The sequence below is a fragment of the Gordonia sp. SGD-V-85 genome (assembly GCF_001456905.1).
Classification (GTDB): Bacteria; Actinomycetota; Actinomycetes; order Mycobacteriales; family Mycobacteriaceae; genus Gordonia; species Gordonia hongkongensis.
In genome coordinates, this window is record NZ_LNQO01000007.1 from 1 (window position 1) to 57,671 (window position 57,671).

Consider the following 57,671-nt stretch of genomic DNA (forward strand, 5'->3'; position numbering starts at 1 on the left):
CCAGCGCGAACACCGACAACACTTCTCTGACAAGACTATTGCCGACACCTACCGCCAGCATCGACCCATGGTCGAACGGACGATTGCCTGGCTCACCCGCGGTAACCGGCGGGTGCCCTACCGTGGAATCGAACGCAACAACAACTGGCTGCACCACCGCGCCGCCGCGATCAACCTACGCCGCCTGATCACCCTCGGACTGACTATCACCAACGGCACCTGGACACTGGCCACCGCCTGAACCGCGGCACCGCCGCCCCACCTAGATCGATCACCACGACCACACCCCGGAACCGACACATCCCCGCAGCAGGAACCTCAACCCAGGCTGGACCCTAATTCAGCAGGCTCTTAGGGCAGGGAGCAGGAGGGCCAGCGGTGCTGCGCTTTTTTCGGATCAGAGCAGTTCAAGGATGGTGGTGTTGGCCATGCCACCGGCCTCGCACATCGACTGCAGTCCGTACCGGATGCCGTTGTCGCGCATGTGGTGTACGAGCCGCGTCATGAGGATGGCGCCCGAACCGCCGAGCGGGTGGCCGACGGCGATCGCACCGCCGAGCGGGTTGAGACGCTCGATGTCGGCACCGGTCTCGGCCTGCCAGGCCAGCGGGACGGGGGCGAACGCCTCGTTGATCTCGAAGGCCCCGATGTCGTCGATCGACAGCCCGGATCGCTTGAGCGCCTTGGCCGTGGCCGGGATCGGCCCGGTCAGCATGATCACCGGGTCATCGGCTGCGACGACCGCGGTGTGGATGCGGGCGATCGGCGTGAGACCGTGCGACTTCGCGGTCTCGCCGGACATGATCAGCAGGGCACCCGACCCGTCGGAGATCTGCGAGGAGTTGCCGGCGTGGATCACGCCGTCCTCGCTGAAGGCCGGCTTGAGCTTGGCGAGCGATTCGAGCGTCCCACCGCGGCGGATGCCCTCGTCCCCCTCGAGTACCCCCGGAATCGGCGCCAATTGGGCGTCGAACGCACCGCGGTCGGCCGCCTGCGCAGCAAGTTCGTGCGAGCGCAGCGAGTACTCGTCGAGGCGGGTGCGGTCCAATCCCCATTTCGCGGCGACCATCTCGGCGCCGATCCCCTGGCTGAACTTGTCGACGCCGTAACGGTCGAGGACCGTGGGCGGCTGATGCTCGCCATTCGGTGCGGCGCTGCCCATCGGGACACGACTCATCGACTCGACCCCGCCGGCTATCACGACATCCTGCTGGCCGGACACCACCGCCGCGGCCGCCATGCTGACCGCCTGCTGGCTGGACCCGCAGGCGCGCGTCACAGTGGTTCCGGGGACACTCTCGGGCCAGCCGGCGGCGAGCACGGCCGTCCGCGCGACATTGCCCGCCTGCTCGGCGGCTTGGCTGACACATCCCCAGACGACGTCGTCGACGACGGCCGGATCGATGCCGGTCCGCTCGACGAGCGCCTCCAGTACATGGGCGGACAGGTCGGCGGGATGGATACCGGACAGGGCGCCGCGGCGGCGGCCGATGGGCGCGCGGACCGCGTCGACGATCACTGCATCACGCATGGGGACTCCTCGATGTCAGGGCAAGGGATGAAGTTGTGTCCGACGTGCACCACGCCGGCGGACGCCGATCGCCCGCTGTGACGAGCCGACCACCGGGGCGCTTGGCAGACAAGTCGATTCACACTCACAGTCGATGAGGCCCTACCTATGGGACGCGCAAGTCACGAGGTGGCGCCTTCGACGGCCGGCGCGTGCGGACGCAACCGAGCACGATCGCGCTCGGGATCGGCGAAGACCAGCGCGAGCACCGCGCACACCGCGGCGACGATTCCGAGCACCTGGAACGCGGTGGCGTAACCCTCGGCCGGCGTGGCGGCCGCGTCGACGATGACACCCGTCGCGTACGGCGCGACGAGACCGCCGATCGCCATGATCGCCAGGAAGACACCCAGCGTTCCGGCGGTCTGCCGGGGCGGGCAGATCTCGGCGACGGCCGCGTTGAACAACGGGAACACCGTGGCCGCGAAGCCATAACCGATCGACAGGATCGCGACCGCGACGATCGGTGTGCCGACCGAGGGCAGCAGGAACAGCAGGACACCGGAGACGAGAACCCCGACCGACGGCACGACGATGCGCAGCATCCGCGAGGTCGCCCCTTTCGAGATCATCCGATCACTCGTGATCGAACTCAGCACCATCAGGACCAGGCCGACGATCGAGGGGAACGCGAACATCGACCCGGACTGCAGGCGGCTGTACCCCAGCCCCTCTTCGAAGTACGACGGCAACCACGTGAGCACGACACTGACCAGCGCATAAACGCTCATCACGACGAGCGCGCCGGTGACGAACGTGCGTGAGCGGAAGATCGAGATCCACGGCGTCGCGGGTTCGGCGCCGGCACTCGCGGTCGGCGCGTCCTTCGACGTCTTCCCACTCGCGATGTACGGGCCGTTGCGCCAGGTCGACAGCCAGACGACACACCAGACGAGGCCACCGGCGGCAAGGGAGATCAGTGCCCAGCGCCACCCGAAGCTCACTGTGATCACGGCGAGCAGCGGAGCGATCGCGATCTTCGAGATCGACGCGGCACCGGCGAGGAGGGCACCGGGCAGGGCGCGCCGGGCCGGCGGACGCCAGGAGTAGGCCGCCGTGTGCAGGAGCGCCGAACTCGGACCTTCGGCGAGACCGAGGAACAGCCGACTGAGGACGAGGACCGCGAACGACGCCACGACCACCATGGGGAGCATCGCCGCGGCCCAGCACAGGGCCAGGAGGACCAGCGACCAGCGCAGGGTCATCCAGCGGTTGAGCAGTCCCGCGAAGAAGCCGCCGATCGTGAACGTGAGGAAGAACAGGCTGCCGACGAGACCGATCTGCGAGGAGCTCAGACCCAGCTCCTCGCGAGGGTTGCGCGATGATGCCCAGCACCGCCTTGTCGGCGTAGTTGATCACGTAGAGGCTGACCAGCAGAGCCGTGAGACCCCAGGCGCCGGCGCGTGATTCGCCGCGCGGGCCGAGACCTCGCGGCGTCTGGGCCGCTTCGAAGTCGACGGTGTGGGCGGGACCATCGGGTCCCGTGCGCGCCGCTGACCCGGGCTTGTCGCCGGCTCCTGATCCGGAGGCGGTGGAGACCGTCATGGCATTACCTCTTCCAGACGAGTGATCTGGGTTGCGATGCGCTCCGTCAGTGTTATGGCTCATATCCGTTCCGATTCAAACCAGGGTCGAACCCCTCTGACAACGTTCGCTCGGCGAACGACCTGACTGTCGCTGCCTATGTGTTGAGGACACGGAGTTGCGAGCGGGGTCATCGGCGATGGCTATCGGACCGATAGGCGCCGGTGGCGCAGCCGAGTGCCATTGGCTCGCGCTATCGCTCCCTTAGTTCACCGCGACTACTTCGCCGGGCCGCCGCCGGGCATGCTGTGAGACGGGCGCGTGCCGGTCGCGCACCAACGTCCGCCCGACGGTGCGAGCGCACCCCGACCGACTTCGGAGACCAGCCACCATGACCCGCCTCGCGCAGACCCTGGGCCTCACCGAGATCCAGACGGAGATCCTGGCCAACGTCCGCTCGTTCGTCGACAAGCAGATCATCCCCACCGCACAGGAACTCGAGCACGCCGACGAGTATCCGCAGGCCATCGTCGACGGCATGGCCGAGATGGGCCTGTTCGGCCTGATGATCCCCGAGGAGTACGGCGGACTCGGCGAGTCCCTGCTGACCTACGCGTTGTGCGTCGAAGAACTGGCACGTGGATGGATGAGCGTGTCGGGCGTGATCAACACCCATTTCATCGTGGCGTACATGATCCGCCAGCACGGGACCGACGAGCAGAAACAGCGCTTCCTCCCCCGCATGGCGACGGGCGAGATGCGCGGCGCGTTCTCGATGTCCGAACCGGAACTGGGGTCCGACGTCGCGGCGATCAAGACCAGCGCGAAGCGGGACGGAGACGTCGGATACGTCATCAACGGTCAGAAGATGTGGCTGACCAACGGCGGGTCGTCGACTCTCGTTGCCGCCCTTGTCCGTACCGAGGAGGGCAACGAGAAGCCGCACAAGAACCTCACGACATTCCTGGTGGAGAAGCCGGCCGGCTTCGGCGAGGTACTCCCCGGCCTGACCATCCCGCGCAAGCTGGACAAGATGGGCTACAAGGGCATCGACACCACCGAACTGATCTTCGACGGTTACCGCGCGCCCGCCACCGACATCCTCGGGGGCGAACCGGGCCGCGGCTTCGCGCACATGATGGACGGCGTCGAGGTCGGGCGCGTCAACGTGTCGGCCCGCGCCTGCGGAATCGCCCAGCGCGCCTTCGAACTCGCGGTGAAGTACGCGCAGCAGCGGTCCACCTTCGGCAAACCCATCGCCGAACACCAGGCCGTTGCGTTCTCGCTGGCCGAGATGGCGACGAAGGTCGAGGCGGCACACCTGATGATGGTCAATGCGGCACGACTGAAAGACTCCGGCGAGCGCAACGACGTCGCCGCCGGGATGGCCAAGTACCTGTGCAGTGAGTACTGCGCCGAGGTCACCCAGGCCAGCTTCCGCATCCACGGCGGTTACGGCTACTCGAAGGAATTCGAGATCGAGCGCCTCATGCGCGACGCGCCCTTCCTGCTGATCGGCGAGGGCACCAGCGAGATCCAGAAACAGATCATCTCCAAGGGGCTCCTACGCGAATATCAGGAGCGATGACCACTTGAGGTGAATGTCGTCAGACCCGTCCGCCCACAACAGTTTCGAGGGACCAATGCAGCGTCGCATCTTCACCGAGGACCATGAGTCCTTCCGCAAGACCATCCGTGACTTCATCGCCAAAGAGGTCGCGCCGGTGTACCACGATTGGGAGAAGCAGGGCCATCCGCCGCGTGAGTTCTACAACAGGCTGGGCGAACTCGGCGTCCTGGGCATCGAGGCACCCGAGGAGTTCGGGGGCGGTGGCGTCTCGGACTTCACCTATTCGATGGTGATCGCGGAGGAGACTTCGGCGGCCGGTGTCACCTTCGGCAGTTACTCGGTGCACTCGAACCTGATCCTCCCCTACCTCGTCGAGTACGCCACCGACGAGCAGAAGCAGCGGTGGTTGCCCGGATTCTGTTCCGGCGAACTCATGTTCGCGATCGCCATGACCGAACCCGGCACCGGGTCGGACCTCGCCAACATCTCGACCACCGCCAAGCTGTCCGAGGACGGGTCGCACTACGTGCTCGACGGCGCGAAAACGTTCATCACCGGCGGCGCCTTGGCCGACCGCATCCTGGTCGTCGCCCGGACCGCACCGTTCGACGAGTCGAATCGTCGTGCGGGCCTGTCGATCCTGGTGGTCGACACCTCGTCGGAGGGTTTCGCCGTCGGACGCAGGATCGAGAAGATCGGCCTCAAGGCATCCGACACCGCCGAGCTCTCGTTCAGCTCGGTCAAGGTGCCGGTCGAGGACCGGCTCGGCGAGGAGGGTGCCGGCTTCTCGTACCTGGCGCACAATCTCGCGCAGGAACGACTCACCATCGCCATCGGGGCGTCGGCCACCGCCGCCGCGGCCGTCCAGCACGCGATCGCCTACACCAAGGAGCGCGACGTCTTCGGCAAACCCGTTGCGGCGTTCCAGAACACCAAGTTCGTCCTCGCCGAGTGCTCCGCCGAGGTCGAGGCCATCCGGCAGTTCGTCGACCGCGCACTCGAACTCCACAACGAGGGTGAGCTCACCGTCCCCGATGCTGCTCGCGCGAAACTGTTCGCCACCGAGACCGCCGGCAAGGTCATCGACAAGTGCCTGCAGTTGCACGGCGGGTACGGCTATGTCCTGGAGTACCCCATCGCCCGGCTCTACGCCGACACACGCGTCACGCGGATCTACGGCGGCACCAGCGAGGTCATGAAGACGATCATCGCCAAGGATCTCGGCCTGTAGGTGGTCCAGAGCTCTTCCAAAGTGCGGGATTCGTAACGGTTTCCAGTACGAATCCCGCACTCTGCGGAGGGTGATCAGACGGTCGCTCGTCGCACCTGCGACGCGACGTATCCCGGGCGTTCCACGAGATCCGCCCAGGTGAAGTTCAACACCGTCCAGCCCAGGGCGATGAGGGTGTTGCGGCGGGCGCGGTCGTGCTGGAACGCCTCGGCGTCCCGGTGATGAGCCATGCCGTCGATCTCGACCGCCACCTTCCTCCCGACGAAGGCGAAGTCGATTTCGTAACCGGACACCGGGTGGTTGGCGACCCAACCCGCTATGTCGTGCTCGGCGAACAGTTTCACGGTCAGCCGTTCGGCAGCCGAACGGGCACCAGAACCGACGAGCACGAGCATCTTCGCCATCTCGGTTGCACCACGGCAGCGGCGTCGCCGCTGGTAGGTCTCGAGGAGAGCGTCAACCGTGACCTTCTTGTTCTGAAGTGCCCGGTCGAGTACGTCCATCTTTCCTTCAACGGCGCCTTCGAGGACGGACAACGGCACCGCGGTCACCGTGAGTCCCTTCTCGACCACGACGTCGGCCGCGTCGAGGGATCTCCGGATGACCACCGTCCCCTTCTCCGGCGAACCGTGCCAGCTTCGGGGAGCGGTGACGGTAGTCGTCGTCGGCCGCTTGGTCACGAGGTCGTGCCACCACGCCGCCGCGAGTCCGCTGAGAACGGCGTCCGCGGAGACCTGCAGGGTCGCCAGTCGGGTCCGGGTCCTTGCGGTCACCGGATGATCGGCCAGGCGATAGACGCCGGAACTCGCACGAACCCACTCACCGGACTTCACCCGCCGGGCCACCGAGGCACGACTGAGACCGTGCTCGCGGGCCTGCGCCGCGGTGATCACGCCGTCGCGCGTGAGGATGAAGGTCCGCAACGCAGGTGCAGTAGCCATGTGGTTGTAGACGCACCCGGGATCGCGCCGGTTCCACTTCCCGCAGAGTGCGGGATTCGTGCCGGTTTCCAATACGGATCCCGCACTCTGTCGTCGGACCCGAGGTCGTGCCTTAAGATTCCCTGAGCAAACTCGGTGGGCAGTGGAAGCGGTGTTCGGTGGTAGGCAGGTTTCGGGGCGGGGTCCAGATCTTGGCGACGGTGCTGGTCACCGCTTTCGTGGTGTCGATGATGGCGGCGGTGGTTGCGCCCGCGCAGGCGGCCCCGACGCGCTACACCGGCGGTACCTACGTCGCTCTCGGTGATTCGCGTGCGTCCGGCAGCTTCTACACCCCGACGCCCGCCTACTTCGGCGGATGCAAGCGGTCGGCGTTCAACTACCCCACCCTCGTCGCCGCCGCGACCCTGCCGCGACGCTTCATCGACGCCTCGTGTGCGGGCGCGCAGTCGGCACATCTGTACCGGGCCCCGCAGCACACCAGCGGTGGCACGAAACCCATTCAGCTGCACCTGGTTCCGCGCGACGCCCAGCTGATCACCGTGAGCATCGGCGGCAACGACATGCGGTGGGGCGCGATCTTCGGCCAGTGCCGGACCCCGGCGTTCACCGACCGGCGCTGCCGCCACAACCGTGCCCTCGAGAACGAGGTCCGGTGGCGGATCGAACTCATGGAGAACCGCGTCACCCCCGCTCTGCGCGCGATCCGGAACAAGGCGCCGCACGCCCAGATCATCGTCGTCGGTCTGGGCGGCTTCATCGGGTTCACCGGGTGCTGGCCGCTGGTCCCGCTGAGTGACCCCGACGCCCGGTGGATGCGCGAGGTCTTCAACCGCGCCAACGGCGCGCTCTGGCGGGCGTCGACCAAGGTCGGCGGCACCTTCATCGACGCCAACCGAGGATCGGCGGGACACGATGCCTGCAACCTCATCAACCCCTGGTACGAGAGCGCGCTGTCGAATCGGATCGCGCTGCCCTTCCACGTCAACCAGGCCGGCGCCGTCGCGTTCGCGGCCATGATCAACGGGGCCATCCGCCGTTAGGCCGAGACCGGTCACCCACTAGCGTTTGTCGGGTGGCTCATCTACTCGGCGCGGAAACCCTAGGCCTCGAATACCCGACCACCAAGGTCTTCGAGTCGGTGTCCCTCGGGGTCAACGAGGGCGACCGGATCGGCATCGTGGGCCGAAACGGCGACGGTAAGTCGAGTCTGCTGGCGATGCTCGCCGGACGGATGCAACCCGATTCCGGTCGCGTCACCGTCCGCGGCGGCGTCCGCATCGGCGTGCTGGACCAGGTCGACGTCTTCGACGACGACGAGACCGTCGGGCACGCCGTCGTCGGCGACCGTCCCGAACACGAATGGGCGGGTGACGCGAAGGTCCGCGACGTCATTGGCGGGTTGCTCGGCGACGTCGAATGGACAGCGCCCACCAGTTCGTTGTCGGGTGGTCAGCGCCGCCGCGTGTCGCTGGCACGCCTCCTCGCGGGCGAGCATGACGTCCTCGCGCTCGACGAGCCGACCAACCACCTCGACGTCGAGGCCATCACCTGGCTCGCCGACCACCTGAAGCGACGCTGGCCGGCCAACGCCGGCGGACTGCTGGTGGTCACCCACGACCGGTGGTTCCTCGACGAGGTGTGCACGGTCACCTGGGAGGTCCACGACCGCATCGTCGAACCCTTCGAGGGTGGCTACGCGGCGTACATCCTGCAGCGGGTGGAACGGGACCGGCAGGCCGCCGCCATCGAGGCACGACGACAGAATCTCGCCCGCAAGGAACTGGCCTGGCTCCGCCGCGGCGCGCCGGCCCGGACGTCGAAGCCGAAGTTCCGCATCGACGCGGCCAATGCCCTCATCGCCGATGTCCCACCGGTCCGCGACACGGTCGCCCTGCAGTCACTGGCCACCGCTCGTCTGGGCAAGGACGTCGTCGACCTGCTCGACGTGTCGGTCTCCTACGGTGACCGCAACGTCCTCGACGGCGTCGAGTGGCGGCTGGCGCCCGGTGAGCGCACCGGCATCCTCGGGGTCAACGGCGCGGGCAAGTCGACGCTGCTCGGCCTCATCGCCGGAACCGTGGAACCGACCGGCGGCCGGGTCAAACGCGGCAAGACGGTCAAGGTCGCCACCCTGACCCAACGCCTCGACGACCTCGACCGGTACCTCGACGACCCGGTGCGGGTGGTCATCGCGCAGTTGCAGACCACGTACACCTTCGGTTCCGGATCGAAGGCACAGGAGCTGTCGCCGTCACAGCTGCTCGAACGGCTCGGCTTCGACGGCGCGCAACTCTCGACCCCGGTCCGCGACCTCTCGGGCGGGCAGAAGCGGCGGCTGCAGTTGCTGCTCATCCTGCTCGACGCGCCGAACGTGCTGATCCTCGACGAGCCGACCAACGACCTCGACACCGACATGCTCGCCGCGCTCGAGGACCTGCTGGACTCGTGGCCCGGCACGCTGATCGTCGTCTCGCACGACCGGTACTTCCTCGAGCGGGTCACCGATCAGCAGTTCGCCGTCCTCGACGGCGGGCTCCGCCACCTCCCCGGCGGCGTCGACGAGTTCTTGAGACTCCGCTCGGCACAGGCGAAGACGTCGGGTTCCGGATCGACATCGGGCGGATCCGGTACGAGCGCCACAGCTTCGGGGAACGGCGGCGCGTCGGGCTCGTCCCTCAGCGGCGCCGAGCTGCGCGCGGCCAACAAGGAGCTCGCCTCGCTCGAGCGTCGGATCGACAAGCTGCACAGCAAGATCGATGCTGCCCGGACCGCGCTGGCCGACCATGATCAGTCCGACTACCAAGGCCTTGCCGCGGAGACCGAGAGCATCCGCAGCATGGAATCCGAACTCGAGGAACTCGAGGAACGCTGGATGGAACTCGGCGAGAGCGTCGAGTGATCGACTCCGCGAGAACCGGTCGGCCCGATTTCAACGGCCGAACGACTCCCGGATCGCGGCCAGCACGTCCGGCAGCGACTCGTCGACGACGCCGCTGTGATCGGCTCGCGCGTAGGTCTTGAGGTCCACATCCGTGCCGGCGTCGCGCATCGCGGACCGCAGCGAACGACTCAGCGGGTACGGCAGCACGGGATCGAGAAGACCATGTGCGAGCGTGACTTTCACCGGGTAGCCGGAGACGGGCACCTCGGCGTACTCCCGCAGGGCGTCCCGGAAGTCCTGCTCCGCGGTGAACGACGACGCCACGAGTGAGCCCGGCGGCACCGACCGCAACGCGTCCACGAGATCCCCGTTGCACCGGGCACGCGCGCGGTCGAGGAAACGCTTGCCGTCCGACGTCAGGGAATCGGCGACGCGGAGTTCCGGGTTCGCGTGGTCGAGACCGGCGAGGGTGAACAGGAACGGCGCACTCAGCACATTGAGCGCGCCGAGGCCGGGCACGCGGGGACCGAACAGACCGAACAGGTTCTCCAACGACGAGACCGGGGCGATCGCGACGATGCCGGCGACCGGCAGATCCGGTGCGAATTCCGCGGCGAGACGGCCCGCGTGCAGCGCAGCGTGGCCGCCCTGCGAGTGCCCGGTCGACACCCAGCGTGATCCGAGCGAGGCGTCGACCGACCGCGCCGCGCGGATCATGTCGATCACCGAGTGAGCCGCCGCGCGACCGCCGAGGTATTCGGTCTCCCCCGCCGACCCGAGCCCCGCGTAATCGGTTGCCGTGACCGCGAAACCGGCGTCGAGCGCCGCGCGCACCGGGGCCTCGACGCCGTCGCCCAGCCGGTGCAGGGTTGGCGCGCACTCGTCGGCCAGGCCAACCGTTCCGTGGGCCCAGGACACCACGGGCCAGCCACCGGCGGGCGGCGTACCCTTCGGCACCCAGTACACGCCGCTCGACATCGCCGGGCGGCCGTTCTGATCGCGCGTCGCATAGGTCAGGCGGGTGCCCGAGCCGGCCGCCGACGGGAGTTCGCCGTCGGGGACGTCGGAGGTGGTGAAGACGAAACCGTCGGCGGGTGCGGCGGCCGTCGACGGGCCGGCCGTGACGATGCAGAGCGCGAGCAGTAGAGCGACGACGGCGCTGACCGCGCGCAGCGGGGCGACGACTGCGGCGGGTCTGCGGGACATCAGGCAACCGTAGGCGATCAGTGGCGGACGTCGGCTCCGAGGACGCGCGTACCGGCGGCGGGACCGCTGGCGGTGCGGACCGACCGGGCGACGCCGGCGCCGGACAGTTCGGCGGCGACGTTCACCGCGCCGGTCTCGTCGGCGCACAGGAAGGCGCATGTCGGACCGGAGCCGGACACGATGCCGCCCAGTGCTCCGGCGTCGATTCCGGCACGCAGGGTCCGGCGGAGGGTGGGTTGCAGCGAGAGCGCCGCCGGTTGTAGGTCGTTGTGCAGCAGGGGCGCCACCGCATGCGGGTCACCGGACGCCAGGGCCTGCATGAGTTCGTCCGGGCGGCGGAGGAGGTCCCGCTCGTCGTCGGTGGCGCATTCTCCGGAACGGCTGTCGCGCAGCCGATCCAGTTCGCGGTACACCGCGGGCGTGGACAGTCCGTCGCGTGCGAGCGCGAGCACCCAGTGGAAGTCACCGCGGGAGAGGACCTGCATCAGCCGCTCGCCGCGTCCGGTACCCAGGGCGGTGTTGCCGTGCAACGCGAACGGGACGTCGCTGCCCAGGTCCGCCGCGATCGCGGCGAGGTCGTCGCGGCCGATGTCGAGCTTCCACAGGGCGGCGAGTGCGACCAGCGCCCCGGCGGCATCCGCGCTGCCACCGGCCATGCCCCCGGCCACCGGGATCGTCTTGTCGATGTCGATCGCGACCTTGCCGGGACGGTCCGCCCACTCGGCCAATGCCAGCGCGGCCCGGACCGCCAGATTGGACTCGTCCGTCGGGACCGACCCGGCGCCTTCGCCACGAACCGTGATGCTCATCTCGTTGGCCCGGGCGACCCGGATGTCGTCGTGCAGGGACAGCGCCTGGAAGACGGTCACGAGGTCGTGGTAGCCGTCCTCGCGGCGCGGACCGACCCCGAGGTGCAGATTGACCTTCGACGGAGCCCGCGCGGTGACGGAGTCCGACACCACCGACAGCGACGTTCGCGACACAATGATCCAGCCTAGCGCCCCGGCGTCGGCCCCGCGCCCACCGATGCGGTCGGTCCGGCGCTCCAGCCGCCGTCGATCAGGGGCGCCAGCCGCGGTCGACGAGTTGTCCGACGTGCTCGACGACCAGCACCGCGCCCGCGTCGCGCAACTCACCCTCCGCGAATCCACCGGACCGCACCGCCACGCACTCCGCCGGCAGGCGATGCGCCGACGCCACGTCCCACACGGTGTCGCCGACGACGACGGCCTTACCGCCGCCGGCCTCGTCCAGGGCGACCGACAGGATGTCGGGCGCCGGTTTGGACGAATCGGCGTCGTCCGAGGTGGTCACCGCGGCGAAGTCGTTCCGCGACAATCCCATCGACTCGAGGGCGGCGTCGGTGAACTCCGACTTGCCCGACGACGCGAGCGCCACCCGGTAGCCGGCGTCCAGCAGTCCCCGCACCAGATCGGCCGCGCCGGGCAGGGGCCGCACGTCGGGCAGCAGGTCGCGATAGGCGTCCTCCCACTCGTCGCGCAAGGTGTCGCCGAGCGATTCCTCCACGTCGTCGCCGAGCAGCTCGCCGACGAGCCGGTCGCCACCCATGCCGATCGCCCGGTGCACCTGCCACCACTGCGGGATCAGGTCGTGAGCAGCGAAGGCCCGCATCCACGCCAATGCGTGGAGGTAGGTGGAGTCGACGAGCGTACCGTCGACATCGAGCAGCACGGTGTCGATCGACCCATCCGCTTTCCGGTCTGGCATCTGCGCCTCGTTTCCGGGGTCGAGAACTGCGCCCCGTCGTCGAACGTCCGTCGTCCGGGCACCACCGTCTCGAGCGTCCCGGGTTTCGGACCCATGACTCATGGCTACACCGAAGCGACCCATCTCGCAGAGGAGACCTCCATGGCAACACGTTTCGGCTACACCCTGATGACCGAGCAGGCAGGCCCGAAAGAGCTGGTGCGGTACGCCGTCGGCGCCGAAGACGCCGGCTTCGACTTCGAGGTGTCGAGCGACCACTACTTTCCGTGGCTCTCGGCCCAGGGACACGCCCCGTACGCGTGGACGGTCCTGGGAGCCGTGGCCCACGCGACCGAGCGGGTCGACCTGATGACCTACGTGACGTGCCCGACGATCCGCTACCACCCGGCGATCATCGCGCAGAAGGCTGCGACGCTGCAGATCCTCGCCGACGGTCGCTTCACTCTCGGCCTCGGCTCGGGCGAGAACCTCAACGAGCACGTCGTCGGCGAGGGCTGGCCCTCGGTCGCCGACCGCCAGGACATGCTCGCCGAGGCGATCGAGATCATCCGCAAACTGCACACCGGTGAGCTCGTCGACTTCCGCGGCGAGTTCTTCCAGGTCGACGCCGCCCGGATCTGGGATCTGCCCGACCAGCCCGTCCCGATCGGCGTCGCAGTGGCGGGCAACGCGGGTATCGAGACGTTCGGGCCACTGGCCGACCACCTGATCGCCGTCGAACCCGACGCCGACTTCATCAAGGCGTGGAACGAACATTCGTCGACCCCGACCGTCGACGGGCAGCGGTCCCGCGCGATCGGGCAGATCCCCATCAGCTGGGATCCCGACCGCGACAAGGCGATCGAGCGCGCCCACGATCAGTTCCGGTGGTTCGCCGGCGGGTGGGATGTCAACGCCGACCTGCGCACCACCGCGGGCTTCGCCGCAGCGACGCAGTTCGTCACGCCGGACGACGTCGCGGGCAACATCCCCTGCGGCCCGGACCTCGACCAGATCGTCGAGGCGGTGAAACCCTTCTGGGAGGCGGGATTCACCGACATCGCGCTGGTGCAGATCGGGGGCGACACCCAGGACGCGTTCCTGCGCGACGCCGCTCCCGAGCTACTGGAGAAACTTCGCGCCGCGTCGAACTGAGTCCGATTGCTCGAGGTTCCAGGACTGCGGGGTGCGGTCCTCGCCCGCCCGCAGCACGGCGGTGTGCACATCGCCGACGTGGCGACCCGACGGGAGCTGATCGATCTCGTCCTCGGGGCGTCGGCCGGTGTAGCGGAAGCCGGCCGACGCCGCCAGCCGCGCCGAGGCCCCGTTGTCGACCAGCGCCCGCCAATTCACGCGATCGAACCCGGCTCCGCCGTCGGCGGGGTCGGCGAAGGCGTGGTCGAGGACCGCGGCGAGCGCCTCGGAGAGGTAGCGATGGCCCGATGCGACGGCGCACACCAATAGCCCAGTGACGCAACGCCTTTCTCGACGGTTCGCAGTCCGATGGTGCCGACGAGTTCACCGCCGGGGATCTCGATCGTCCACACCGACGACCCGGCGGCCGGGGCGATGTCGCGGACGAAATGTTCGGCGTGCGCACGCGTATACGGGACCGGGACCAGTGTGAAGCGCTGGATGTCCGGGTCCTGGCAGGCGCGGAAGATCGGTTCGATGTCACGGTCGGCGGGTGCGCGCAGCCGTAGCCTCGGCGTCGTCAGAGTCTGTGGTGGAGCCATGTCGGACCTCGTCGTCGATGCTGCGGATGCACAACACGGTACGAGCCTCTCCCCGCCGACGGCGAGTGGTTTTGCGTCCGGCCCCCACGACGAGCCGCGGTCTCCCGCGATCAGCGACCCGGCGTCGAGATCAAGTCGTGCGCGCGAGGCGGACGAAGTCGTCGACGTCGAGCTTCTCGCCCCGCACACCCGGATCGATACCGGCCTCACGGAGCCGGCGTTCGGCCTCGGCCGCCGAACCGGCCCAGCCGGCCAGCGCTGATCGCATCGTCTTGCGTCGCTGGGCGAATGCGGCGTCGATCGCGGCGAACACCTGTTGCCGCACAACGGGATCGGTCGAGTGGTCGGCGGTTCGTTCGATGCGGACGAGACCCGACTCCACCTTGGGTTCGGGCCAGAAGACGTTGCGTCCCACCGCACCGGCCCGGCTCACACGGCCGTGGTAGCGCGCCTTGACGCTCGGCACCCCGTAGGTGCGGCTGCCCGGGCCGGCGGCGAGGCGGTCAGCGACCTCGGCCTGCACCATGACGAGGGCGGTGGTGATCTCCGGGAAGAGTCCGAGCAGGTGCAACAGGACCGGCACCGACACGTTGTACGGCAGGTTCGCGACCAGAGCGGTGGGGACCACCGGCAGGTCGTCGCGCGTCACCTGTAGCGCGTCGGCGAGGATGACCTCGAAATTGCCCTGCCGACTCGGGGCATACTCCGCGATCGTCGCCGGAAGACGTTCTGCGAGCACCGGATCGATCTCGATGGCGACGACCCTGCCCGCCGCCCCGAGGAGGGCGAGGGTCAGTGAGCCCAAGCCCGGACCGACCTCGAGGACGGTGTCGTCGGGCCCGACCCCCGATGCCGCGACGATCCTTCGCACGGTGTTCGCGTCGTGGACGAAGTTCTGTCCGAGAGTCTTGGTCGGCCGGACGCCGACCTCCGTCGCGAGCTCCCTGATCTGTGCCGGCCCGAGGAGACGCGGAGCCTCGTCGGGCGCGCCGTCGGGTGAACCCGGTGTCGAGTCGCTGATCAGCGCAGGCCCAGCTTGGACGAGCAGGACGGCCATGCGCCCCAGCCCTGGACCGCCTGGGTCTTCTTCGCGATGGCGATCTGTTCTTCGCGGGTCGCGAGGTCGGCGCGCGGCGCGTACTCGAGTCCGCCCCAGCGTTCCCAGGTGTTCTGGTCGAACTGGACGCCGCCGTAGAAGCCGTTGCCGGTGTTGATCGCCCAGTTGCCGGTCGCCTCGCACGCGGCGAGCGCGTCCCACACCGACCCCGGCGGCACGAACGGCGCACCCGGCTTGGTGCCGATGCGAACGGTGGCCGCGACGGGCTCGCTGAGCACCTCGCTGGTCAGCTTGTCGCGCTTGACGACCCGGCCGTTCACGGTGGTCACCTTGTAGGTGACACGCGCCTCGCCGGGCGTGCCCTTCTTCTCGACGACCTTGCGGTCGCGGACGAGGGTCGGGTCCTCTTTCTTGACCTCCGGCGGGGCGACCGGTTCGGTGAGCGTGACGTCCTCGGTCTTGATCCGGGTGACGACGATCTTGAGGTTCGGGGTGATCTTGGTGTCGGCGGCCGGGGTGACCTTGTCTTCGGCGCCCAGCGGGGTGCCGAGCGACTCGAGCAGATCCTTGACGGTGTGCGCGGCGACGGTCGGGCGCTTGCGGGCCGGTCCGTCGACGAGGTTCACCGGCTTGGGCAGCGCGACCTCGATCTGACCGCCGTCGACCGGCAGTTCCTCGCCGAATGCGGTCTCCTCCGCGGCGTGGGTCAGTCCGCGTTCGGCCATCAACTGGTCCACGGTCGAGGCGTTGGTGACGATGGTCTCGCGCTTGCCCTCGATGTCGAGGGTGAGTTCCTTGAGCTTGTTGACCTTGATGGTCTGGCCGTCGCCGAAGCCCGAGTCGGGTGCCGGGCTCACCTTGTCACCGTCGGCGGGCGCCAGCCCCTCCGACTCGAGGAGACTCTCGACGGACATCGCCATGGTGGACACGTGCCGGATGTCGCCGTCCACGTCGATCGCGACGTTCTTGTGCATGCTGACGCCCATGACCCCGCCGGCCGCGACGGTGGCGCACACGGCGCCGACGGCGACGCGGACACGCAACGACTTCGAGCCGTTGATCTTGGCGAACACCGAATTGGACGATGTCGGAGCGGACGGCTCCGGGTTCGACAGTCCGGGGTTTTGCAGCTCTGGGTTGGGCAGAGAAGACAAGGGCACGACATCCTGATAGGCAACACTGGCACCACGCCAACCGAGTGGATCAGCACGTCGGCCAGCTGGATCACAGTACGATAACGAACCGGCCAGATTATGGCAAAGGGATGCCGTACACGCGCCGCGCGTTCGCCCCGAGGATGCGAGCCATGTCCTCGTCCGCCACGCCACGCACGGTCGCGAGGGCCCGGGCTGTGTACGGCAGACAATAGGACTGATTGGGCTGGCCACGGTAGGGATGCGGGGTCAGAAACGGCGCGTCGGTCTCGACGAGGATCTGGTCGTCGGGGACCAGCTCGGCCGCGACCCGGAGCTCATCGGCGTTGGCGAAGCTCACAGTGCCGGCGAAACTGAGCATGAACCCACGCTCGACACATTCGCGTGCAACATTTCGGTCACCGGAGAAGCAGTGCATGATCACGGATCCCGGGGCGCCCTCCGCGGCCAAGACGTCGAGTAGATCCCGGTCGGCCTCGCGGTTGTGGATCATCAGCGGCTTGCCGACCCGCTTCGCGAGGTCGATGTGCCAGCGGAACGTCTCGTGCTGCACCTCGGGCGACGCACAGTCGTCGGACTTCCCGGGCCAGTAATAGTCGAGCCCGGTCTCGCCCACCGCGACGACTCGCGGGTGACGCACCATTTGCTCGAGCTCGGCGGCGGTCTCGTCGTTCAGATCGCCGGCATGCATCGGGTGCAGGGCCACCGCCGCGTAGACGCGATCGTCCCACTCCGCGGCGGCGACCGCCCACCGTGCATCGACCATGTCGTCGGCGACGGTGACCACATGGCCGACGCCGACGCCCTGCGCGTGGTCGCAGATCGCGCGGACCGTCTCGGCGTCGCGTCCGCCGCATGCAGCGAGGTGGGTGTGCGCGTCGACGAGGCCGGGCAGCGGCGCCGGGTCCGGTGGCGGTTCGCGTCGACGTCGCTTCTTGCCGGCCTTGTTGCTCAGGGTCTCGCCGCCACCGCTCTCGGCATCACCCAGCGCCGAGTTCTCCGGGGCGTCGCTCATGGCACCCACCTTGGCACAGCGCGCCGACACCATCCGGTGCGGTCGCGACATCGCTAGAGCGTCACCGCCCCCTCGATCACCGTCGTCGTGTCGCCGCCGATCCAGATGTGCCCGCCGTCGTCGTGGACGTGGATGCGGCCGGCCCGACCGAGCGCCGCACCTTGCGCGGCGACGTAGGACGCCGGCGCCTGCCCGGTGGCCCGCAACCACATGGCGATGCCGGCGTTGAGACTGCCCGTCACCGGGTCCTCGGGGACCCCGATGCCCGGCACGAACGCGCGCACCTCGCCAAAGACCTCTCCGTCCCCCGAGCCGTACCGCCCGAACAACCCGACCTTGTGATCGCCGAGGGCAGGGATGTCCGGGGTCACCTCGAGCACCCGCTCGCCCGATTCGAGTTGCAACACCATCCATTCCGGCCCGTTGTCGACCCACTCGGCCGCGCGGACCTCGGCCGTGTCGACCCGTAGCGCCGCGGCGACCTCGGTGACGACGGCGGCGTCGACGGGTCCAGACCGCCGCAACGGCGGCGCCGCGAAGGCCAGCCGTGCACCAGAGCGCCGCAGTCGCACCAGGCCGACGCCGCACTCCTGCACGATGTCCTCCCCCGCAGGCCGGCCGCCCGTCGTCAGCCAGGCATGTGCCGAGCCGAGGGTGGGATGCCCGGCGAACGGCAACTCGCCGTCCGGGGTGAAGATGCGCAGACGGTAATCGGCGGCAGGGTCGGTCGGCGGCAGCACGAAGGTCGTCTCCGACAGGTTCGTCCAGCGCGCGAACGCGGCCATCCGGTCGTCGGGGATGTCGGTGGCATCGAGCACCACGGCAACCGGGTTACCACCGGTCCCGGTAGCGGAGAACACATCGATCTGAGCGAATCGTCGAGTCATCGGACCATCGTCTCACCTCCAGTTGTCGCCCGGTCAAAGCCTTTTCGGGCGCGCAGGCGTCGCCGGCGGAACCGCTGTCCGGGACGACGCGTGCGATCGCGCGACCGCGGCCGGCAGAAAACGCCCGGGGTGGCCACGCAAATCGCGCCGGAGTCGCCCGGGACGGGTAGCGTGGCGAAGCGTGTTGGGATTGCCAGATTCGATCACCGTCGCACTGTTCGACCTCGACGGGGTTCTCACCGAGACCGCGGTGCTGCACCGCAAGGCGTGGAAGAAGGCGTTCGACGCCTTTCTCGCCGCCCGTGCGGGCGGCGCAGACCACGCCGACTTCGTCGAGTTCACCGATCAGGACTATCTGGACTACGTCGACGGACGTCCCCGTGAGGACGGCGTCCGGGCCTTCCTCGCCTCTCGCGGAATCGACGATGTCGACGCGCAGACCGTGACCGCGATCGGAGACGGGAAGAACGACATGTTCCTGGTCAGCCTGGCCGAGGACGGTGGGCAGGCCTATCCGGGGTCCGTGCGATATCTCGAGGCGGCGCGCGACGCCGGTCTCCGGATCGCCGTGGTGACCTCCTCGAAGAACGGAGCAGCAGTGCTGGATGCGGCAGACCTGTCGAAATTCGTCGAGGTCCGGGTGGACGGACTCGACATCGTGTCGAAAGGGCTGAAGGGCAAACCCGCACCCGACTCGTTTCTCCTGGGCGCCGAACTGATGGGCGTCGAGCCCGCCGCGGCGGTCGTCTTCGAAGACGCCATCTCCGGCATCGCGGCCGGCAGCGCGGGAGCCTTCGGCTACGTCGTCGGCATCGACCGGGTCGGTGGCGGCCAGGCCGAGGCGATGCGTGCCGCCGGCGCCGACATCGTCGTTAACGACCTCGTCGAATTGCTCCCCGCATGACCGCCGAGCACGGCCACGACTTCGGCTTCGAGATCCATCCGTGGCAGCTGAAGTGGCGCGGCGGCGTCGATCTGGACATGCTGGGCCGAACCGAGACGCTCTTCGCACTGTCCAACGGGCACATCGGTTTACGCGGGTCCTTCGAAGAGGGTGAGCCGGTCGATCATCCCGGCACGTACCTCAACGGCTTCTACGAGCTGCGCGGCCTGCCCTATGCCGAGAGCGGTTACGGATATCCCGAATCCGGACAGACCGTCGTCAACGTGACCGACGGCAAGATCATCCGGCTGCTGGTCGAGGACGAGCCGATGGACCTTCGGTACGGGCGTACCGAGGAGCACGAGCGGACGCTGGACTTCCGGACCGGCACCCTGCGTCGTCACACGGTGTGGACCTCACCCACCGGCCGGAAGGTCCGCATCAAGTCCGAACGCCTCGTGTCCTTCACCAAACGCACGATCGCCGCGATCCGGTACGAGGTCGAGCCGGTCGACGAGGACATGAAACTCGTTCTGCAGTCCGATCTCCTGGCCAACGAGCCGGTTCCGGCACCGGGCAACGACCCGCGTCTGGCGGCGGCGCTCGACGCCCCGCTGGTCTCCGACCTCGCCACCTGCCGCAACTACTGGGGCATGCTGGTCCACCACACCAAGAAGTCCGGCCTGCACATGGCGGCCGGCATGGACCACGAGATCTATTTCCCCGACAAGGCCGACACCTTCATCCGCGCCGACGGCGACCTGGCCCGGCTCACCATCGCGGCCAACGTGCCGAAGGGCAAGAGTCTCACCCTCACCAAGTACATGGGGTACGGCTGGTCGGCCCGACGCTCGGTGCCGGCGCTGCGCGCCCAGGTCGACGCGGCCCTCGCGATGGCGATGGAGACCGGTTGGGATTCGCTCAAGGCCGACCAGGTCCGGTACCTCGAGGACTTCTGGCGCGACGCCGACGTCGAACTCGACGGCGATCCCGAACTGCAGCAGGCGGTTCGCTTCGCGTTGTTCCATGTCCTGCAGGCCGGCGCGCGCGGTCAGTCCCGCGCGATCCCGGCCAAGGGTCTCACCGGCCCCGGCTACGACGGTCACACCTTCTGGGACACCGAGAGTTTCATCCTCCCGATGCTCACCTACACCGTGCCCGCCGCCGCCGGCGAGGAATTGCGATGGCGCCACTCCACCATGGACAAGGCGAAGTCCCGGGCCGCCGAACTGGGGCAACGCGGGGCCATGTTCCCGTGGCGCTCGATCAACGGCGACGAGTGTTCGGGGTACTGGCCCGCGGGCACGGCGGGCGTCCACGTCTCCGCCGACATCGCCAACGCCACCGCACGCTACCTGCGGGCCACCAACGACGAGCAGTTCGAAACCGAATGCGGCGTCGAACTTCTCGTCGAGACCGCCCGACTGTTCGCCGGTCTCGGGCACCACGATGTGAACGGCAAGTTCCGCATCGACGGGGTCACCGGTCCCGACGAGTACACCGCCGTCGTGAACAACAACACCTTCACCAACCTGGCGGCGCAACAGAATCTCCGCGACGCCGTGGCGGCGGTGCATCGCCGTCCGGATCTCGCCGAGCAGTTCGGGGTCACGACCGCCGAGGCGGCGCACTGGGAAGCGTGCGCCGACGACATGACGATCCCCTTCGACGATGCGCTCGGCGTGCACCAGCAGTGTGAGTCGTTCACGTTGTTGGGCGCCTGGGACTTCGAGTCCTCGGTGGGACGCTATCCGCTGCTGTTGAACTACCCGTACTACGACCTCTACCGCAAGCAGGTGGTCAAGCAGGCCGACCTGGTCTTCGCGACCTACCTGTTCGGCGACGCCTTCACGCCCGAGCAGAAGCTGCGCAACTTCGACTACTACTACCCGCTGACCGTTCGTGACTCGTCGCTGTCGGCCTGCTGCGAGGCGGTCACCGCCGCCGAGGTCGGTTACCCCGATCTCGCCTACGACCTGCTCGCCGAGTCCGTGTTCACCGACCTGCACGACCTGCACAACAACGTCAGCAGTGGCCTGCACATCGCGGCTCTCGCCGGTGCCTGGACCGACTGCGTGGCGGGTTTCGGCGGTATGCGCGACTTCGGCGGGAACATCACGTTCGCACCGCGGCTCCCGAAGCGGTTGACCTACATGTCCTTCCGCATGATCATCCGGGACTCGAAGATCGTGGTGGCCGTCGACAAGGACAATGCGACGTACCGGTTGTTGTCGGGTCCGCCGATCGACCTGGCGCACCACGGCGAGAAGTTCACACTCGAGTCCGCGCCGATGACCATGCACATTCCGGAGCTGGAATACCGCGAACCGCCGAAGGCCCCGCCGGGGTGCGAACCGTATCGCCGGGAGATCTAGCTCTCAGCGCTTGACCTTCTCACTGTGTCAAGCGCTCAGATGGGTGGCGAAGGAGGTGGTCGACGATGACCGACCAGACAACCCACGCGTCCGACCCTGCCCTGCTGGCGGCGCTCGCCGCCGACGACGCCTCGACGAGGCTGCGGGCCGCGATGGCGGCGGGCAGCAACCCGCATCCCGGCTACGCCGAGGAGCTGATCCGACGCTGCGGCGTCGAGCCGGATTTCTTCGTGCGGGACATGCTGACCTGGGCCCTCACGCGGTTGCCCGCCGATCTCACGGTTCCCGGACTCGTGACCGAGCTGGGGTCGGCGTCCCCACAGGCGCGGGCCCAGGCCCTGCACACCCTGTCGAAGATCGGGGATCGATCGGCGTGGACGTCGATCACCGTCGCGCTCCTGCACGACACGGACGACGAGGTGGCGCGCGCCGCGTGGCGGACCGCCGTCGGCCTGGTCCCGTCCGGGCGGGAGACCTGGCTCGCGAACGAACTGGCCGGCGAACTCGGTCGTGGGAGCACGGACGTACAGCGGAGTCTGAGCCGTGCCCTGGCCGGGCTCGGGGGCTCTGCCGCCGGACCATTGACCGCCGCGAAGAAGCGCGGTGATCTGACGGTACGGGCACACGTGGCCGCCACCGAGCGGTTGATCGACGACCCGGACAGCGACTTCGCCGCTGCGTTGGAGTACGCGACACGGTTGGTGAACAGCGATGCCGCGGCGGAGGATTCGTCGACGATCGAGTCAGAGGACGGTACATAGCGGTGCTGATCGGCGAGGTGGCGCGGCATACCGGCCTGAGCAACCGGATGCTGCGCCACTATGACTCGCTCGGACTCGTCCGGCCAACGGGCCGGACGTCGGGCGGTTATCGCGAATACTCCGACGCCGACCTCGAGCGGCTCATGCATGTCGAGAGTCTCCGCTCGCTCGGACTGTCGCTGCGGGAGGTGGGACTCGCGCTCGACGACCCGGAGTTCGCGCCGGACTCGCTCATGGACCGGCTCGTCGACGACACGAAGGCGAGGATGGCCGCCGACGCGCAGCTCCTCGAGCGCCTGCAGCATGTCCGCGCCACGGGCGCCGCCGACTGGTCGTCGGTGCTGGGCGTGATCGGTCTGCTCCGTGCGGTCCAGTCCGAACTCGCGGCCCTTCGTCAGCAGGCCGCACTGCTCGCCGGGGAGGTGGGCGTGTCCGGGGATTCGCTGGCCGACGCGCTGCTGGCCGAGACCGATCCCAACGTCGCCGGCGCGCTGCGCTGGGCCCTCGCGCAGCGGCCGGGCGGCGTCGAGCGTCTCGCCACCGGCGCGTCGGACCCCGACCCGTCGATCCGACGCCGAGCGGTCACCGCCCTCGCCGCCGTCGACGAGACCCCGGAGGTCGCCTCGGTGTTGCGCGGCCTGCTCGACGACCCCGACACCGTGGTCCGACGCATCGCCGCCCTGACCCTCGGGCGTCGCGGTGTCGCCGCTGCGGTCGACGCACTGGTCGAGCTCATCGCAGCCGGCGACCGGGACGTCGAGGCCGCCGAGATCCTCGCCGGCCACGAGGCACATCGAGAACGGATCGTCGACCTGCTCGTCGACCGCCTGGGCGCCGACCCGGACGCGGCCGTCCGATCGAGGCTGGTGCAGGCGCTCGCCGAAATCCCCGGTACCGCATCGACTTCGGCGCTACAGGTGTACATCCATGATGCCGACGACATGGTCGCCCGGACAGCGGTCGTGATTCTGGACCAGCGACCGGTGGACTGAGCGTCAGGTTCCATGAGCCGCAAACCCACTCCATTTCCGTAAACCCACGACCGACCGAATCGGCCGGACCGGAATTGGGTCCGGTCGCGCGCGGTCGGTAGTCTGTTGGGCACTATGGCACCCGATCTGACCAGCCCTGATCCGTCCGGCGCGTCCCACGGCGGCGGACGCCCGTACTACATCACCACCGCGATCGCCTACCCCAACGGCGCTCCGCACATCGGGCACGCCTACGAGTACATCTCCGCCGACGCGCTCGCACGGTTCAAGCGGCTCGACGGGTTCGACGTCCGGTTCCTGACCGGTACCGACGTCCACGGGCAGAAGATGCAGCAGACCGCCGCTGCGGAGGGCATCCCCACCGCAGAACTGGCCAAGCGGAACTCCGACCGATTCCAGGCCCTGCAGGAACGCCTCGGGTCCAGCTTCGAACGCTTCATCCGCACCTCCGACGAGGACCACAAGCGGGCGTCGGAGGAACTGTGGAAGCGGATGAGCGACCGCGGCGACATCTACCTGGACAAGTACTCGGGCTGGTACGACGTCCGGGACGAGACCTTCTACGCCGAGGCGGACACCCGGGTCGACGAATCCGGCGACCGCGTCGCGACCGACACCGGACACGTGCTCACCTGGACCGAGGAGGAGACCTACTTCTTCCGGCTCTCGGCATACCAGGACAAACTGCTGGAGCTCTACGAGTCCCAGCCGGAGTTCGTCGGCCCCGATGTCCGGCGCAACGAGGTCATCAGTTTCGTCAAGGGCGGTCTCACCGATCTGTCGGTGTCGCGCACGACCTTCGACTGGGGCGTCCCGGTGCCCGGCCATCCCGAACACGTCATGTACGTGTGGGTCGACGCCCTGACCAACTACCTCACGGGCGTCGGATTCGTCGACGACCCGGAGGCCTTCGCACGCTTCTGGCCGGCCGACCTGCACATCATCGGCAAGGACATCATCCGGTTCCACTGTGTCTACTGGCCCGCGTTCCTGATGAGCGCCGGCGTCGAACTGCCGAAGCGGGTGTTCGCGCACGGATTCCTGTTCAACAAGGGCGAGAAGATGAGCAAGTCGGTCGGCAACGTCGTCGACCCGGAGAACCTCATCGACGAGTTCGGGCTCGACCCGGTGCGGTTCTTCTTCCTCCGCGAGGTGTCCTACGGACAGGATGGTTCGTACTCCGCCGAGGCGATCGTGTCGCGCATCAACGCCGACCTCGCCAACGAGTTCGGCAACCTGACCCAGCGCACCTTGTCGATGATCGGCAAGTACTTCGACGGCACCCTGCCGGCACCGGGCGAACTCACCGACGTCGACACCGCGCTCCTCGCCCGTGCCGACTCCCTGCTCGACGCCGTGCGAGCCCACATCGACAACCAGGCCATCCACCTGGCGCTGGAGACCTTGTGGGCGACGCTGGCCGAGACCAACCGGTACATCTCGGCACAGGAACCGTGGAAGCTGGCCAAGACCGATCTCGAGCGCACCGGCACGGTTCTCTATGTCTGCGCCGAGGTCGTGCGCATCGTCGCGCTCCTGAGCCAGCCGGTCATGCCTGAATCGTCCAACAAGATCCTCGATCTGCTCGTCGCCGACGTCGATCGTCAGTTCACTGCGGTCGCCACCCGGCTCGAACCGGGAACCGTGCTGCCGAAGCCGACTCCGGTGTTCCCGCGATACGAGAACTGACCTCGCACACTCCGTATGGTCGCGTCGAACGGGGTGGGATCTGCGTTGCCCGGCCCGGTTGCGGCAGCGCCGGCGCTCGACGTGCTCCGCGCCCTGCACGCCGAGACCGCCGCCCGTCGCCTGCCGCCGCCCGCCGCGCTGATCGGTGACTGGTACGACGCCGACGCGGTCATCGCACCGTCGGTCGCGCTGACGCCCGGCTGCCTCCCGCCCGACGATCCCGACCGGTTCTGGTTCGGCTACCTCGGGTTCCCGGTGCGGCCGGACGAGGCGCCGTTGCCGGCGAACGTCGGCGGGCACACCGACGGCGTGCTCGTGCTCCGCGACGGCCGATGGGAGTCCGTCGGCACCGGCATCCCCGACTGGGTGACGGCGACCATCCGTGCCGCCGGCGACCGTTCCTCGGCCCGGCCGAGCGCCACCACCCCACTGTCGGCGACGGAATGGCATGCCCCCGAGCGGGTTCCGCACCTCGCCGCCATCGCGAGATGCCTCGACGCGATCCGGGACGGCGAGGTCTACCAGGCCTGTGTGTGCACCCGCTTCACCGGAACGCTCAGCGGCGACCCCGTCGACTTCTTCACCGAACTCGCGGGCGCCACCGCACCGGCGAAAGCCGCTTTCCTACAAGGTGACTGGGGAACAGTGGCGAGCCTGTCGCCGGAGACGTTCCTGCGCCGGACCGGCAACATCATCACGTCGTCGCCGATCAAGGGCACCCTGCCCGCGCACGCCGACCCCGACGCGTTGGCGGCGTCGGCCAAGGACATCGCCGAGAACATCATGATCGTCGACCTGGTCCGCAACGATCTGGGACGCATCGCGGTGACCGGCAGCGTGCGGGTACCCGAGCTCCTGTCGGTCGTGCCCGCCCCGGGCGTCTGGCACCTCGTCTCGCGGGTGGAGGCCATCGTGGCACCGGGCACGGGCAACGACGCCGTTCTCGCGGCGACGTTCCCGCCGGCGTCGGTCACCGGCACCCCGAAGCTGCGGGCGATGGAACTCCTCGACGACTGGGAGGCCGATGCTCGCGGTGTGTACTGCGGGGCCATCGGCATGGCCGGACCCGACCGCGCCCTCGATCTCAACGTCGCCATCCGGACCGTGGAGATCGCACCCGACGGGGCCCTCGCCCTCGGTGTTGGCGGTGGGATCACCATCGATTCCGACCCGGCCCGGGAATGGCAGGAGTGCCTCGACAAGGCCGCGAGCATCGTGGGGTCGCGCGGATCGGCATGATCGAGTGCCGCTTTGGGTACGATTCCGCCATGACTGTGCCCATCCGGTCGTCCACCGATCTCGCGGTGCTCGATCGTGATCTGCGCCGTGACCACGATGCCTTCATGTCGGGCGGCACCCCGCGTGCCGAGGTCCCGGGGGATGTCGTCGAATCATGGGGTCGTGTCCGGTCGGGTCGACACCGGTCCACCGTCGACACGCACGATCCGGGCCACATCTCCGACGACGAACTCGAGACACGCCGGGCCGCGCACCCGCTACGGGACGCGGTGCAGCCGCTGCAGCGTCTGTTCGCCCAGTCGGCGGACGACGCATCGATGACCCTGGGCGTGTTCGACGCGGACGGCGTGCTGCTGTGGCGGGGAGGTTCGGCGTCGGTTCTCCCGGAGGCCGATCGACTCGACCTCGTCGAGGGCAGCCGCTGGGACGAGAACTCCACCGCGACCACGGCCGTGGGCCTCGCGGTTCATCTCCAGCGCCCGACCCGGTTGTTCGGCGCCGAGCACTACTACAGTTCGCTGCACGGACTCTTCTGCACCGCGGTGCCGGTGCACGACCACCGCACCGGCGACATGATCGCCATCGCCGGCCTGGCGGGCCCGGCCATGGAGATGCAGCCGGCGGCATCGGCGTTCACCTCGGCGCTGGCCGCACTCGGCGAACACGAGATCACCCTCGCCCACCAGCGAGAGCTCGCCGAACTCCGGTTTTCCGGCCAGGCGCAGTTGGCCGGCCTGCACGGACCGGGACTGCTCATCGACGACGACGGGTGGGTGGCCGAAGGCCGCGGCTGCACCCCGCCCGTGCGCGTCGCGGTCCCGACGGACGACATGCGTCAGTTCGTGCCGGGACTGGGGATCTGTGTGGTCGAACGTCTCGGCCGCGGATGGCTGGTGCGTCCGGCGGGTCCGTCCGGCCCGGTCCTGGCCGAGCTCTCCCTCGACGGTGAGCCGACGGTCACGGTGACCGGCGACGGTGAACCGTGGCGCACCGTCCTGACCCGTCGCCACGCCCAGATCCTGCTGTTGCTCGCCGACGCCGGCGAGCAGGGCCTCACCTCACAGCGGTTGAGCCAGCTGCTCTTCGGCGACGACGGCCACACGGTGAGCGTGCGCGCCGAACTGTCGCGGCTGCGCCGGGTGGTCGGCGCGCTCGTCTCGAGCCGCCCCTACCGCCTCGCGCCGCGGGTGGAGTTGCGCGTCAGCCCGGATCAGCTCGACGTCTTTCGAGCACCTGCTGGTAGACGTCGCGTCGAGAGGCAGCGGAACCCTGCGTGACCGCGGCGCAGGCGTCTTTGAGGCGCATGCCGCCGGCCACGAGTTCCTCGGCTCGATCGGCGAGGTCGTCGATGTCGGGTTCGGCCGCGACCGCACCCGCGATCACGACGGTGATCTCGCCGCGGACGCCCCCACTCGCCCATTCCGCGAGTTCGGCGAGTCCGCCGCGCCGGACCTCCTCGTAGGTCTTGGTCATCTCACGGCACACCGCCGCGCGACGGTCCGGACCGAGGATCTCGGCCGCGGCCGCCAGCGTGTCGGCGAGCCGGTGCGGCGATTCGAAGAAGACCGCGGTCCGGGGCTGGGACACCAGTTCGCGCAGCCACGCGGCCCGGGCGCCGGGCTTGCGGGGAGCGAACCCTTCGAAACAGAACCGCTCGGAGGGCAGTGCCGACACCGCGAGGGCCGTCGTCACCGCCGACGGTCCGGGCAGTGCCGTGACCGGTAGTCCGGCGTCCGCGCATGCCACGACGACGCGGTATCCGGGATCGCTGACCGACGGCATCCCGGCGTCGGTGATGAGCAGTACGGTCTGCCCCTCGGCGATCGCGCTGACGAGACCCGGCGTACGGGCGGCCTCGACCTGGTCGTAGTAGCTGACCAACCGCCCGCCGATCTCGACATCGAGCGCCGCGGCCAGCGCACGGGCGCGACGGGTGTCCTCGGCGGCGACGATGTCCGCGGTCCGCAGCGCCGCACGCAGACGCGGCGAGGCGTCGTCGACCTGTCCCATCGGGGTGGCCGCCAACACCAGCCGGCCGCGCGCGTCCGACGAGTGACCGGGACCGGGATCGGCGTCCCCGGTGGCGTCACGAGACACGGTCGTATCGTCGTCGAGCTGGGGCGAGTCGGACTGGGCGGCGTTCATCGACAGCCAGCTTACGAGGGACCACTAGGATCGATCGGGTGCCACCTCGCCTGGGCCCGGACGTGCCCGCACCGCTCTTCGGTGCCCCCGACCGCGGGCGTGGACTCCTCGTCGGCGTGGTCATCGCATTGCTGGCCACCATCACCCGCTTCTGGGCCCTGACCCACCCCACCGACAAGGGCACGCCGGTCTTCGACGAGAAGCACTACGTCCCGCAGGGCTGGCAGGTGCTGACCGGCGGCAACTGGATCGAGGACAACCCGGCGTACGGCCTCGTCGTGCATCCGCCGGTCGGCAAGTGGATGCTGGCCGCCTCGGAGGCGGTCTTCGGTTACGGCCCGCTCGGATGGCGCGTCGCACCGGCCATCTCGGGCGTCCTCATCGTCGTGTTGATCTACTGTGCGGTTCGGCGGCTCACGCGTTCGACGCTCGTCGGAGCGATCGCGGGTGTGTTCGCGATCTGCGACGGCGTGCTGTTCGTGCAGTCCCGGATGGGCATGCTCGACATCTTCCAGACGGAGTTCATCGTGGCCACCTTCGCCGCGCTCGTCGCCGACCGCGACCAGGTGCGGGCGCGTATGGACCGCGTGTACCGCGAGGGCCGCATCGCCGACAGTCCCTTCGGGCCGCGCCTCGGCTTCCGGTGGTACCGGTTCGTCGCCGGCGTGATGCTGGGGCTCAACTGCGGCACCAAGTGGTCGGGCATCTACTACGTCATCTTCTTCACCGCACTGGCGATCGGCTTCGACGTCGCCGCCCGCCGGGCGTACCACGTGCAGCGCCCCTGGGTGGGCACCCTGGTGCGCGACGTCGTACCGAGCGGCGCGAGCCTCGCGGTGATGCCGGTCGTCATCTACTTCCTGACCTACCTGCCCTGGTTCAACAGCGAGACGGCCGTCTACCGCTATCAGGTGGGCAACATGATCGGTACCGACGGACCGTTCGCCTGGGTCCCGGGCGCCTGGCGATCGCTGTGGTACTACGAGTCGGGAATCCTCGAATTCCATTCGGGGCTGACCAATTCGGCGGGCAACCAGCATCCGTGGGAGTCCAAGCCGTGGACGTGGCCGATGAGCCTGCGCCCCATGCTGTACGCGCTCGAGAACGGTCCCGACCAGTGCGGCGCGGGCGAGTGCGTGCGCGCGCAGATGCTGATCGGGTCACCGGCTCTCTGGTGGCTGGCCTTGCCGATGCTGCTGTGGGGACTGTGGTCGTGGATCGTGCGGCGTGACTGGCGGTACGCGGCGGTCCTGGTCGGCTACCTCGCCGGGATCCTGCCGTGGTTCCTCGCCCTGGACCGGCAGATGTACTTCTTCTATGCGACCGTGCTGGCGCCGTTCCTGGTGATGGGCCTCGCGCTGTGCTGCGGCGACCTGCTGCGTTCGGCCGCGGCGACTGCCCGCGCCCGGCCCGAGCGTCGGGCCCTCGCGATCATGGTGGTGGCGATCTACGTGGGTCTGGTCGTCACCAACTTCGTGTGGTTGTGGCCGATCCTCACCGCTTCCCCGATCTCGCCCGGACTGTGGCGGCAGCAGATCTGGCTGCCGAGCTGGGGCTGAGCAACCGTGACGCGGCCTGGCCCCCTACCGGGAGACGGACACCGGCCGGCCGTTCTCGCCGCGGTATTTCCGGTGGTACTCGGCGTACAGGTCGGCGTTCTTCACACGATCGACGGCGTTGACGAGCTCGGGGTCCAGTCCGTGCTGGACCAGTCGGTAGCGACGGTAGACCCGGTTCAGGGCGATGGAGAAGAACAGGTACGACAGCAGGATCGGCATCGTCATGGTGATGCGCACTCCCCACGGGGCGGGGACGAACAACATCGGCAGCAGGAGCAGGATGCACGGTATCGACCACCGGGCGACCATCCGCACGGACGCACCGGGACCGGCGAGGTCGTTGCGCACCCAGTCCGTCATCGAGGCGGGCAGTCGCCCGCCGTACCAGTAGGCAACCTGGCGACCCCAGGTCGGACGGGCGGATTCGGGACTTCGGTTCATGGCGCACAACTCCTGGTCTCGGTGCCGTGCGACCACCGTAGCATTTGTCCTAGGACAAAAGAACGTGATCTTGATCGGCAGGGAGGTCGTGGTGAGCGTCGTGATCACCGGGCAGACGGTGCAGGCCATCGTCCAGAGCGTGCGAGACGCCATCGTCTCCGGCCGTCTGCGACCGGGCGACTCATTGCCGCCGATCCGTGAACTCGCAGCCGAGTTGGGAGTCAACCGCAACACCGTGGCCGCTGCGTACCGGCAGCTCGTCTCGGTGGGCGCCGCCGACACCCGCGGCCGGGGCGGAACGGTGGTCGCCGACCGGCTCCACCCCGGCAGTGAACTCGCCGCTCCCGCGGACACCATCGACCTCGCCGATGGCAATCCCGATCCCGATCTCCTGCCCGACCTGCGCGCCGCGATCGCCGCGGCCCCCTACCGACCGACGATGTACGGAACCGCCGCGGTGGCGCCGGCACTGCGGGAGGCGGCGTCGGTGCTGTTCGGGGAGCACCCGCAACGGGGGGAACTCATCGCGACCCACGGAGCCGTCGACGCGATGGAGCGGCTGCTGAACACCCACCTCGTCCGCGGCGACTGCGTCGCAGTGGAGAATCCGTGCTTCCTCGCCAGCGTCGGCACGATCCGTGTCAACGGGTACCGCGCGCTCCCCATGGAGCTCGACGAGCACGGCATGCGCCCCGATCATCTGGCGCGGGCGCTCGGTGCGGGCGCCCGAGCGGTCATCGTCACCTGCCGCGGTCACAACCCCGGCGGGATCGCCCTCTCCGCGGCTCGTGCCGATGAACTACGCACGGTTCTCGAGCGATACCCCGAGGTGCTCGTCATAGAAGACGACCACTTCTCACTCCTGTCGGTTCGCGACTATCAGCGGGTGATCCCGGACAACAGCCGACACTGGGCGGTCGTCCGGTCCGTCGCGAAATTCCTGGGTCCGGATCTGCGGGTCGCGCTCGTCGATGCCGACCCGACCACGGCCGCCGCGCTCGACGCCCGGCTGCGTTCCGGCCGCCCCTGGGTCAGCCACCTGCTGCAGACCACCGCGGCGCATCTGCTCACCGATCCGGCGACGACCGCGCTCATCGCCACCGCACGCCTCGAATACGCCCGTCGCACACGACTTCTCATCGACGTGCTCGATGCCCGGGGGGTGGCGTCGACCATGGGACCGCCCGACGGGATCAACGTGTGGGTCGATCTTCCGCCCGAGGTGCCCGCGGAGCGGGTCGGCGTCGAACTGGCGCGCCTGGGGTGGGCCGTGCAACCCGGGACGGTATTCGCCGTCGACGGGGCCGAGCAGCGAAATGGTCTGCGCGTCACCACCTCCCGGCTCGACCGGGCGACCGCGAAGACCTTCGGCACAGCGCTCGCCGGGGCGGTCGGACACGGCTGAGGACCCACCGACCCGACGACGACTCACCCACCGGGATCGGTTGCCGACCCCGGTGGGGGTTGTCACACCGTCGGTCCGGTCAACCGGTCGGTGCCGTGAGTGCCTTTGTCCCGAGGCTCGTCGTCCGGCCCCGGGTCGACCGTCGGCTCGGCGGGCGCCGATCCGTTTGCCTGGTCGACGTAGTCGGGGTCGATCTTCTCGAGGTGTCGTATCGCGTCGGCATCGATCGCCTCGAGCTCCCCGGTCGCGATGGCGTTGGCCTGTTCCCGGACATGCTCGTCGACCTGAGCGGTCAGCACGTGGCGGGAGACGATCAGCGGATCGTGTCGGAGGTCGAGATAGAGCGACAGACACATGCCGATCATCACCACGACGAACGGCAACGCGGCGATGATCGCCATCGTCTTGATGCCGTCGAGGGCGTCGTCGCCGCTGATGGCCAGCAGGAGCGCAGCCACGACACCGGTCTGCACACCCCAGAACACGGTGAGGGGACGCGACGGGTGTTCGACGCCGCGCTGCGAGAGAGTGCCCATCACGAGGGACGCGGAGTCGGCGCCGGAGACGAAGAAGATGCCGACCAGGATCATCACCAGCGCCGAGGCCACCCCGGTCCACGGCAGGTGGGCGAGCACGTCGAACAGCGTGCTCTCACTGGCCGCGGTGGCCGGATCGAACGCCAGGGTGCCCTCGATGTCCTGATGGATCGCGGTACCGCCGAAGACGCAGAACCAGACCAGCGAGACCGTCGTGGGTACCACCATCACACCGATCACGAACTCGCGGATAGTGCGGCCGCGGCTGATCTTCGCGAGGAACAGACCCACGAACGGGGTCCAGGACACCCACCACGCCCAGTAGAAGATCGTCCAGTCCGCCAGCCACTGATGACCCTCCTCGGTCATGATCGTGGCGTCCGAGCGGGCTGCGAAGCTCGTCAGATCGGTGAAGTAGGCGCCGAGGGTCGTCGGCAGCAGGTTCAGGATGAAGATAGTCGGTCCGACGACGAACACGAATAGTGCCAGCACGATGGCGAGCACCATGTTGATGTTGGACAGCCACTGGATGCCGCGCGCGATCCCCGACACGGCCGACGCGACGAACGCGGCGGTGAGGATGGCGATGATCGCGACCAGCAGCATCTTCGTCGGCTCGTTGACCCAACCGAGGGTGTCGAGTCCCGATCCGATCTGCAGCGCGCCGAGGCCGAGTGATGCCACCGTCCCGAACAGCGTCGCGAAGATCGCGAGGATGTCGATGATCTTCCCGCCCGGGCCGTTGGCCACCCGCGGTCCGAGGAGCCGGGTGAACACCGCGCTCATCAACTGGGTCCGGCCCAGCCGGTACGTGCTGTAGGCCAGCGCCAGCCCGACGACCGCGTACATGGCCCACGGGTGGAAGCCCCAGTGGAACATCGTCGTCGCCATGGCCGCGCGGATGTCGTCGGAGCCGATCTCCGGTGGCGGACTGGCGAAGTGGTAGAGCGGCTCGTAGGCACCGAAGAACATGAGGCCGATGCCCATGCCGGCACTGAACATCATGGCGATCCAGCTCACGGTGCGGAACTGCGGCTTCTCCCCGGTGCGGCCGAGCGGAATCCGGCCGTACTTGGACACGGCAAGGAACACCGCGAAGATCACGAAGCCGGTGGCGGAGAGGATGAACAGCCAGCCGAGGTTCTTGGTGATCCAACCCAGCACCTCGGTGGTCGTCGTGTTGAGACTCTCCTTGTCCCCGATCCCCCAGATCACGAACGCGATGACCAGTACCGCGGTGACCGTGAAGACCACCGGGTCCAGTGTCTGCTTCGGACGCCCGGTGATCACATCCTGTTCACTTGTCATTCGTCAAGCCAATCAATCTCGGTTCAGGTATTCAAGTTCGCCCGAGCGCACGGTTGAGTATCTCAACGATCACGGGATCGTCCAGGCCCAGCTCGCGAGCGGTTTCGACGTACTGCTTGGCAGCCGCGAAACCCGCGTCGAGCGCATCGTGGCGACCCGCCTTGATGAACGAGCCCTGCCGCCCGCGGGTCTCGATGACGCCGGCCGCCTCGAGTTCCCGATAGCTCCGCGCGACCGTGTTGGCGGCCACGCCGAGCCGCGAGGCGAGCGCCCGGACCGTCGGCAGACGCTCGCCGCTGAGCAGTTCGCCGGACTCGATGAGCTCGATGATGCCGACTCGTACTTGCTCGAAGGGCGGCCGGTCGGAGGCCGGGTCGATCTGCAGTGCGTCGAGCGCCACCGGGGTGTCGGGGGTCACCGGATACTCCTCCTCACCGGGGATCACGGGCCAACGGACACGACATGCACCGCGGCCCACCGCGGCCCGATCCCAGTTCCCGACCCTCGATCTCGATGACCTCGATGCCCGAGTCCCGGAGTCGCCGGTTGGTCTCCACGTTCCGGTTGTAGGACACCACCACCCCGGGCGCGAGGGCGAGGGTGTTGTTGCCGTCGTCCCACTGCTCCCGCTCGGCCGTCACCGGATCGAGCCCGGTGTCGATGACACGCAGCTTGGTGATGCCCATCGCCTCGGCGGCGGCGTCGACGAAGGGCCGCTCCCCGGTGATCCGGACCGCGTCGGTCGCGGCGTCGTGCACGAGGGTGAATGCGGACATGGTGTCGCGGATGTTGGGATACATCACCACGGCGTCGGTGTCGACCATCGTGCAGACGGTGTCGAGGTGCATGAAGGCGCGCGACTGCTCGATCGGCACCGCCAGCACTGTGTGCGCCAGGTGGTCGTCGAACAGACTGCGCGCCAGTGCTTCCGCCCCGGCGGGCGTCGTCCGTTCGCCGACCCCGACGGCCACCACACCGGCGGCGAGCAACAGCACGTCACCGCCTTCGATGGGCGCGACCTGCGATTCGTAGGCCCGCCGCGCCCCGGTGAATCGCGGGTGGTGGGCGTAGATGAGATCGGTCAGTGACGTCTCCCGCGCGCGGGCGGGAAGCGCGAGCGAGGTGATCGCGAACCGGCCGCCGATCCAGAACGAACTGTCGCGGGTGAACAGCAGATTCGGCAGCGGTTCGATCGCGAACTCGGGTCCGTGGTGCATCCGCCGCACGAGCGAGGACCGCTCGGCAGAGGGTGTGATCGGCAGCTCGTCGAACGTCATGCCGGCCGTCAGCACGTACGCGAGGTCGGTCGGCGACAACCCTCGCAGATGGGTCGCGAGATCTTCCGCGAGGTGTGTGCCCAGCCGCCGCGCGCTCACCGCGGCGGCGATGCCCTGGATGCGGGCCGCACCGCTGTGCGCGATGGTCTCGGCGAGCAGGTCACCGAGGAGATAGACGTCGATTCCCCGCTCGCGCAGCACCTCTGCGAAGGCGTCGTGCTCCTCCTGCGCACGCCCGACCCACGGCAGCCCGTCGAACAGGAGCTGGTCGCTGTTACGCGGGGTGAGCCGGCGCAACTCGTCGCCCGGGCGGTGCAGCATGACCGCTCGCAGGGTGCCGACCTCCGAGTCGGCGCCGAGGGCGTAGTCGTAGGCGGGCGCGGTCATCGCTCAACCGTAATTCGTCGTCCGCCCGCGCACATCACTCATCGTCTGCGCGGGCCTTCGTGTCGGTCGGAGTCATCGTCGGACCGTCGCCCACGATCACCGGCGCGGTCTCACGCGCGAAGATCCACAGGACCAGCGCCACCGCGGCCACCACCCCGGTCAGCACGAACGCCGGCCCGAAGCCGACCCGATCGGCGACGAATCCCACGATCACCGGACCGGTGACGGCACCGAGGTCCGACGACATGCCATAGGCCGCCAACGCCGAACCGCCTTGCTGACGGTTGCCGAGGACATCGGCGAGAGCGGCTTGATGGGTGGGTGCGAACAGTCCCGAGCCCACCCCGGCGACCACCGACAACGCCAGTGCGACGCCCACGTTCGGCGAGAACCCGAGCGCGATGGTGGCGACGACGGTGATGACGAGTCCGGGCAGCATGATGGGTCGCCGTCCGAACCGGTCCGACAGACGGCCCGCGATCAGGATCGCCAGTACGTTGCCCGCGGCGTAGATCGCCAGCACGATTCCCGCCATTCCCGCTCCGGCACCGAGACTCTCGGTGATGAACAGCGGCACCACCGCGACCCGGACCCCCATCGACGCCCAGCCCTGGGTGAAGTTGGACGCGAGGATCGCCCGGTAGGCGCTGTCGCGCAAGGCGGTCCGGAAACCGATCAGCCCGCCCGTCGGGCCGTCGGCCTGATCCGGCGCGATCACTTCCCGCAACTGGGTGGCCACCACCGTCGACGCGACGAGCAGCGCGACCGCGTACACCACGAACGGGACCCGGAGTCCGAAGCCGACCAGCGCCGCCCCGATGAGCGGACCGGTGATGCTGCCGATGAGGAACCCCGCCGAGAAGAAGCCCGACACGCGACCGCGAATGTCGCTCGGCGCCATACGGATCAGCAAGGCCATCGCCGAGATGCTGAACATCGTCGACCCGATGCCGCCGAGACCGCGGAAGATCAGCAGCTGCCAGTAGGACTGGGCGAACGCGCACGCCAGAGTGCTGGCCGCGACGATCAGCAGACCGGTCAGGTAGATGCGCCGCTCGCCGAAGACGGTGACCAACCGTCCCGTTGCGGGCGCGAACGCCAGGCGCATCACCGCGAACGCCGAGATGACCGCGGTCGCGGCGGTGAACGAGACGTTGAAGGTGCGGGCGAAGGTCGGCAGCGCGGGCGCGATGAACCCGTATCCGAGTGCGATGACGACGTTCGCCGACAGCAGCACCCAGATGCCGCGGGGGATCTGCCTCATGGCAGCTCGGGGAGGTCGTCGAGGGCCCGCGCGGTGAGGGTCCGGCCGAGCTCGATCATCTCCGAGGCCTTGTGGAAGTCGAGCGTGCGGACCGTCCGGCGGGGTACCCGGATCAGCACGTCGGGCGGATAGCCGGCGACCTGGTAGCGGGTCAGGGCCTCCTGCATGATGTCGAGCGACCGGCTCAGCACCTCCACGCGTCCCATCCGGGCCGGTTCGTCGACGCCGAACGCGGGCGCCACCTGTTCGGCGGACGGGACGGAGCCGGGCTCGGCCGCGGCATCGACCGCGACGGCGCCGCCACCGGTGGCGGCCACCGCCGCATCGGACGCCGCTGCCTCCTCCGAGGGCATCTCGTGGCCGAGCCGGTCGCGGACCGCGCGGATGAACTCGTTGTCGAGGATCGGCGCCACGTTGCGCCGCAGCAGTCCCCTGGCCTTCTGTTCGCGCGTGGCGCCCGCTTCCGGGCCACCGTCGGAACCGATGATGACGCCGATGGTCACATCGCTGGGCACCGTCGAGGTGGGCGCCACCGGCAGCGGGTCGAGAATCCCGCCGTCGGCCAGCAGCCGCCCACCGTGCTCGTGCGGGCTGATGACGCCCGGGATCGCGATCGACGCACGCAGGGCGTCGGCGAGGACACCGCGCTGGAACCAGACCGCGCGGCCGGCGTTCAGATCGGTGGCGACCGCGGTGAACGGGACGGGCAGGTCCTCGATCGCGGTGTCTCCGAGGATCTCCCGCACCCGCAGCAGGATCCGCTCGGCCCCGATGACGCCCGGCTTGGTCAGCGAGACGTCGAGCAACCGGACGACGTCGAGCTGGGACAGACCCGAGATCCAGTCCACGTAGTCGTCGAGTTTCCCCGCGCAATACAACCCGCCGACGAGAGCACCCATCGACGAGCCGGCGACGGTGACGATCTCGAACCCCCGCGCCTCGAGTTCGGCGATCACCCCGATGTGCGCGTAACCGCGGGCGCCGCCACTTCCCAGAGCCAGCGCCACGCGCGACGGTCGAGCCATGGGCCAACAGTACCGCCGCCTGTTCTGCTCCCCGACATCGCAACTGGCGGAGACGGCTACTGCTCGGTGAGGAGTCGCCGCGGCCCCGGGCCGAGATTGTTCAGTTCGTCGCCGGGGTTGAGGAGATGGCACTCCCCGAGCGACAGGCAACCGCAACCCACGCAGGACCCGATCATGTCCCGCATGTTCTCGAGCAGTGCGATGCGTTGGTTGATGTCGTCCATCCAGCGTTTCGACGCCGCTTCCCACATCGACTTCGGGGGCGACTCGTGGTCGCCCAGTTCGGCGAGCACCTCGCCGATGACCGACAGCGGAATCCCGGCGACCTGCGACGCGCGGATGAATGCGACGCGCCGCAGCATCGCCCGGTGATACCGGCGCTGGTTCCCGGAGGTGCGCCGGCTGAAGATCAGGCCCTGGTCCTCGTAGAAGCGGACCGCCGACGGGGCGATCCCGGCTCGCTGGGCCAGCTCGCCGACCGAGAGCTCCAGCTTCTTCAGCGTCATGGGTCGATGGTATGCGCCACCGACGGCGTCGTCCCCGGTGCGCGACCGGGGACGACGGGCAGCGCTCACCGTGGGGTCAGGTGCGGACGACCATCACCGGGCAGTCGGCGTGGTGCATCACCTTCTGGCTGGTCGAGCCCAGCAGGAGTCCGCGGAAGCCACCCCGGCCGCGACTGCCGACCACGAGCAGCGATGCGTCCGCGCCCGCCTCGTCGAGCAGCGCCTTCGCCGGCTCCTCGGGCAGGACGGACCGTTCGATCGTCACGTCCGGGTAGTCCTGCGCGTATCCGGCGAGGCGCTCGGCGAGCACCTCGACCGCGTCCTGGGTCATCCGCGCCACCTCGTCGGCGCCGATGCCGTACCCGTGGAGCGCGTCCGCGTCGAGCGGGGTCCACGTGTGTACCGCGCGGAGCGGCACATTGCGCAGCGAGGCCTGCCGGAACGCCTCGGCGACCGCGGCATCGCTGACCGGTGAACCGTCGACCCCCACGACCACCGGTCCGTCGGGGTTGCCCTCGGCGGCGACGACCGTGACCCGGCCGTGTGCGTGAGCGGCGACACTGGTGCTCACCGAACCCAGGAAGAGGCCCTTGACGCTGCCGAGACGGCGCGTGCCGACGACGATCATCGCGGCGTCCTTGCCCAGTTCGAGCAGCACGCGCGCGGCGTCGCCGTCGACGATCGAGGTGGCGACCGTCACGCCGGGTGCCGCTTCTTTCGCGGCGTCGGCGGCCGCATGGACCGCGTCGGAGGCGTCCTGGCGGATGGCGTCGACGACGTCCTGCGGGATGATCAGGCCGGGGGCGTAGTCACTCGTGCTGGCGTCGTACGCACCGACGACCTTGAGGTCGAGACCTTCGGCAGCGGCCGCCCGCGCCGCCCAGCGCACCGCGCCCGTGGCCGCGTCCGACCCGTCCACGCCGACGAGTATCGCATTCATGTTGTGGCTCATCTCCTCTGATCGCGACGGCCCCTGGCGGGGTCTTCGGTTCGGCCGCGGGTCGGCCCGGGCTCGCCCCGGACGGCCCGGTATCGGCCCCGGCCCCCATCCTGCCCCGGCGCCGTTGCCGCGGCAATGAGTACGAGGTCCCGACCACCGTCGCTTTCTCCACGATTCGGGCGCCGTGTAACCTGGCGGACACCATGACGTCACCCCTTCCGCAGAACGGCACCAACGACTTTCGCGCAATCATGATCCACATCGGGATCACCGTCGCACTCGGACTCGGGCTGCTGTTCTTCGCGCATGCGTCGTCGGATCCCCTTCAGACCGTGTTGGTCGTCGCCTCTCCCGTCGTGGTTCTCCTGGGCGCGAGCACCATGCTGTACCGCACGTACCGGGTCTGGAAACGCAACGGTCGCTGGCAGGTGTGGCAGGGGGCGGCGTGGTTCCTGTTGTTCTTCTTCATCGTCATGCTGTTCAACTCCGCGCCGGTCCTCTTCGAATGACCCGGGCGGGGTCGCCCGGCGCCTGTTCGCCCCGGTGGACGCCCTCTGACCGGTAGAGTCGGTCCTTTCACGTGAGGTGAGGGAGGCGCCGTGTCCGTCGGTCCGACCCACGACGAACCACTTCCTCCGGGCGCTCTCGTCGGGCGTCACCGCATCGAGCGCCTCCTGCGCAGACGCGTCGCCGGCGCCGACTACCTGGCGACGGCCCCCTATCCGGGGGCGCCCGCCGAGCGCGTGCTGCTCACCGTCGTGGACCGGGCCGCCTCGATCACTCCCGCGTTCGGCAACTGGTTCCGGGATGCGATCGAAAAGGCCTCCGCGATGGCGCATCCCGGGATCGCGCGCATCACCGGACACGGCATCGCCGACGGCCGCGCCTGGGTGGCGGTGGCTCCCGTGCCCGCCTCCGACGCCGCCCTGCTGATCCGGCGCCACCCCGACGGCATCGACATCGATCTGGCGGTGCGCGTCGTCACCGTCGTCGGCGAGGCGCTCGACGCGGCCCATCGCCGGCGCCTGGTCCACGGCAACGTCTCCCCCGCCGACATCCTGCTCAACGGCTCCGCAGACCCGACCGTCGCCGGGGCGTCGGTGCCCGGCGCCGTCACGCTCACCGGTTTCGGCCTCACCGCACCGATAGCGGGCGACGAGATGCCGCACCCGGCAGCCGATGTCGCCTCGTTGGGACGTACCCTCGTCGAAATGCTCACCGGCGCCGGGAGCGAAGCGAGCGGGCCGAATGTGACCGGCACAAGCTCGGTCGCTCGGCACCGGGTGTCGGGTGCAGTGTCGCCGGCGTTCTACGCCGTGCTGGCACGGGCGCTCGACGCCGATTCAGAACACCGATACCGCACCTGCGCAGAATTCGTCCGAGCGGCCGAGCTCGCCCTGCACCTCACCCACTCCGACGACGAACCGCCGACCGAGGTCATCCCCGCCAGCCACCCTGACTCCGAATATGAGTTCGCCGCAACTGATTCCGACACGACGGAGGTCGTGGAAGCGGGGCCGGCCGCCGGCGTCCCACGCGTGTTCCAGCCCGCCGGTCATCCGGATCGGCCGACCGAGGTCGTCACCGACCGTCCGCGGGGGGCCGGGCCGGTGAACCGGCCGTCGACACCCCCACCGTTGGCGCCCCCGCCGACGGCCTCCCCGTCGATGCGTCGACGACGGCTGATCGCGCCGTTCTTCGTCGCCACGGCGATCGTCGCGGTCGTCGTCGGAACGGTGATGCTGCTCGGCGCGCGCACCACACCGCCGCCGTGGCCGGCGGGCGTCGCCCCGATCGCCGCTGCCTTCCCGCAACTCCTGCCGGATACGCCCGAGGCGCCGGGATGGGGAGATGCCGACTGTGAGGCCGTCGTCCGCAACGGCATCGACGGGATCTCGTGCACCGACGCCACGAACGTCGGATTCGTGGTGTGGCACACACCGACGTCACCATCACGCGCTGCCGTCACCACCGGCCTCAAGGGCTACCCCGGGGATGAGATCAGCTGGCGCGACGGTCCGGCGTCGGCGAGCCGGGACAGCGTCGTCGACGGTTGGGTCGTCACCAATTTCACCGGGCCACCGCATGCGCAGTACACCCTGGTGACGACGTGGCCCGGACACACCGGCCGCGAGATCCTCGACGACTGGTGGCGCACGGCGCCGCTCGGCTGACGACCGTGACCGGGACGAAGACCGACCCTTCGTGACGCAGGGAGCAGGGGGGCGAGAACCGCCCGATGACGCCTGTCCTCAACGTCCGCGCAGCCCGTCGATCCGGTCGGCGACCTCCATCGCGGTCGACGGACGGGAGCCGGCGAGGGCGAGACAGTTGGCGATGAGGGTGCGCTCGTCGCGGTCCAGGTTCTCCGAGAGGGCCGGCGGCGTCGACAGCGCCGCCCGGATTGCCAGCAGCGGCTGGGTGTCCGGCACCTCACCGTACACCCCGTCGCCGGTGAGGGCACGGTGCAGACACGCCCCGAGCGACCAGATGTCGGTCGCCCGCGACGGCACATCGCCGGCCAACAATGCAGGGTCCATGTACTGCACCGCCCCGGGCTGGGCGAAGCTCGTGATGGGCTCGTCGGCCGCCAGCACCCGGGCCAGACCGAGATCGGAGATCTTGCCGCCGGTCTCGGTGACCATGATGCTCGACGGCGTGACGTTGGCGTGCGCGATACCGGCTTCGTGCAAGGCGTCCACGCCGCGCGCCGCGTCGGCGATCGCCGCCAGCTTCTCGTCTCGGCTGAGCTCGCGCGCCGGACTGCCCAGCGAGCCGAGCGGGAAATACTCCATCGCATACATGAACTGGCCCTGCAGCACGGCGTCGTAGAGCCCGGCGAGGTAGGGCGACACGACGGCGGCGAACGCCCGCAGTTCGCGTACCCCGCGGCGGTAGGCGTCGTCGCTGCAGACGCCGCCGAAGACCTTCACCACGACGCGGTCGGTGGCCAGGCGCAGTCGCGCGGGGGGTACGGCGAGATAGAACGTGCCGTTGCCCCCCATGCCGAGCTTCTCGAGCACCGTGAAATCCGCCAGCTGCTGCGGGATCTCGACTTCTGGCATGTCAGTGCCTCTCCGATGATGAGCCGATGTTCGGACTGGACGGATCGTCGGCCGCCCTCGTGGGTGCGGATGGTGCGGCCGGAGACGGGTAGAGCATCGCGACGCGGTCGCCCAGCGATTCCTCGCTCGTCTCGGTGTTGTCGACGACGGTGACCGGAACGGGTACGGCCGAATCGCCTTCGTCCGATCCGGCGACGGTGAACGACACGGCGTTGTCGCGGTGCCGGCGCGGATCCTGCACCGACACCGAAACCCCCTGTTCGGCAACAGCGTTGAGGTCGGCCAGCCACCGACGCCGAGAGCCGGATGCGACGACGGTCAGCGACCGCGACCCGAAGAGCGCCAGACCCGCGGCCATCAACGCAGCGGTCCGCCCGCTGCGATCGTCCGCGGCGATACACGTGATGGTGCTACGACTCGGTGCCACGGTGTCATCGGCGGTCTCGTCGACGACGGCCACCGGAGCCGATCGCAGCGACTCCCCCAAGAGCCGGTCGCCACTGTCCACGAGGACGAGGTCGGCATTGGCGTTCTCCGACATGGCCTCGAGGTCGGCTGCGGGATCGGCGCTGAACCGGCACAGCACCGACACCGCACCGGCGCCGGTCAGCGACGAGCCCAGCTCGTTGAGGCGCTCGACGGCCGATGCGATCGCCGCGAAGTCCGGTACGACCGGAATCCCGACCTCGAGCGGACGCACGGACCGGTCCGGGGCGGTGAGCAACCCGGCCAGGACTACGTCGAATCCCGTGGTGCAGTCCAGCATTCGCCGATGCCGCGCCCGCAGGTCGGCGGTCGTGCCGACGGGATCGCGCAACAGCACCAGAACCCGCGGGGCAGTGGCGGTGGCCAGGGCGCGACGTTCGGCGGCGGCGATGTCATTGGCCACCACCTTGTCCGGATACACCACGCGCAGCAGGGGTTCGGTCAGGATCGTGGTCACGAGCGCCATCACCACGAGCATCGCGAACAGTTCGTCACTCAGCACACCGAGTTCGCGCCCCGCGGCCAGGATCACCAGCTCGGTGAGTCCCCGCGTGTTCATGAGCACCGCGATGGCCGCGCTCTGTCTGGTGGGGATGGCGCTCGCCCGCGCGCCCGCATAGGCGCCGAGGAACTTGCCCGCGATCGCGACGAGCAGGACCAGCAGCAGCTGCCCCATGCCCGCGACGCCGATCTGGGTGAGGTCGACGTTGAGGCCGGTGACGACGAAGAACATCGGCAGCAGGAGCAGCACGCTCGCCTGCTCGAGCCGTTCGAGGATCTCCCGGTGCAGCTGTTCGGCTCCCACCTTCGGCATCACCGCGCCGAACACGAAGGCGCCGAAGATCTGATGGATGCCGATGACGTCGGTGGCCGTCGCCGAGAGGAAGAGTCCGATCAGGATGACCGCCAGGATGTCCGGCGTGAGCCGGCCGGCGCTGTCGCGCCAGGCGATCAGCTTCGCCAGCAGTGGACGGACGACACCGAACATCACCGCGGCGTAGACGAGCGTGAGTCCGACGATCTTGGCGACCTCGAGCGGACTGCCGCCCTGGATGATGGCGATGATGAACGCCAGCAGCGTCCAGGCGAGGATGTCGTCGATGGCGGCCGCGGCCAGGCTGAACACCCCGGGAATCGTTCTCATCATCCCGCGGTCGGTGAGGATCCGCGCCAGCACCGGGAAGGCGGTGATGGACATCGCGACACCCATGAACAGCACCATCCCCAGCCGCTCGATCTCCATTCCCCCGACCATGTCGTGCGAGGGATAGAGCAGCAGGCCGAGGGCCGCGCCGAGGGCGAACGGCAGCGCGATCGAGAATGCCGAGATGCTGGCCGCCGCGCGTTCACGCCCTTTGGTCAGCCGCATGTCCAGTTCGAGGCCGACGATGAACATGAACAGCACGAGGCCGATCTGGGCCAGTGCTCCCAGCAGCGGCCGGACGTCGTCGGGGAAGAGCCACTGGTCGGGATTGCCGGGCAGGAGCCCGAGCAGGCTGGGACCCAACGCGATACCGGCGGCGATCTCGCCCACCACGGCCGGCTGACGGCAGGCACGCGCGATCATCCCACCCACCCGGGCGGCGGCGATGACGATCGCGACGTCGAGCAGCAGGAAGGCGACCGTGTGTTTGTCCATGACCTCGGGTCCGTTCGCTCAGATACGGGCGTGGTGTGACTCGAAGATGAAGTGGCGCCCGCCGATCCGGACATGCGACCCCGGCACCAGCACGTGGGCACGATGCGGGAGCAGCCGGGTCTCCCGGTTGCCGCTGCTCGGATCGGTGACGAAGGTGCCGTTCGCCGACCCGAGGTCGACCAGCTGTACCGTCCACTCCACCAGCCGGATCTCCACGTGGCGGCGCGAGAGCTGACCTGTCTCGTCCTGCACGCGAATCGGTTTGGGCGAACCCGCCGGTCCACCGCCGGCCGATCCCGGTTCCCGGCCGATCACCAGGTCCTCGTCGAGGAGGAAGGTGAACCCGTTGTCGAGCAGCAACCAGCCCAGCGGAGGCCGTTCGCCCTCGACGAGGAACGTCGTCAACTGGTCCATCCGGATTCCGCAGACCCCGCACAGCCACGACTGCGGATGGTTCAGATGGCCTCGCGAACAACGGATGCCGTGCACCATGGCCCGCGACGCCTCGATCTTGACGACCTCGGTCGCGGGTTTCTGATGCTCCTCCTTGGGCAGCGGCGCGCGCGGTTCGAGCGGTTCGGCGAACGGATTCGGCGCGGGAGCCGGCTCGACGCGAGGCCGGCCGCTCGGCGGGTTGGCGTCCCGCGGCGGCCGCTCAGGTGGGTGGGAAACTTTCGGGGACAACGGTTCCGACCCGAACGGACCGCCCAGCGGAGTCGAGGTGAACGGCAACGGATCGGGTGCCGGCAGGTCGGCACCACCATCGGCGCCGGGCGCCATCCGCTCGGTCGTGCCCATCGGGTCCGGCTCCGGCGGCAAGTCGTCGAAGGGCGACCGTTTCCGGATGGGCTCGGGCGCCGGGGGTTCCGGCGCCCCGGGTGCCGGCTTGTCGAGATCGTCCAGGGCCTCGGTCGGTGGACCCGCGTCCGGGTCGGGTCGGGACGGTTCGACGGCCGGTTCCGGCCGCGCCGCCGCCGGTTCCGGCCGCGGTTGCGCCGGTCGCTCCGCCAGGGAGTGGAATTCGGTGCCGCGCAACCCCAGCGGGGTGTGCAGCAGCGCGCCCGCGGCAGGCACCGTGCCCTGGACCAGGTCGAAGCGCTCGTCACCGACCTCCGCGGGCTTCGTGCCGGCGAGGTAGAGCCCGAGACCCTCGAACGGCCACGGCACGGCGCGGTCATAGGAATCGCCCGCGGGCGGCTCGATCCGCTTGCCGTCAGTCTCCCCGTACACCCGGCCCGAGAGGAAGATCGCGATGCCGGCATTGTCGGGAGCCGCGAAGGCGATGTCGACCGGGTCGTCGGCGGTGGCCACCAGCTGAGCCAGCGCCCGTACCAGGTGCCGGCCCCGCCGCGGTGCCGAATCCGGCACGACCACCGCAGATTCGATGTCGAGCAGATCGGTGAGGAAGGACACGGGCACCGCGTCGTTCGTCAGGCACAGGAACGCCGGGGTACGGATCACGATCCCCGCACCGGGGATCAGCGTCACCGTCGGCGTGACGCTCGGGATGTCGCCCGGACCGGTCACAGGAACCGTCCTCCCTGAAATCGCCAGTGGGGGAAGACGGCGCGTAGTGGACCGTTGACCGCCACCCACACCAGCAACCAGGTGGTGACGAACTGGACGGTGAACACGACGGGCGACGGTTGCAGCGACTCCGGGATCAGTCCGGTGCCATCGATCACGATCCACACCAGGATGCCCTCGTTGATCGCCGTGAGGAGCCCGAAGAGCGTCGGCCAGTCCTTCTCCCAGCGGAACTGCTGCAGGAAGTGGTACAGGAATTCCCAGAGCACCCCGAGGACGATGACGGTGACGAGCACGGTGAAGGCGACCCGGTAGACGTCGAGGATCGACGGGTCCCCCGAGGAGATGAGCCACAGGAACGGGACGAGCACGATGGTCCACAGGCCGCCGAGGATGCCGAGCACCAGCACGCGGGTCTGGATTCGCCCCCACAGGGTGGGCAACATGTCAGTCGACTCCCTTGTTGTTCATCCAGCGCCACCACTGGGCGGTCGATCGCCAGGGCGTCAGTCGTCGACAGAACCCCTGGCGGGCAAGGTCGTCGACGATCTCGAGGGCGGCGATCTGCAGACCGAGGAAGGTGTCGACGCCGGGAAAGTAACCGCCGAGCGTCGCGCTGCCCGAGGCGTACAGCTTGCCGTTTCCGCTGCGTGTCCCCTTCAGCTCGAAGTCGCGTTCGACGTCCATGCGGCCGACCGGGTTGATGCCGGCGCCGGTGTGGTCCAGCAGATCACGCAGCAGGCGGTGCTCGCGGACGTCGGCTTCGAGTCCGGTGCAGTCGATCACGTAGTCGGCGTAGATCTCGAAGGTGCCGTCGGGCCGGTGGTCCTGCCGGATCGGTGCATGCGGGTCGACCCGCACGGTGGTCACCACCCCCTGCCCGCCCGCAGCCGGCAGCAGACTCTCCGCCTTGCCGACGGCGACGCGGTACCAGCCCTCGCGCCGCCCACGGGCCAACTGCTCCTGCCAGTCGTCGCGGACAGGGGTGTTCGTCCCGCCCATCTGCTTGTACGCCTCCGCGCGCTCGTGTCCTTCGAGCTTGCGCATGCGGGCCTTGAGCTGCCCGCCCCAGACCGACTTCGGATAGTTGAAGCCCTGGTAGGCCCAACCGTCTTTGCCCTTGCGCCGCATGAAGATGTGTGGGCCGTGGGGTTTGTCGTAATACGTGCGGAAGAGGTGCACGATCTGCGTCTGGAGCCCGTACGCGTCGCGATCGTCGATGAGCCGCTGCAGGACCCGCGACGCGACGATCCCCGCACCGCGGATCACCACGGTGCCGGGTTTGCGTTGCAGCGACTGATAGATGTGCTCGTGCGACTCGTAGGCGTTGACGACCTTGCTGGCGTCGCGGTAGGTCTCGCGGAACGCCTGGAGATCGGGCAGGAGCTTGATCCCCGGGTATCCGATCGCGACATGGACCCACTGGCTGCGGAAGGCCACCCGCTTGGTGGGCGAAGTCCCCTGCGGCGGTGTGAGAATCGTGAAGTAGCCACCGGCGGCGCGGCGTCGGATCATCCGGACCTGACCACGGTGCAGGCACTTCAGATAGCCGATCCGCTCGCATTCCTTCTGCATCGACTCGAACGCCTGCCCGGCCCTCGGCGTGTAGAAGTTCGCGAAAACGGGCTCCACCAGCACATTCCACAGTGGCTTGAGCTTCTTGTCCGCCCAGGCCTCCCGCACCGCGTACGACGGGAAACCCCAGATGTTGTCCGGGGTCGACGCCGAATCCGAACGCAGGCGCTCCGTGCGCGGGATCTGCGACACCCGGGTCAGGTACTCGTAGCTGTGCCAGGGCACGTCCTGGGGGCCGAGCACCGCGATCCGGTCGAGCGGCACCCCGCAGATGCGCAGATAGTCGACGGTCACGAATGACCCGATGCCCGAGCCGACCGTGACGAACGGGACGTCGACGATCGGGATGCCCGCGGCCTCGACCATCGCATCGGTCCAGATGTCGGTGTCGACCAGCCCCGGTGTCAGATCGCCGACGGCGCCCGCGGGCCCGGGAGCGCCTCGTCCGGGCGCCGGAACAGGCCCAGGGCCCGGCCGCGGCGCGGGGGGCGCCTGGCCGGGCATCGGTCCGGGACGAGGCGGAACGGGCGGTGGGGGTCCCGGGCGACGCGGGGCGGGCCCCGGTGGCCGCGGACCCGGTGCGCCCGGCAGGGGCCCTCCGGGGTCGGGGACGACACGCGTCGGACCGTGCGGCGGCTGGGTCACGACCGGACCCGGGTGCGTGGTACCGCCGGCAGGCCGCGTCGACCGACGCGGGCGGCATGCGTCGCGCCCCGAGAATGCCGGGACGCGTGCGGAACACGACGGGACATCGCTCCTCCAGGTGAGCAGACGCGGGCACGGATGGTGCGGTAACTCTAACCCGCGGCGATGCTCGCGACGGGGTTATATAACCCGAACGAATTACACCCGTCGCACCAGGTCAGCCCCTGAACTGCGCGGAGTCGGGCAGGCTTGCCGGTGAACGCACCGGTGCATTGTGCCGGTATCGAACGTGACATCGAGTGTTGACAATAGCGGCCCGTCGAAATACGTTCGAGTCATCCGCTGTGGTCTGTTTCACCGGCCGAGCCGCCCACCCCGAAGGGATGCGACGATGACGAAAGCACTGACCCCGACCGACCGGGAGCACGAGGCCCCCGCCCGCTACGTGCCGCAGCACGACAAGTCCGGCAGCGACCACGATTACGACCAGGTCCTCGACGACCTGTCCGCGGCATCGGTCCATCGCAACTTCGACCCGTACGTCGACATCGACTGGGACGCGCCGGACATGGCGATCGTCAAGAACGATCCGCGGTGGATTCTGTCCTACGAGGTCGACCCGATCGGCCGCCACCCGTGGTACCAGCAGTTGCCGCAGGAGAAGCAGATCGAGATCGGCATGTGGCGCCAGGCCAATGTCGCCAAGGTCGGCCTGCAGTTCGAGTCGGTCCTGATCCGCGGCCTGATGCAGTACAGCTTCAAACTCCCCAACGGTGCCCGCGAATTCCGCTACACCACGCACGAATCCAAGGAGGAGTGCAACCACACCCTGATGTTCCAGGAGTTCGTCAACCGAACCGGCATGGACGTTCCCGGGGCCAAGCTGGGCTATCGCCTCATCTCTCCTCTCGTTCCGCTGGTCTCGACGGTCTTCCCCACCGTCTTCTTCTTCGGTGTGCTCGGCGGCGAGGAGCCGATCGACCACATCCAGAAGGACTTCCTGCGCACCCGCGCGAGCCTGCACCCGACGATGGCCGCGGTGATGCAGCTGCACGTCGCCGAGGAGGCACGCCACATCTCCTTCGCCCACCACCTGATCCGCGAGCAGGTGCCGCAGCGCGGACGCGTCCAGCGTTTCCTGTTGTCGCTGATTCTCCCGCTGACCATGCGCATCCTCTGCGGCGCCATCGTGGTGCCCCCGCGGAGCTTCGCCAAGCGGTTCGACGTGCCCGACGCGGTCATGAAGGACATCTTCTGGCGGTCGCCGGAGTCGAAGCGGTTCCTGCGCAACGTCTTCGGTGACGTCCGCATGCTCGGCGAGCAGAGCGGACTGATGAACCCGGTCTCGCGCCTGCTGTGGCGCGCGCTCGGCATCAGCGGCCGCCCGTCGCGGTTCCGCAGCGAGCCCACCTACACCGCGGCCTGAACCCGAACCCCGAACGCAGGTAGAACCCGAGACCATGCCCCACGTCGTCACCCAGGCGTGCTGCGGCGACGCGTCGTGCGTGTACGCATGTCCCGTCAACTGCATCCACCCCACGCCTGAAGAGCCCGATTTCGGCATCGCCGAGATGCTGTACATCGATCCCGCGACCTGCGTCGACTGCGGCGCATGTGTCAGTGCGTGCCCGGTCGGCGCCATCGTCCCGGGACATCGCCTGCCGGCTGGGCAGGAACGGTTCGTCGAGGTCAACGCGACCCAGTACCACGATCCGGCCGACGGAGCCGCGCGCTTCCCCGTCGACCCGGCCCGTCGGCTACCCCTCGCGCCCATCGATCGTCCGCGGCAGCTGGCCGTCGACACCTCGATCTCGATCGGCATCGTGGGTTCGGGCCCGTCGGCGATGTACGCGGCCGACGAGCTGCTGCGGCAGCCACAGGTCTCGGTCACCATGTACGAACGTCTCGACCGGCCGTTCGGGCTGGCACGGTTCGGCGTCGCGCCCGATCATCTGCACACCCGCAAGGTGATGGAGCTGTTCGACGACATCGCGCGCAACCCCCGACTGGAGATCCTGCTGAACACCGAGGTCGGGCGGGACCTCACCCTGGCCGACCTGCGCGCCCGTCACCAGGGCGTGATCTGGGCGGGCGGGGCACCCACCGACCGGCAACTCGCGCTGCCGGGTTTCGATCTCCCCGGAGTGTCCAGCGCGACATCCTTCGTGGGTTGGTACAACGGCCATCCCGACTTCGCCGACCTCGACGTCGATCTCGACACCGAGCGCGTCGTGGTCGTGGGCAACGGCAACGTCGCCCTCGACGTCGCACGCATCCTCGTCGCCGACCCGGGCACCCTCGCCGCCACCGACATCTCCCGTCCGGCACTGGCGAAGCTGCGGTCCTCATCGGTCCGCGAGGTGGTGGTGATGGGCCGCCGCGGACCCGCGCACGCGGCCTTCACCCTGCCCGAACTCATCGGACTGGTCGATTCGGGGGTCCCGGTCACCGTCGACGCCGCCGACCTCGAAGCGCTGCCCGCACCCGCCGACCTGGACACCACGACTCGTGCCAAGCTCGATCTCCTGGCCGAGTGCGCCGCCCGCCCCGAACCCGAGGGCCGTCGAATCCGATTGGCGTTCTTCGCCTCTCCGATGGAGGTGACCGCCGGTGCGGACGGCCGCGCGCGCACGTTGACCGCCGGCCGCAACCGTCCGGTCGTCGACGACTCCGGAGCCGCGGTCGGCATCGAACCCACCGGCGAGACGGTGGGGCTCGACACCGGGCTCGTCCTCACCTCGGTCGGTTACCGCGGTGTCGCGGTCCCGGGTCTCCCGTTCGACGACGCGGCCGGGATCATCCCGCACCTCGACGGCCGCGTGCTCGACGGGACCGAGCCCGTACCCGGGATGTATGTGACCGGTTGGATCAAGCGCGGTCCGTCGGGCTTCATCGGCACCAACAAGACCGACTCGGCGCAGACCGTCGCCTCATTGCTCGACGACCTCGAGTCGAACGCGACCGAGGCCTCGGCACCGCGTCGCCGTCGGTTGCTCGGCCGACGCCTCGGCGTCGCGTCGTCCGTCGCCGGCCTCGATTGACGGACTGCTGCGCTAGATTTCAGCCATGGGGCTCCCCGCGTACCAGCGCACCACCGTGCGCGCCGATCTGTCCGATCTACCCGCCGACGTCGCCGCCACGCTGCGCGACCATGCCGACTCGACACAGCTCACCGTCACCGACGACCTGCCGGCGTGGATCACCCGGAGCATCAACCCACCGTCGACCACGTTCTTCGGCAAGCTCTTCGGACGACGCAGCAACCCCGTCGACCCCGATTCCGAGCACCAGACGCTCATCGTGCTGCATCCGACCCACCTGATCGTCGTGGTGTCCGGGGCCGAACGTGGGGTGTCGGCGCTGTCGTGTCCGCTCGCCGCCGCGTCGATGTCGTCGACCCCGTATGTTCCGGAATCCGACGGATTCTCGGTGACCGGCTTTGCCGGTCATGAAGGACGTCCGGGCAGCTTCTACCTCGGAACGGGTGAGCCGACGGGCACGGAATGCCGGGAGGCCGTTCGCTCGGCCATCGTCGCCGCCAAGAATCCGTGAGGACCGCGGACCACACTGCGCCGCTCTCGCGACCCGCGCTGGGTCTCACACTCGCGCTGATCTCGTCGGCCTGTTTCGGCATCTCGGGGGTGCTCGCCCGGGCCATGATCGAGTCGGGATGGACGGCCGGTGCGACCGTCACCGTCCGCATCGCACTAGGCGGTCTGGTCCTGGCCATTCCCGGCTTCCTCGCCTTTCGCGACCGTCGGCAGCCGCTGCCCGAGCAGCCGGGCCGACGGTCCTGGACGGTGCTCGTCGCCTACGGACTCCTCGCGGTGGCCGGCTGTCAGCTGGCCTACTTCTATGCCGTGACCTACCTGCAGGTCGGCGTCGCGCTGCTCATCGAATACACCGCCCCGGTCGCCGTGCTGGTGTGGATGTGGCTGCGCCACGGTCAGCGTCCGGGTCGCGTCACCGTGCTCGGCGCGGCACTCGCGATCGGGGGACTCGCGCTCGTCCTCGACCTCACCGGCGACGTCCCGATCAGCGCGATCGGGGTGCTGTGGGCGCTCGCCGCGATGGTCGGGGCCGCCGCCTACTTCGTGATCTCCGCCGACGACCGCACGGGCTGGCCGCCCCTGAGCCTGGCCGCGGGTGGCCTGCTCATCGGCGCACTGGCCCTCGTCGTCGCGGGGCTGACCGGGATCCTGCCGATGACCATGACCACGGACCCGGTCGAGGTCGGTGCGCTCGAGGTGGCCTGGTGGATCCCGCTCGTGCTGCTGGGTGTGGTCTCGGCCGCCATGGCCTACGGCTTCGGCATCGCAGGCGGCCGGCTGCTCGGGGCCCGGGTGATGTCCTTCGTGGCGTTGTCCGAGGTGCTGTTCGCGGTGGTCTTCGCCTGGCTCGTGCTCGACGAACTGCCGGCACCGATTCAACTCGCCGGCGGCCTGCTCATCGTGCTCGGCGTCGTCTGCGTACGGCTCGGCGAAGCCGCCCCGGCGGTGTCACGTGACTGAGAATCATCGTGCGCGTTTGTGAATAATGTTGCGCACCTTGCACATCTGTCCACAGGTTCGACGTGTTGGCACGGAATGTGTCGCACGTCGCAACGGGCCGGGGTAATCTCGTACGCCATGTGGGGGGAGGAACCACGCGCGACGGGGATGTTCTCGAGGTTTGACTACATCGACGCCGCGCTCACGACTGCGGATCGGTTCACCGATCTCGTGCTCGGTGTCGGCGACCCCGACACCCGGCTCCCCGACACCCCCGCCTGGACGTTGACCGATTGTGTCGGCCATGTCGCGATGGCGCCGTCGCGCTTTCTCGAACTCGCGCGCGGCGAAGGTGAGTGGTGCTGTTCGGCGGTCGACGTACCCGACTTCAATGCCAAACAGATCGCCAACTTGCCGACGCGCGACGTGACAGTGCTCTGCCGACGATTGACCGACGACCTCCGCGAACTCGTCGACGAGGTGTCGCATTTCCACGCGCAGGTCCCGAAGATGCACTTCGACGGCGACCGCGTCATCCGGGCCGACGCCGCTCTCGGCCTGCTGATCGGCGAGTTCGTGGTGCACGCCCGCGACATCGCACGCGCTGTCGGGGCCCGCTGGTGGGTCGAACCGGACGTGGTGCTGATGATCATCCGGGCACGCCAACACATCCTGCCCAGTTGGGTCGATCCGCTGCACGCCGCCGGGCACTCCGGCACCTACGACATCCGGCTCCGCGGGTGCGGCGAACGGCACGTCTACGAATTCACCGACGGCGAGCTGCACATCGATCCGCCGGAGCCACGCCGGCCCGATGTCCACATCAGCGTGGACCCCGCGACCGCTCTCCTCGCCGGTTACGGTCGCCTGTCCCCGGGGTGGGTCGGCCTCACCGGGAAGGGCATCGCCTGGGGTGCCCGGCCGTGGCTCGCACCGCGGCTCGCCCAGCGGTTCCTGCCTGCCTGATCGCCCCGCTGCAGAGCGCGCGACCAACCCCCGCTCCCTGTTCCGAAAGAAGCACATAACCCTTGCTCCCTGAGGTGTGAGGAGCGATAGCGACGAGCCACGAAGGGCTGGCGAGCGTTGCACCTCGCCCTTCGTGGCTCGCTTCGCTCGCACCTCAGGGAGCATGAATCTGGACGCTCACGGGTGTTCTTTCGTAGTCCACAACGGCGCCGCCAGGCCTCAGATACTCCCGGCGCGCAATGAGGACGAGCCTCGAAGGGCGGCAACCGTGGTCACCGGCCCCTCGAGGCTCGACATCGTTCTTCAGTTGTCTTTCGCGGGTGAGCCCCGGTCAGCGACCGGTCGGCGAACCCGCCGGACGGCTCGCCCGGCGTCCCTGCCCGCGGGCGCCCGCCCGCTGCTGGTCACCGCCGCGCGACTGCCCGGCGCCGCGTCCCTGGCCTCCGGTTCGTGCGTCCGACGAGCGCGAACCGCCCGCGCGCGAGTCGCTCCGAGCCGGACGGCCGCGGCCCTCGCCGCGAGTACCGCGCGAGTCACCGCCGGTGACGTTCCGGCCGCCGCCGGTTCCGGCGCTCCGGCTCTCGCCACGAGCGCCGCCGTTGCCGCCCTGGCCTCGACCACGACCGCCGCGTCGACTCCCCTGCGAGCGACCGCCCTGCGAACGACCGCCCTGCGGACGACCTCCCTGGGACCGGCCGCCCTGTGCACCGCCACCACGAGCGGCCTCGGCGGCTGCGCGTGCCGCCGCGGACACGCGGGGGGCGCGCTCGCCGACGAGCTCGTCGACGGCTGCCGACGATGCGTCGACAGCGATGGGTGTCACCTTGATCTTGGCCTTGCGCAGTAGTTGTGCGACCTCACGACGCTGCTCGTGCAGGCAGACGGTCACGACGTCGCCGGCCGACCCGGCGCGGGCGGTGCGGCCCGAGCGGTGCAGATACGCCTTGTGCTCGGCCGGCGGATCGACATGCACGACGAGTTCGATGCCGTCGACGTGCACGCCACGGGCGGCGACGTCGGTGGCGACGAGGACACGGACCTCACCCTCACCGAAGGCGGCCAGGTTGCGGTCGCGCTGAGCCTGACTGAGATTGCCGTGGAGGTCGACAGCGGGGATCCCGGCCTCGGTCAGCTTCTTGGCGAGCTTCTTGGCCTGGTGCTTGGTGCGCATGAACAGGATTCGACGACCGGTGCCGGAGGCCAACTCGGCCACGAGGTCCTGCTTGCCCGCCGAGGAGACCTCGAAGACGTGATGGGTCATCGCGGCGACCGGCGACTCCGCCGAATCCACCGAATGTTGCACCGGATTGTCGAGGAAGCGCTTGGCGAGCTTGTCGACGCCGTTGTCCAGCGTGGCCGAGAACAGCATCCGCTGACCGTCGGCGGGGGTCGCGGCGAGGATCTTGGTCACGACGGGCAGGAAGCCGAGGTCGGCCATGTGGTCGGCCTCGTCGATCACGGTGATCTCGACTTCGTCGAGCCGGACGATGCCCTGACGCATCAGGTCCTCGAGACGTCCGGGGCACGCGACGACGATGTCGACTCCGCGCCGGAACGCCTGCTCCTGGCGGGTCTGTTTGACGCCGCCGAACACGGTGGTGACGGTGAGTCCCACGGAGGCGGCGAGCGGCTCGACGACCGCGGCGATCTGGGTCGCGAGTTCGCGGGTCGGCGCCAGGATCAGTCCCGTGGGTGCGCCCACGTAGCGCTTGACCTGCATCTCGGCCAGGCCGGCGACGAGCGGGATGGAGAAGGCGAGGGTCTTGCCCGAGCCGGTCTTGCCGCGGCCCAGGACGTCCTTGCCGTCGAGGGTGTCAGGGAGGGTGTCCTTCTGGATCGGGAAGGCGTCGGTCTTGCCCTGAGAGACGAGAACCTTGACGAGTTCGGTTGGGACACCGAGGGATTCGAACGACACACCGGGCGCCGACGCAGCAGCATCGGTGGAGGTGGCCGGGTTTTCGAGGACAGCAGTCATGTGGTGTGCAGGCTTCTTCCTGTGCTTGGCACGCGAACAGCACGACTGACGTGCAAGGGCGGTGCCGGTGGCGAACACGCGGGTGCGCGAGCTCGTTCGCCGTATGAAGTCAATGGCAGGTGGCCGACCGGTGTCGGAATGTCCGGACCTGCGAGAGAGGCGTTCTACGACGCTAGACGCGGCCTGTACGGGCGCATCACTTCTGGCAACAGTACGCGTCGGTGATCGATACCGCGAATCGCTGTGATGCACGTCGCGTTTCGCCCACACCGGCAGGGTCGTCGGAAATCCGACCGAAGACCGCCCAGGACAGTGCTCACGACGGCATGCGGTCGACGCCGCGCCTCTCGAGGGCGGTTTTCACCGGCGCTTCCCAGGCCTGTCCGGACTTGAAAGGTTTTGTCCCGCAACCTCAGAACGCCTCGCTGAGCATCACCGCGACGGTGCCCGGCTCGAGCGCGTCGAAGACGTGCTCGACATCACCGGGATACGAGATGTAGTCACCGGCCGACAGCACCTCGGTGGCATCGGTGGGCCCGAGACGCGCTCGGCCGCAACTGATCACGACATGCTCGACGATCCCGCGCGCATGCGGGGCGGAGACCCTGGGCTTACCCGGCTCGGCCCGGATCACGTACATGTCGCGCCGGGAACCCGGCGACGCGGTGGACAGCAGCGTGGCCGAGTAATCGGCGTCCGCGGCCGGGATCACCGGTCCCTCACCGAACCGGATGACCTCGACCGTGGGCGTAGGCGAATCCAGAAGCGCCGAGAACTGCACCCCCAGAGCCGTGGACAGGGCCCACAGCGTCTCCACACTGGGGTTCCCCTCCCCCGATTCGAGCTGGGACAGCGTCGACTTGCCGATACCGGCGCGCCGGGCGAGTTCGGTCAGCGACAGACCGGCTCGTGCGCGTTCTCGCTTCAATGACGCGGCGACGAGCTCTTTCGGATTCACCGAGCGCGCTTCGTTCATCAAACCGTCCGATCGTCCATCTTGACGAACACTCCTCCACTGTTCACTATGATAGTCATGCGTTCGGCTTGGAGAACACTCGACTCGGCAACCCTGCGCGCTGTCGTGGTGATGTCGCTGTCGGTGCTCGTGATCGGGACGTCGTACGGGGTCGCCGCGCACGGCGCGGGCCTCACTCTCTGGCAGATCGTCCTGATCGCCACTATCGTGCTCGCCGGATCGTCGGAGTTCGTCTTCGTCGGGATTCTCGCCGCGGGCGGGGTGCCGATCCTGGCCGCGCTGGCCGGCCTGCTGGTCAACACCCGGAACTTCGGATACGGCCTCGCCGTCGGAAAGCACCTGCGCGGCACGCCCGAGATCCTGCTCGGCTCCCACCTCATCAACGACGAGACGGCAGCCCTGGCGACGGCCGAGACCGATCCCCGGCGCGCACGCGCCGCGTTCCTGTTGTGCGGGCTGGGAGTTCTCATCTCCTGGCCCGTCGGCGCCGCCCTGGGTGCCGCCCTCGGGGGCGTGGTCGCCGACCCCGCGAGCCTCGGCCTCGACGCCGCCTTCGCCGCGCTGGCCATCCCCGCCCTTCGCGACGGCGCCACCTGGGCGGCGGTGACCGTCGGCGCGGCGGTGGCCGTCTCCTCGACGCCGTTCCTACCGGCCGGGTTGCCGATCATGGGTGCACTCGGCGGTTTCGCCGCCCTCGAGGTGGTCCGCCGCCTTCGGTCGGCATCCGCGGAGGCACCGGATCTGCCCCGCACGAGGACCGGCGCCGACGCCCGGAACGCCGAGCCGAATGACACGCTCGAGCACGACACCGTTCGGACATCGCGATGAGCGCCGGCGTCTCCCTGGCCATCGGGATCACACTCCTCGCAGTCGGCACCTACGCAATGCGCGCTGCCGGACCTGTTCTGCGGAAACGTATCTCGGTGTCCGCCGCGGCCGAGAAGCTGATGGATCGGGCCACCGTCGTCCTTCTCGTCGCGGTCGCCCTCACCGGCGCGTTCTTCGTCGACCACGAGCAGTGGGATATATTTCGCCGCGAACGTCCGTCCACGGCTGCCGACGAGATCGTTCGCTGGGCAACCCCGGTCAATTGTTTTCAGCGAACAGCTACGCAGG

The 57,671-nt window shown here is 68.9% G+C and carries 50 protein-coding genes and 2 pseudogenes (1 of these 52 running past the window's edge); 24 read left to right on the forward strand and 28 right to left on the reverse strand.

From position 1 onward, the window contains the following. The coding region (locus AS181_RS24550) for a transposase (RefSeq protein WP_175404311.1) at positions 1-241 on the forward strand (241 nt) is incomplete at its 5' end. Between the two features lie 156 nt (positions 242-397). On the opposite strand, the gene AS181_RS09890 is transcribed toward AS181_RS24550, so the two are convergent. Continuing rightward, entirely contained in the window at positions 398-1,531 is a 1,134-nt protein-coding gene (locus AS181_RS09890) for a thiolase family protein (RefSeq protein ID WP_058251438.1), read from the reverse strand. Positions 1,532-1,692: 161 nt separating this feature from the next. After that, positions 1,693-3,115 (reverse strand): annotated as a pseudogene (locus AS181_RS09895) (MFS transporter). 370 nt (positions 3,116-3,485) lie between these two features. Between AS181_RS09895 and AS181_RS09900 the strand changes: the two are divergent. Then, positions 3,486-4,682, forward strand: a complete 1,197-nt coding sequence (locus tag AS181_RS09900; RefSeq protein ID WP_058251439.1) for an acyl-CoA dehydrogenase family protein — start codon at positions 3,486-3,488, stop codon at positions 4,680-4,682. A 55-nt stretch (positions 4,683-4,737) separates the two neighbouring features. Beyond that, positions 4,738-5,895 (forward strand): acyl-CoA dehydrogenase family protein, encoded by a 1,158-nt coding sequence (locus AS181_RS09905; RefSeq protein WP_058251440.1) that lies wholly within the window; start codon positions 4,738-4,740, stop codon positions 5,893-5,895. A gap of 74 nt (positions 5,896-5,969) precedes the next feature. On the opposite strand, the gene AS181_RS09910 is transcribed toward AS181_RS09905, so the two are convergent. Further along, on the reverse strand, positions 5,970-6,836 hold the full coding sequence (locus AS181_RS09910) for a type IV toxin-antitoxin system AbiEi family antitoxin domain-containing protein (RefSeq protein ID WP_058251658.1): 867 nt from the start codon (positions 6,834-6,836) through the stop codon (positions 5,970-5,972). A gap of 200 nt (positions 6,837-7,036) precedes the next feature. On the opposite strand from AS181_RS09910, the gene AS181_RS09915 reads away from it, so the two are divergent. Together AS181_RS09915 and AS181_RS09920 are read left to right on the forward strand one after the other, a co-directional pair. Further along, positions 7,037-7,876 (forward strand): SGNH/GDSL hydrolase family protein, encoded by an 840-nt coding sequence (locus AS181_RS09915; RefSeq protein ID WP_388031844.1) that lies wholly within the window; start codon positions 7,037-7,039, stop codon positions 7,874-7,876. A gap of 32 nt (positions 7,877-7,908) precedes the next feature. Further along, positions 7,909-9,735, forward strand: coding sequence for an ABC-F family ATP-binding cassette domain-containing protein (locus tag AS181_RS09920; protein WP_058251442.1), 1,827 nt, complete (start codon positions 7,909-7,911; stop codon positions 9,733-9,735). Positions 9,736-9,765: 30 nt separating this feature from the next. Here AS181_RS09920 and AS181_RS09925 read toward each other — a convergent pair whose 3' ends face one another. The 3 genes from AS181_RS09925 to AS181_RS09935 all read right to left on the reverse strand — a co-directional run bounded on the left by AS181_RS09925 (position 9,766) and on the right by AS181_RS09935 (position 12,651). After that, a complete protein-coding gene (locus AS181_RS09925) occupies positions 9,766-10,923 on the reverse strand; it encodes a lipase family protein (protein WP_058251443.1) in 1,158 nt (385 codons plus the stop codon). A 17-nt stretch (positions 10,924-10,940) separates the two neighbouring features. Further along, a complete protein-coding gene (locus tag AS181_RS09930) occupies positions 10,941-11,906 on the reverse strand; it encodes a 4-(cytidine 5'-diphospho)-2-C-methyl-D-erythritol kinase (protein ID WP_058251444.1) in 966 nt (321 codons plus the stop codon). Positions 11,907-11,982: 76 nt separating this feature from the next. Continuing rightward, positions 11,983-12,651, reverse strand: coding sequence for an HAD family hydrolase (locus AS181_RS09935; RefSeq protein ID WP_058251445.1), 669 nt, complete (start codon positions 12,649-12,651; stop codon positions 11,983-11,985). A 141-nt stretch (positions 12,652-12,792) separates the two neighbouring features. Between AS181_RS09935 and AS181_RS09940 the strand changes: the two genes are divergently transcribed. Next, a complete protein-coding gene (locus tag AS181_RS09940) occupies positions 12,793-13,785 on the forward strand; it encodes an LLM class F420-dependent oxidoreductase (protein WP_058251659.1) in 993 nt (330 codons plus the stop codon). Here the strand turns inward: AS181_RS09940 and AS181_RS09945 are convergent. From AS181_RS09945 to AS181_RS09970, 6 genes are all read right to left on the reverse strand, one after another. Continuing rightward, positions 13,753-14,088: a GNAT family N-acetyltransferase gene (locus AS181_RS09945; protein ID WP_175404312.1), complete on the reverse strand. Its 336-nt coding sequence runs from the start codon at positions 14,086-14,088 to the stop codon at positions 13,753-13,755. The genes AS181_RS09940 and AS181_RS09945 overlap by 33 nt on opposite strands. Beyond that, positions 13,980-14,366: a GNAT family N-acetyltransferase gene (locus AS181_RS25750; RefSeq protein ID WP_058251447.1), complete on the reverse strand. Its 387-nt coding sequence runs from the start codon at positions 14,364-14,366 to the stop codon at positions 13,980-13,982. The genes AS181_RS09945 and AS181_RS25750 overlap by 109 nt, the downstream gene beginning before the upstream one ends. Positions 14,367-14,496: 130 nt before the next feature. After that, complete coding sequence (rsmA, locus tag AS181_RS09955) at positions 14,497-15,423, reverse strand: 16S rRNA (adenine(1518)-N(6)/adenine(1519)-N(6))-dimethyltransferase RsmA (RefSeq protein ID WP_058251448.1); 927 nt, start codon at positions 15,421-15,423, stop codon at positions 14,497-14,499. Then, positions 15,387-16,496 (reverse strand): resuscitation-promoting factor, encoded by a 1,110-nt coding sequence (locus tag AS181_RS09960; protein WP_231742355.1) that lies wholly within the window; start codon positions 16,494-16,496, stop codon positions 15,387-15,389. Before AS181_RS09960 ends, rsmA begins: the two co-directional genes overlap by 37 nt. A 178-nt stretch (positions 16,497-16,674) precedes the next feature. Then, the gene (locus AS181_RS09965) at positions 16,675-17,592 is read right to left on the reverse strand and encodes a TatD family hydrolase (RefSeq protein ID WP_058251661.1); all 918 of its coding nucleotides are present in this window, start codon (positions 17,590-17,592) and stop codon (positions 16,675-16,677) included. Between the two features lie 53 nt (positions 17,593-17,645). Beyond that, positions 17,646-18,479, reverse strand: coding sequence for a PhzF family phenazine biosynthesis protein (locus AS181_RS09970; RefSeq protein ID WP_058251449.1), 834 nt, complete (start codon positions 18,477-18,479; stop codon positions 17,646-17,648). A gap of 181 nt (positions 18,480-18,660) precedes the next feature. On the opposite strand from AS181_RS09970, the gene AS181_RS09975 reads away from it, so the two are divergent. The 7 genes from AS181_RS09975 (at position 18,661) to AS181_RS10005 (ending at position 27,695) form a co-directional block, all read left to right on the forward strand. Continuing rightward, a complete protein-coding gene (locus tag AS181_RS09975; RefSeq protein WP_058251450.1) occupies positions 18,661-19,383 on the forward strand; it encodes an HAD family hydrolase in 723 nt (240 codons plus the stop codon). Next, positions 19,380-21,737, forward strand: coding sequence for a glycoside hydrolase family 65 protein (locus AS181_RS09980; protein WP_058251451.1), 2,358 nt, complete (start codon positions 19,380-19,382; stop codon positions 21,735-21,737). Before AS181_RS09975 ends, AS181_RS09980 begins: the two co-directional genes overlap by 4 nt. A 65-nt stretch (positions 21,738-21,802) precedes the next feature. Continuing rightward, the gene (locus AS181_RS09985) at positions 21,803-22,498 is read left to right on the forward strand and encodes a HEAT repeat domain-containing protein (RefSeq protein ID WP_058251452.1); all 696 of its coding nucleotides are present in this window, start codon (positions 21,803-21,805) and stop codon (positions 22,496-22,498) included. A gap of 2 nt (positions 22,499-22,500) precedes the next feature. Beyond that, complete coding sequence (locus tag AS181_RS09990; RefSeq protein ID WP_058251453.1) at positions 22,501-23,490, forward strand: HEAT repeat domain-containing protein; 990 nt, start codon at positions 22,501-22,503, stop codon at positions 23,488-23,490. Between the two features lie 114 nt (positions 23,491-23,604). Further along, complete coding sequence (gene metG / locus AS181_RS09995) at positions 23,605-25,179, forward strand: methionine--tRNA ligase (protein WP_058251454.1); 1,575 nt, start codon at positions 23,605-23,607, stop codon at positions 25,177-25,179. Between the two features lie 15 nt (positions 25,180-25,194). Next, positions 25,195-26,418, forward strand: a complete 1,224-nt coding sequence (locus AS181_RS10000) for an aminodeoxychorismate synthase component I (RefSeq protein WP_058251455.1) — start codon at positions 25,195-25,197, stop codon at positions 26,416-26,418. Between the two features lie 29 nt (positions 26,419-26,447). Next, positions 26,448-27,695, forward strand: a complete 1,248-nt coding sequence (locus tag AS181_RS10005) for a helix-turn-helix domain-containing protein (protein ID WP_058251456.1) — start codon at positions 26,448-26,450, stop codon at positions 27,693-27,695. Here the strand turns inward: AS181_RS10005 and rsmI are convergent. Next, positions 27,619-28,563: a 16S rRNA (cytidine(1402)-2'-O)-methyltransferase gene (gene rsmI, locus AS181_RS10010; RefSeq protein ID WP_058251457.1), complete on the reverse strand. Its 945-nt coding sequence runs from the start codon at positions 28,561-28,563 to the stop codon at positions 27,619-27,621. The genes AS181_RS10005 and rsmI overlap by 77 nt on opposite strands. 29 nt (positions 28,564-28,592) lie before the next feature. Here rsmI and AS181_RS10015 point away from each other — a divergent pair, with 29 nt between their 5' ends. Beyond that, positions 28,593-30,122 (forward strand): glycosyltransferase family 39 protein, encoded by a 1,530-nt coding sequence (locus tag AS181_RS10015; protein WP_058251458.1) that lies wholly within the window; start codon positions 28,593-28,595, stop codon positions 30,120-30,122. A gap of 24 nt (positions 30,123-30,146) precedes the next feature. On the opposite strand, the gene AS181_RS10020 is transcribed toward AS181_RS10015, so the two are convergent. After that, complete coding sequence (locus AS181_RS10020; protein WP_058251459.1) at positions 30,147-30,563, reverse strand: DUF5313 domain-containing protein; 417 nt, start codon at positions 30,561-30,563, stop codon at positions 30,147-30,149. A gap of 91 nt (positions 30,564-30,654) precedes the next feature. On the opposite strand from AS181_RS10020, the gene AS181_RS10025 reads away from it, so the two are divergent. After that, positions 30,655-31,968, forward strand: a complete 1,314-nt coding sequence (locus tag AS181_RS10025) for an aminotransferase class I/II-fold pyridoxal phosphate-dependent enzyme (RefSeq protein ID WP_058251662.1) — start codon at positions 30,655-30,657, stop codon at positions 31,966-31,968. A gap of 62 nt (positions 31,969-32,030) precedes the next feature. On the opposite strand, the gene AS181_RS10030 is transcribed toward AS181_RS10025, so the two are convergent. The 7 genes from AS181_RS10030 to AS181_RS10060 all read right to left on the reverse strand — a co-directional run bounded on the left by AS181_RS10030 (position 32,031) and on the right by AS181_RS10060 (position 39,211). After that, the gene (locus AS181_RS10030; protein ID WP_175404313.1) at positions 32,031-33,812 is read right to left on the reverse strand and encodes a BCCT family transporter; all 1,782 of its coding nucleotides are present in this window, start codon (positions 33,810-33,812) and stop codon (positions 32,031-32,033) included. A 31-nt stretch (positions 33,813-33,843) separates the two neighbouring features. Further along, positions 33,844-34,230 (reverse strand): GntR family transcriptional regulator, encoded by a 387-nt coding sequence (locus tag AS181_RS10035; protein WP_231742358.1) that lies wholly within the window; start codon positions 34,228-34,230, stop codon positions 33,844-33,846. 13 nt (positions 34,231-34,243) lie between these two features. Continuing rightward, entirely contained in the window at positions 34,244-35,476 is a 1,233-nt protein-coding gene (locus AS181_RS10040; RefSeq protein WP_058251461.1) for an arginine deiminase, read from the reverse strand. Positions 35,477-35,510: 34 nt separating this feature from the next. Then, the gene (locus AS181_RS10045) at positions 35,511-36,740 is read right to left on the reverse strand and encodes an MFS transporter (protein ID WP_058251462.1); all 1,230 of its coding nucleotides are present in this window, start codon (positions 36,738-36,740) and stop codon (positions 35,511-35,513) included. After that, a complete protein-coding gene (locus AS181_RS10050; RefSeq protein ID WP_058251463.1) occupies positions 36,737-37,765 on the reverse strand; it encodes a patatin-like phospholipase family protein in 1,029 nt (342 codons plus the stop codon). The genes AS181_RS10045 and AS181_RS10050 overlap by 4 nt, the downstream gene beginning before the upstream one ends. 56 nt (positions 37,766-37,821) lie before the next feature. Next, positions 37,822-38,271, reverse strand: a complete 450-nt coding sequence (soxR, locus tag AS181_RS10055) for a redox-sensitive transcriptional activator SoxR (RefSeq protein ID WP_058251464.1) — start codon at positions 38,269-38,271, stop codon at positions 37,822-37,824. Between the two features lie 76 nt (positions 38,272-38,347). Beyond that, positions 38,348-39,211: a universal stress protein gene (locus AS181_RS10060; protein WP_058251664.1), complete on the reverse strand. Its 864-nt coding sequence runs from the start codon at positions 39,209-39,211 to the stop codon at positions 38,348-38,350. Between the two features lie 203 nt (positions 39,212-39,414). On the opposite strand from AS181_RS10060, the gene AS181_RS10065 reads away from it, so the two are divergent. Both AS181_RS10065 and AS181_RS10070 read left to right on the forward strand, forming a co-directional pair. Next, positions 39,415-39,720, forward strand: coding sequence for a hypothetical protein (locus AS181_RS10065; RefSeq protein ID WP_058251465.1), 306 nt, complete (start codon positions 39,415-39,417; stop codon positions 39,718-39,720). 90 nt (positions 39,721-39,810) lie between these two features. Further along, the gene (locus tag AS181_RS10070) at positions 39,811-41,385 is read left to right on the forward strand and encodes a serine/threonine protein kinase (protein ID WP_058251466.1); all 1,575 of its coding nucleotides are present in this window, start codon (positions 39,811-39,813) and stop codon (positions 41,383-41,385) included. 78 nt (positions 41,386-41,463) lie between these two features. Here AS181_RS10070 and AS181_RS10075 read toward each other — a convergent pair whose 3' ends face one another. Genes AS181_RS10075 through AS181_RS10095 form a run of 5 tightly spaced genes read right to left on the reverse strand, consistent with a single transcriptional unit; the run spans position 41,464 to position 48,007 of the window. Beyond that, entirely contained in the window at positions 41,464-42,276 is an 813-nt protein-coding gene (locus AS181_RS10075; protein WP_058251467.1) for a protein kinase domain-containing protein, read from the reverse strand. 1 nt (position 42,277) lies between these two features. Further along, positions 42,278-44,401 carry a cation:proton antiporter gene (locus tag AS181_RS10080; RefSeq protein ID WP_058251468.1) on the reverse strand — a complete coding sequence of 708 codons (2,124 nt, stop codon included), beginning with the start codon at positions 44,399-44,401 and terminating at the stop codon, positions 42,278-42,280. An 18-nt stretch (positions 44,402-44,419) separates the two neighbouring features. After that, positions 44,420-45,928: an FHA domain-containing protein gene (locus AS181_RS10085; protein WP_058251469.1), complete on the reverse strand. Its 1,509-nt coding sequence runs from the start codon at positions 45,926-45,928 to the stop codon at positions 44,420-44,422. Beyond that, the gene (locus tag AS181_RS10090; RefSeq protein WP_058251470.1) at positions 45,925-46,374 is read right to left on the reverse strand and encodes a hypothetical protein; all 450 of its coding nucleotides are present in this window, start codon (positions 46,372-46,374) and stop codon (positions 45,925-45,927) included. Before AS181_RS10090 ends, AS181_RS10085 begins: the two co-directional genes overlap by 4 nt. Position 46,375: 1 nt before the next feature. After that, on the reverse strand, positions 46,376-48,007 hold the full coding sequence (locus AS181_RS10095) for a hypothetical protein (protein WP_078112165.1): 1,632 nt from the start codon (positions 48,005-48,007) through the stop codon (positions 46,376-46,378). 532 nt (positions 48,008-48,539) lie between these two features. On the opposite strand from AS181_RS10095, the gene AS181_RS10100 reads away from it, so the two are divergent. The 5 genes from AS181_RS10100 to AS181_RS10120 all read left to right on the forward strand — a co-directional run bounded on the left by AS181_RS10100 (position 48,540) and on the right by AS181_RS10120 (position 53,604). Next, positions 48,540-49,574 carry an AurF N-oxygenase family protein gene (locus tag AS181_RS10100; RefSeq protein ID WP_058251471.1) on the forward strand — a complete coding sequence of 345 codons (1,035 nt, stop codon included), beginning with the start codon at positions 48,540-48,542 and terminating at the stop codon, positions 49,572-49,574. Positions 49,575-49,608: 34 nt separating this feature from the next. Continuing rightward, positions 49,609-51,189, forward strand: a complete 1,581-nt coding sequence (locus AS181_RS10105) for a 4Fe-4S binding protein (RefSeq protein ID WP_058251472.1) — start codon at positions 49,609-49,611, stop codon at positions 51,187-51,189. 25 nt (positions 51,190-51,214) lie between these two features. Next, entirely contained in the window at positions 51,215-51,700 is a 486-nt protein-coding gene (locus tag AS181_RS10110) for a hypothetical protein (RefSeq protein ID WP_058251473.1), read from the forward strand. Beyond that, on the forward strand, positions 51,652-52,659 hold the full coding sequence (locus AS181_RS10115; RefSeq protein ID WP_058251474.1) for an EamA family transporter: 1,008 nt from the start codon (positions 51,652-51,654) through the stop codon (positions 52,657-52,659). Before AS181_RS10110 ends, AS181_RS10115 begins: the two co-directional genes overlap by 49 nt. Positions 52,660-52,776: 117 nt before the next feature. Beyond that, entirely contained in the window at positions 52,777-53,604 is an 828-nt protein-coding gene (locus AS181_RS10120) for a maleylpyruvate isomerase N-terminal domain-containing protein (RefSeq protein WP_058251666.1), read from the forward strand. Positions 53,605-53,935: 331 nt separating this feature from the next. Here AS181_RS10120 and AS181_RS10125 read toward each other — a convergent pair whose 3' ends face one another. Both AS181_RS10125 and AS181_RS10130 read right to left on the reverse strand, forming a co-directional pair. Continuing rightward, complete coding sequence (locus AS181_RS10125; protein ID WP_058251667.1) at positions 53,936-55,579, reverse strand: DEAD/DEAH box helicase; 1,644 nt, start codon at positions 55,577-55,579, stop codon at positions 53,936-53,938. A 412-nt stretch (positions 55,580-55,991) separates the two neighbouring features. Then, complete coding sequence (locus AS181_RS10130; protein WP_058251475.1) at positions 55,992-56,555, reverse strand: helix-turn-helix domain-containing protein; 564 nt, start codon at positions 56,553-56,555, stop codon at positions 55,992-55,994. Between the two features lie 57 nt (positions 56,556-56,612). On the opposite strand from AS181_RS10130, the gene AS181_RS10135 reads away from it, so the two are divergent. After that, positions 56,613-57,383 (forward strand): AzlC family ABC transporter permease, encoded by a 771-nt coding sequence (locus tag AS181_RS10135; protein ID WP_058251476.1) that lies wholly within the window; start codon positions 56,613-56,615, stop codon positions 57,381-57,383. Positions 57,384-57,556: 173 nt separating this feature from the next. Then, positions 57,557-57,671 (forward strand): annotated as a pseudogene (locus AS181_RS10140) (cytochrome P450); its annotated part runs 314 nt beyond the window's last position; the annotation flags it as partial.

What these genes read in the sequence shown, in the direction of transcription:
- AS181_RS10030 (WP_175404313.1), bottom strand. Translation starts at nt 33,812, where the DNA reads ATGACAAGTGAACAGGATGTGATCACCGGGCGTCCGAAGCAGACACTG.
- AS181_RS10060 (WP_058251664.1), bottom strand. Translation starts at nt 39,211, where the DNA reads ATGAATGCGATACTCGTCGGCGTGGACGGGTCGGACGCGGCCACGGGC.
- AS181_RS10005 (WP_058251456.1), top strand. Translation starts at nt 26,448, where the DNA reads ATGACTGTGCCCATCCGGTCGTCCACCGATCTCGCGGTGCTCGATCGT.
- AS181_RS10120 (WP_058251666.1), top strand. Translation starts at nt 52,777, where the DNA reads ATGTGGGGGGAGGAACCACGCGCGACGGGGATGTTCTCGAGGTTTGAC.
- AS181_RS09965 (WP_058251661.1), bottom strand. Translation starts at nt 17,592, where the DNA reads ATGAGCGACGCCCCGGAGAACTCGGCGCTGGGTGATGCCGAGAGCGGT.
- rsmI (WP_058251457.1), bottom strand. Translation starts at nt 28,563, where the DNA reads ATGAACGCCGCCCAGTCCGACTCGCCCCAGCTCGACGACGATACGACC.
- AS181_RS10040 (WP_058251461.1), bottom strand. Translation starts at nt 35,476, where the DNA reads ATGACCGCGCCCGCCTACGACTACGCCCTCGGCGCCGACTCGGAGGTC.
- AS181_RS10045 (WP_058251462.1), bottom strand. Translation starts at nt 36,740, where the DNA reads ATGAGGCAGATCCCCCGCGGCATCTGGGTGCTGCTGTCGGCGAACGTC.
- AS181_RS10080 (WP_058251468.1), bottom strand. Translation starts at nt 44,401, where the DNA reads ATGGACAAACACACGGTCGCCTTCCTGCTGCTCGACGTCGCGATCGTC.
- AS181_RS10050 (WP_058251463.1), bottom strand. Translation starts at nt 37,765, where the DNA reads ATGGCTCGACCGTCGCGCGTGGCGCTGGCTCTGGGAAGTGGCGGCGCC.
- AS181_RS10090 (WP_058251470.1), bottom strand. Translation starts at nt 46,374, where the DNA reads ATGTTGCCCACCCTGTGGGGGCGAATCCAGACCCGCGTGCTGGTGCTC.
- AS181_RS10130 (WP_058251475.1), bottom strand. Translation starts at nt 56,555, where the DNA reads ATGAACGAAGCGCGCTCGGTGAATCCGAAAGAGCTCGTCGCCGCGTCA.
- AS181_RS10065 (WP_058251465.1), top strand. Translation starts at nt 39,415, where the DNA reads ATGACGTCACCCCTTCCGCAGAACGGCACCAACGACTTTCGCGCAATC.
- AS181_RS09925 (WP_058251443.1), bottom strand. Translation starts at nt 10,923, where the DNA reads ATGTCCCGCAGACCCGCCGCAGTCGTCGCCCCGCTGCGCGCGGTCAGC.
- AS181_RS10115 (WP_058251474.1), top strand. Translation starts at nt 51,652, where the DNA reads ATGCCGGGAGGCCGTTCGCTCGGCCATCGTCGCCGCCAAGAATCCGTG.
- AS181_RS10110 (WP_058251473.1), top strand. Translation starts at nt 51,215, where the DNA reads ATGGGGCTCCCCGCGTACCAGCGCACCACCGTGCGCGCCGATCTGTCC.
- AS181_RS09910 (WP_058251658.1), bottom strand. Translation starts at nt 6,836, where the DNA reads ATGGCTACTGCACCTGCGTTGCGGACCTTCATCCTCACGCGCGACGGC.
- AS181_RS10075 (WP_058251467.1), bottom strand. Translation starts at nt 42,276, where the DNA reads ATGCCAGAAGTCGAGATCCCGCAGCAGCTGGCGGATTTCACGGTGCTC.
- AS181_RS09890 (WP_058251438.1), bottom strand. Translation starts at nt 1,531, where the DNA reads ATGCGTGATGCAGTGATCGTCGACGCGGTCCGCGCGCCCATCGGCCGC.
- AS181_RS09985 (WP_058251452.1), top strand. Translation starts at nt 21,803, where the DNA reads ATGACCGACCAGACAACCCACGCGTCCGACCCTGCCCTGCTGGCGGCG.
- AS181_RS10000 (WP_058251455.1), top strand. Translation starts at nt 25,195, where the DNA reads ATGGTCGCGTCGAACGGGGTGGGATCTGCGTTGCCCGGCCCGGTTGCG.
- AS181_RS09905 (WP_058251440.1), top strand. Translation starts at nt 4,738, where the DNA reads ATGCAGCGTCGCATCTTCACCGAGGACCATGAGTCCTTCCGCAAGACC.
- AS181_RS09900 (WP_058251439.1), top strand. Translation starts at nt 3,486, where the DNA reads ATGACCCGCCTCGCGCAGACCCTGGGCCTCACCGAGATCCAGACGGAG.
- AS181_RS10135 (WP_058251476.1), top strand. Translation starts at nt 56,613, where the DNA reads ATGCGTTCGGCTTGGAGAACACTCGACTCGGCAACCCTGCGCGCTGTC.
- metG (WP_058251454.1), top strand. Translation starts at nt 23,605, where the DNA reads ATGGCACCCGATCTGACCAGCCCTGATCCGTCCGGCGCGTCCCACGGC.
- AS181_RS09940 (WP_058251659.1), top strand. Translation starts at nt 12,793, where the DNA reads ATGGCAACACGTTTCGGCTACACCCTGATGACCGAGCAGGCAGGCCCG.
- AS181_RS25750 (WP_058251447.1), bottom strand. Translation starts at nt 14,366, where the DNA reads ATGGCTCCACCACAGACTCTGACGACGCCGAGGCTACGGCTGCGCGCA.
- AS181_RS09970 (WP_058251449.1), bottom strand. Translation starts at nt 18,479, where the DNA reads ATGACTCGACGATTCGCTCAGATCGATGTGTTCTCCGCTACCGGGACC.
- AS181_RS09935 (WP_058251445.1), bottom strand. Translation starts at nt 12,651, where the DNA reads ATGCCAGACCGGAAAGCGGATGGGTCGATCGACACCGTGCTGCTCGAT.
- AS181_RS10125 (WP_058251667.1), bottom strand. Translation starts at nt 55,579, where the DNA reads ATGACTGCTGTCCTCGAAAACCCGGCCACCTCCACCGATGCTGCTGCG.
- rsmA (WP_058251448.1), bottom strand. Translation starts at nt 15,423, where the DNA reads ATGGCCGTCCTGCTCGTCCAAGCTGGGCCTGCGCTGATCAGCGACTCG.
- soxR (WP_058251464.1), bottom strand. Translation starts at nt 38,271, where the DNA reads ATGACGCTGAAGAAGCTGGAGCTCTCGGTCGGCGAGCTGGCCCAGCGA.
- AS181_RS10105 (WP_058251472.1), top strand. Translation starts at nt 49,609, where the DNA reads ATGCCCCACGTCGTCACCCAGGCGTGCTGCGGCGACGCGTCGTGCGTG.
- AS181_RS10020 (WP_058251459.1), bottom strand. Translation starts at nt 30,563, where the DNA reads ATGAACCGAAGTCCCGAATCCGCCCGTCCGACCTGGGGTCGCCAGGTT.
- AS181_RS10100 (WP_058251471.1), top strand. Translation starts at nt 48,540, where the DNA reads ATGACGAAAGCACTGACCCCGACCGACCGGGAGCACGAGGCCCCCGCC.
- AS181_RS10095 (WP_078112165.1), bottom strand. Translation starts at nt 48,007, where the DNA reads ATGCCCGGCCAGGCGCCCCCCGCGCCGCGGCCGGGCCCTGGGCCTGTT.
- AS181_RS09980 (WP_058251451.1), top strand. Translation starts at nt 19,380, where the DNA reads ATGACCGCCGAGCACGGCCACGACTTCGGCTTCGAGATCCATCCGTGG.